54 protein-coding genes and 1 tRNA gene (2 of these 55 running past the window's edge) are annotated in these 56005 nt (G+C 69.9%); 26 read left to right on the top strand and 29 right to left on the bottom strand.

Translation table 11 applies throughout. The features are described 5' to 3' along the window. The 7 genes from ACT53Q_RS09975 to ACT53Q_RS09945 all read left to right on the top strand — a co-directional run. A protein-coding gene (locus ACT53Q_RS09975) for a hypothetical protein (protein WP_476186497.1) crosses the window boundary here: on the top strand, positions 1-223 show its end. The gene continues 677 nt to the left of window position 1, outside the view; 223 of the gene's 900 nt are visible here — the last part of the coding sequence; its start codon lies off the left edge, out of view; the stop codon is at positions 221-223. Positions 224-227: 4 nt separating this feature from the next. Further along, entirely contained in the window at positions 228-845 is a 618-nt protein-coding gene (locus tag ACT53Q_RS09970) for a CDP-alcohol phosphatidyltransferase family protein (RefSeq protein WP_476186496.1), read from the top strand. 198 nt (positions 846-1043) lie between these two features. Further along, positions 1044-2258, top strand: a complete 1215-nt coding sequence (gene phaE / locus ACT53Q_RS09965; RefSeq protein WP_476186495.1) for a class III poly(R)-hydroxyalkanoic acid synthase subunit PhaE — start codon at positions 1044-1046, stop codon at positions 2256-2258. Between the two features lies 1 nt (position 2259). Then, a complete protein-coding gene (locus ACT53Q_RS09960; RefSeq protein WP_476186494.1) occupies positions 2260-3333 on the top strand; it encodes a class III poly(R)-hydroxyalkanoic acid synthase subunit PhaC in 1074 nt (357 codons plus the stop codon). Further along, positions 3330-3707, top strand: coding sequence for a YfeK family protein (locus ACT53Q_RS09955; RefSeq protein ID WP_476186493.1), 378 nt, complete (start codon positions 3330-3332; stop codon positions 3705-3707). The genes ACT53Q_RS09960 and ACT53Q_RS09955 overlap by 4 nt, the downstream gene beginning before the upstream one ends. Before the next feature lie 10 nt (positions 3708-3717). After that, positions 3718-3921 (top strand): PspC domain-containing protein, encoded by a 204-nt coding sequence (locus ACT53Q_RS09950; RefSeq protein WP_476186492.1) that lies wholly within the window; start codon positions 3718-3720, stop codon positions 3919-3921. Positions 3922-3971: 50 nt separating this feature from the next. After that, positions 3972-4415, top strand: coding sequence for a hypothetical protein (locus ACT53Q_RS09945; RefSeq protein ID WP_476186831.1), 444 nt, complete (start codon positions 3972-3974; stop codon positions 4413-4415). 29 nt (positions 4416-4444) lie between these two features. Here ACT53Q_RS09945 and ACT53Q_RS09940 read toward each other — a convergent pair whose 3' ends face one another. From ACT53Q_RS09940 to ACT53Q_RS09870, 15 genes are all read right to left on the bottom strand, one after another. Further along, positions 4445-5380, bottom strand: coding sequence for a tetratricopeptide repeat protein (locus ACT53Q_RS09940; protein ID WP_476186491.1), 936 nt, complete (start codon positions 5378-5380; stop codon positions 4445-4447). After that, the gene (locus tag ACT53Q_RS09935; protein WP_476186490.1) at positions 5377-5856 is read right to left on the bottom strand and encodes a hypothetical protein; all 480 of its coding nucleotides are present in this window, start codon (positions 5854-5856) and stop codon (positions 5377-5379) included. The genes ACT53Q_RS09940 and ACT53Q_RS09935 overlap by 4 nt, the downstream gene beginning before the upstream one ends. A 3-nt stretch (positions 5857-5859) precedes the next feature. Beyond that, positions 5860-7236 carry an ATP-binding protein gene (locus tag ACT53Q_RS09930; RefSeq protein WP_476186489.1) on the bottom strand — a complete coding sequence of 459 codons (1377 nt, stop codon included), beginning with the start codon at positions 7234-7236 and terminating at the stop codon, positions 5860-5862. Positions 7237-7249: 13 nt separating this feature from the next. After that, entirely contained in the window at positions 7250-9286 is a 2037-nt protein-coding gene (locus ACT53Q_RS09925; protein ID WP_476186488.1) for a M13-type metalloendopeptidase, read from the bottom strand. A gap of 102 nt (positions 9287-9388) precedes the next feature. Continuing rightward, positions 9389-9928 (bottom strand): lipocalin family protein, encoded by a 540-nt coding sequence (locus tag ACT53Q_RS09920; RefSeq protein WP_476186487.1) that lies wholly within the window; start codon positions 9926-9928, stop codon positions 9389-9391. A 27-nt stretch (positions 9929-9955) separates the two neighbouring features. Further along, positions 9956-11038 carry an SAM-dependent methyltransferase gene (locus ACT53Q_RS09915; RefSeq protein WP_476186486.1) on the bottom strand — a complete coding sequence of 361 codons (1083 nt, stop codon included), beginning with the start codon at positions 11036-11038 and terminating at the stop codon, positions 9956-9958. Beyond that, complete coding sequence (locus tag ACT53Q_RS09910; protein ID WP_476186485.1) at positions 11035-11859, bottom strand: DUF1295 domain-containing protein; 825 nt, start codon at positions 11857-11859, stop codon at positions 11035-11037. Before ACT53Q_RS09910 ends, ACT53Q_RS09915 begins: the two co-directional genes overlap by 4 nt. Beyond that, positions 11856-12437, bottom strand: coding sequence for a DUF2878 domain-containing protein (locus tag ACT53Q_RS09905; protein ID WP_476186484.1), 582 nt, complete (start codon positions 12435-12437; stop codon positions 11856-11858). Before ACT53Q_RS09905 ends, ACT53Q_RS09910 begins: the two co-directional genes overlap by 4 nt. Continuing rightward, positions 12434-13726, bottom strand: coding sequence for a class I SAM-dependent methyltransferase (locus tag ACT53Q_RS09900; protein ID WP_476186483.1), 1293 nt, complete (start codon positions 13724-13726; stop codon positions 12434-12436). Before ACT53Q_RS09900 ends, ACT53Q_RS09905 begins: the two co-directional genes overlap by 4 nt. Continuing rightward, positions 13723-14514: a DUF1365 domain-containing protein gene (locus ACT53Q_RS09895; RefSeq protein ID WP_476186482.1), complete on the bottom strand. Its 792-nt coding sequence runs from the start codon at positions 14512-14514 to the stop codon at positions 13723-13725. Before ACT53Q_RS09895 ends, ACT53Q_RS09900 begins: the two co-directional genes overlap by 4 nt. Beyond that, entirely contained in the window at positions 14511-15800 is a 1290-nt protein-coding gene (locus ACT53Q_RS09890; RefSeq protein WP_476186481.1) for an NAD(P)/FAD-dependent oxidoreductase, read from the bottom strand. Before ACT53Q_RS09890 ends, ACT53Q_RS09895 begins: the two co-directional genes overlap by 4 nt. Next, the gene (locus tag ACT53Q_RS09885; protein ID WP_476186830.1) at positions 15800-16720 is read right to left on the bottom strand and encodes an acyl-CoA desaturase; all 921 of its coding nucleotides are present in this window, start codon (positions 16718-16720) and stop codon (positions 15800-15802) included. The genes ACT53Q_RS09890 and ACT53Q_RS09885 overlap by 1 nt, the downstream gene beginning before the upstream one ends. A 255-nt stretch (positions 16721-16975) precedes the next feature. Then, a complete protein-coding gene (locus ACT53Q_RS09880) occupies positions 16976-17782 on the bottom strand; it encodes an anti-sigma factor (RefSeq protein ID WP_476186480.1) in 807 nt (268 codons plus the stop codon). Continuing rightward, positions 17779-18339 (bottom strand): sigma-70 family RNA polymerase sigma factor, encoded by a 561-nt coding sequence (locus ACT53Q_RS09875; protein ID WP_476186829.1) that lies wholly within the window; start codon positions 18337-18339, stop codon positions 17779-17781. The genes ACT53Q_RS09880 and ACT53Q_RS09875 overlap by 4 nt, the downstream gene beginning before the upstream one ends. 341 nt (positions 18340-18680) lie before the next feature. Beyond that, a complete protein-coding gene (locus tag ACT53Q_RS09870) occupies positions 18681-20816 on the bottom strand; it encodes a M13 family metallopeptidase (protein WP_476186479.1) in 2136 nt (711 codons plus the stop codon). A 187-nt stretch (positions 20817-21003) separates the two neighbouring features. Here ACT53Q_RS09870 and ACT53Q_RS09865 point away from each other — a divergent pair, with 187 nt between their 5' ends. The 6 genes from ACT53Q_RS09865 to ACT53Q_RS09840 all read left to right on the top strand — a co-directional run bounded on the left by ACT53Q_RS09865 (position 21004) and on the right by ACT53Q_RS09840 (position 30238). After that, positions 21004-22038, top strand: coding sequence for a hypothetical protein (locus ACT53Q_RS09865; protein WP_476186478.1), 1035 nt, complete (start codon positions 21004-21006; stop codon positions 22036-22038). Positions 22039-22232: 194 nt separating this feature from the next. Next, entirely contained in the window at positions 22233-23282 is a 1050-nt protein-coding gene (locus ACT53Q_RS09860) for a hypothetical protein (protein WP_476186477.1), read from the top strand. Between the two features lie 391 nt (positions 23283-23673). Continuing rightward, positions 23674-24723, top strand: a complete 1050-nt coding sequence (locus ACT53Q_RS09855; protein WP_476186476.1) for a hypothetical protein — start codon at positions 23674-23676, stop codon at positions 24721-24723. A gap of 187 nt (positions 24724-24910) precedes the next feature. Beyond that, positions 24911-26284, top strand: a complete 1374-nt coding sequence (locus ACT53Q_RS09850) for an MBL fold metallo-hydrolase (protein ID WP_476186475.1) — start codon at positions 24911-24913, stop codon at positions 26282-26284. Positions 26285-26590: 306 nt separating this feature from the next. Then, on the top strand, positions 26591-27952 hold the full coding sequence (locus tag ACT53Q_RS09845) for a DEAD/DEAH box helicase (protein WP_476186474.1): 1362 nt from the start codon (positions 26591-26593) through the stop codon (positions 27950-27952). A gap of 309 nt (positions 27953-28261) precedes the next feature. Continuing rightward, positions 28262-30238 carry a hypothetical protein gene (locus ACT53Q_RS09840; protein WP_476186473.1) on the top strand — a complete coding sequence of 659 codons (1977 nt, stop codon included), beginning with the start codon at positions 28262-28264 and terminating at the stop codon, positions 30236-30238. 82 nt (positions 30239-30320) lie between these two features. On the opposite strand, the gene ACT53Q_RS09835 is transcribed toward ACT53Q_RS09840, so the two are convergent. Further along, positions 30321-31355, bottom strand: coding sequence for a patatin-like phospholipase family protein (locus ACT53Q_RS09835; RefSeq protein ID WP_476186472.1), 1035 nt, complete (start codon positions 31353-31355; stop codon positions 30321-30323). 120 nt (positions 31356-31475) lie between these two features. On the opposite strand from ACT53Q_RS09835, the gene ACT53Q_RS09830 reads away from it, so the two are divergent. Continuing rightward, a complete protein-coding gene (locus ACT53Q_RS09830) occupies positions 31476-32246 on the top strand; it encodes a DUF1223 domain-containing protein (RefSeq protein ID WP_476186471.1) in 771 nt (256 codons plus the stop codon). A gap of 42 nt (positions 32247-32288) precedes the next feature. On the opposite strand, the gene ACT53Q_RS09825 is transcribed toward ACT53Q_RS09830, so the two are convergent. Continuing rightward, positions 32289-32897, bottom strand: a complete 609-nt coding sequence (locus ACT53Q_RS09825; RefSeq protein ID WP_476186470.1) for a hypothetical protein — start codon at positions 32895-32897, stop codon at positions 32289-32291. A 296-nt stretch (positions 32898-33193) separates the two neighbouring features. On the opposite strand from ACT53Q_RS09825, the gene ACT53Q_RS09820 reads away from it, so the two are divergent. The 3 genes from ACT53Q_RS09820 to ACT53Q_RS09810 all read left to right on the top strand — a co-directional run bounded on the left by ACT53Q_RS09820 (position 33194) and on the right by ACT53Q_RS09810 (position 37887). Beyond that, the gene (locus ACT53Q_RS09820; protein WP_476186469.1) at positions 33194-34204 is read left to right on the top strand and encodes an XVIPCD domain-containing protein; all 1011 of its coding nucleotides are present in this window, start codon (positions 33194-33196) and stop codon (positions 34202-34204) included. Between the two features lie 46 nt (positions 34205-34250). Further along, entirely contained in the window at positions 34251-35129 is an 879-nt protein-coding gene (locus ACT53Q_RS09815; RefSeq protein ID WP_476186468.1) for a hypothetical protein, read from the top strand. Positions 35130-35223: 94 nt separating this feature from the next. Next, entirely contained in the window at positions 35224-37887 is a 2664-nt protein-coding gene (locus ACT53Q_RS09810) for a peptidoglycan-binding protein (RefSeq protein ID WP_476186467.1), read from the top strand. A gap of 129 nt (positions 37888-38016) precedes the next feature. Here ACT53Q_RS09810 and ACT53Q_RS09805 read toward each other — a convergent pair. Together ACT53Q_RS09805 and ACT53Q_RS09800 are read right to left on the bottom strand one after the other, a co-directional pair. After that, positions 38017-38091: transfer RNA gene (locus ACT53Q_RS09805), tRNA-Val, on the bottom strand. Positions 38092-38147: 56 nt separating this feature from the next. Further along, complete coding sequence (locus ACT53Q_RS09800) at positions 38148-38999, bottom strand: hypothetical protein (protein ID WP_476186466.1); 852 nt, start codon at positions 38997-38999, stop codon at positions 38148-38150. Positions 39000-39164: 165 nt separating this feature from the next. On the opposite strand from ACT53Q_RS09800, the gene ACT53Q_RS09795 reads away from it, so the two are divergent. Beyond that, positions 39165-39563, top strand: coding sequence for a hypothetical protein (locus tag ACT53Q_RS09795; protein ID WP_476186465.1), 399 nt, complete (start codon positions 39165-39167; stop codon positions 39561-39563). A gap of 84 nt (positions 39564-39647) precedes the next feature. On the opposite strand, the gene ACT53Q_RS09790 is transcribed toward ACT53Q_RS09795, so the two are convergent. The 4 genes from ACT53Q_RS09790 to ACT53Q_RS09775 all read right to left on the bottom strand — a co-directional run bounded on the left by ACT53Q_RS09790 (position 39648) and on the right by ACT53Q_RS09775 (position 41168). Next, positions 39648-39839 (bottom strand): hypothetical protein, encoded by a 192-nt coding sequence (locus ACT53Q_RS09790; protein ID WP_476186464.1) that lies wholly within the window; start codon positions 39837-39839, stop codon positions 39648-39650. Between the two features lie 89 nt (positions 39840-39928). Next, complete coding sequence (locus tag ACT53Q_RS09785; protein WP_476186463.1) at positions 39929-40168, bottom strand: hypothetical protein; 240 nt, start codon at positions 40166-40168, stop codon at positions 39929-39931. 75 nt (positions 40169-40243) lie between these two features. Continuing rightward, positions 40244-40870, bottom strand: a complete 627-nt coding sequence (locus tag ACT53Q_RS09780; protein WP_476186462.1) for a TetR/AcrR family transcriptional regulator — start codon at positions 40868-40870, stop codon at positions 40244-40246. A gap of 40 nt (positions 40871-40910) precedes the next feature. After that, on the bottom strand, positions 40911-41168 hold the full coding sequence (locus ACT53Q_RS09775; protein ID WP_476171669.1) for an acyl-CoA-binding protein: 258 nt from the start codon (positions 41166-41168) through the stop codon (positions 40911-40913). Between the two features lie 231 nt (positions 41169-41399). Here ACT53Q_RS09775 and ACT53Q_RS09770 point away from each other — a divergent pair, with 231 nt between their 5' ends. Next, a complete protein-coding gene (locus tag ACT53Q_RS09770) occupies positions 41400-43388 on the top strand; it encodes an SDR family oxidoreductase (RefSeq protein WP_476186461.1) in 1989 nt (662 codons plus the stop codon). A 357-nt stretch (positions 43389-43745) separates the two neighbouring features. On the opposite strand, the gene ACT53Q_RS09765 is transcribed toward ACT53Q_RS09770, so the two are convergent. Beyond that, on the bottom strand, positions 43746-44297 hold the full coding sequence (locus ACT53Q_RS09765; RefSeq protein WP_476186460.1) for a phasin family protein: 552 nt from the start codon (positions 44295-44297) through the stop codon (positions 43746-43748). Positions 44298-44450: 153 nt separating this feature from the next. Next, positions 44451-45740: a patatin-like phospholipase family protein gene (locus ACT53Q_RS09760; RefSeq protein WP_476186459.1), complete on the bottom strand. Its 1290-nt coding sequence runs from the start codon at positions 45738-45740 to the stop codon at positions 44451-44453. A 182-nt stretch (positions 45741-45922) separates the two neighbouring features. Between ACT53Q_RS09760 and ACT53Q_RS09755 the strand changes: the two genes are divergently transcribed. Continuing rightward, complete coding sequence (locus ACT53Q_RS09755) at positions 45923-46729, top strand: DUF8198 family protein (protein WP_476186458.1); 807 nt, start codon at positions 45923-45925, stop codon at positions 46727-46729. A 47-nt stretch (positions 46730-46776) separates the two neighbouring features. On the opposite strand, the gene ACT53Q_RS09750 is transcribed toward ACT53Q_RS09755, so the two are convergent. Further along, positions 46777-47052 (bottom strand): polyhydroxyalkanoic acid system family protein, encoded by a 276-nt coding sequence (locus ACT53Q_RS09750; RefSeq protein WP_476186457.1) that lies wholly within the window; start codon positions 47050-47052, stop codon positions 46777-46779. 109 nt (positions 47053-47161) lie between these two features. On the opposite strand from ACT53Q_RS09750, the gene ACT53Q_RS09745 reads away from it, so the two are divergent. Beyond that, positions 47162-47953 carry an FHA domain-containing protein gene (locus ACT53Q_RS09745; protein ID WP_476186456.1) on the top strand — a complete coding sequence of 264 codons (792 nt, stop codon included), beginning with the start codon at positions 47162-47164 and terminating at the stop codon, positions 47951-47953. Here ACT53Q_RS09745 and msrQ read toward each other — a convergent pair. Continuing rightward, positions 47930-48580: a protein-methionine-sulfoxide reductase heme-binding subunit MsrQ gene (gene msrQ, locus ACT53Q_RS09740; protein ID WP_476186455.1), complete on the bottom strand. Its 651-nt coding sequence runs from the start codon at positions 48578-48580 to the stop codon at positions 47930-47932. The genes ACT53Q_RS09745 and msrQ overlap by 24 nt on opposite strands. A 163-nt stretch (positions 48581-48743) precedes the next feature. After that, a complete protein-coding gene (gene msrP, locus ACT53Q_RS09735; RefSeq protein WP_476186454.1) occupies positions 48744-49724 on the bottom strand; it encodes a protein-methionine-sulfoxide reductase catalytic subunit MsrP in 981 nt (326 codons plus the stop codon). A 186-nt stretch (positions 49725-49910) separates the two neighbouring features. On the opposite strand from msrP, the gene serC reads away from it, so the two are divergent. The 5 genes from serC to ACT53Q_RS09710 all read left to right on the top strand — a co-directional run bounded on the left by serC (position 49911) and on the right by ACT53Q_RS09710 (position 55579). Continuing rightward, complete coding sequence (gene serC, locus ACT53Q_RS09730; RefSeq protein WP_476186453.1) at positions 49911-50996, top strand: 3-phosphoserine/phosphohydroxythreonine transaminase; 1086 nt, start codon at positions 49911-49913, stop codon at positions 50994-50996. After that, the gene (gene pheA, locus ACT53Q_RS09725; RefSeq protein ID WP_476186452.1) at positions 50989-52245 is read left to right on the top strand and encodes a prephenate dehydratase; all 1257 of its coding nucleotides are present in this window, start codon (positions 50989-50991) and stop codon (positions 52243-52245) included. The genes serC and pheA overlap by 8 nt, the downstream gene beginning before the upstream one ends. Positions 52246-52402: 157 nt before the next feature. Next, positions 52403-53542 (top strand): histidinol-phosphate transaminase, encoded by a 1140-nt coding sequence (gene hisC / locus ACT53Q_RS09720; protein ID WP_476186451.1) that lies wholly within the window; start codon positions 52403-52405, stop codon positions 53540-53542. After that, positions 53539-54903, top strand: coding sequence for a 3-phosphoshikimate 1-carboxyvinyltransferase (gene aroA / locus ACT53Q_RS09715; protein WP_476186450.1), 1365 nt, complete (start codon positions 53539-53541; stop codon positions 54901-54903). The genes hisC and aroA overlap by 4 nt, the downstream gene beginning before the upstream one ends. A gap of 220 nt (positions 54904-55123) precedes the next feature. Further along, positions 55124-55579 carry an REP-associated tyrosine transposase gene (locus tag ACT53Q_RS09710; RefSeq protein ID WP_476186449.1) on the top strand — a complete coding sequence of 152 codons (456 nt, stop codon included), beginning with the start codon at positions 55124-55126 and terminating at the stop codon, positions 55577-55579. Positions 55580-55693: 114 nt separating this feature from the next. Here the strand turns inward: ACT53Q_RS09710 and ACT53Q_RS09705 are convergent, their stop codons facing one another. Beyond that, positions 55694-56005: the end of an energy transducer TonB gene (locus tag ACT53Q_RS09705; RefSeq protein WP_476186448.1), read on the bottom strand. The gene runs 351 nt beyond the window's last position; 312 of the gene's 663 nt are visible here — the last part of the coding sequence; its start codon lies beyond the right edge, outside the window; it ends in the stop codon at positions 55694-55696.

Genomic DNA, 56005 nt, shown 5'->3' with positions numbered 1-56005 from the left:
GCAGGGCCTCGATACCCGCGCCTTCGATCCATGGACGCAGCCGCGGCTCTACGACTACCGGCGTGCGGATGCCGCGAACATCCGCCTGCCTGCGGCGCTGGCGCGGCAGTTCGTGGCCGGGGCGCGTCGCAGCGGCACGCTGTCCGTTGCCGCGTTGCAGGCATTGCGCAACCGGCGCGAGTACGATCAGCGGGTGGCCGCCTCCGCCGGCCGGGAGCACTGAAGGCATGATCCGCCGCCATTTCTCGATGCTGCGCGACTTCCACCTGGCCGACTGGCTGACGCTGGCCAACGCGTTCTGCGGGGTGAGCGCGGTGTTCTGCGCGCTGCGCTACATGCAGTCCGGCAACAAGCACGACCTGCTGATCGGTGCGGCGCTGGTGCCGCTGGCCTTCGTGTTCGACGCCCTCGACGGCCGCGTGGCGCGCTGGCGGCAGTCGTCGTCCACGCTGGGCCGCGAGCTGGATTCGCTGGCCGACGTGATCTCCTTCGGCGTGGCGCCGGCGGCGCTGGGCTTCGCGGCCGGCCTGCAGGGATTCTGGGACTGGCTGGTGCTGGGCTACTTCGTCTGCTGCGGCGTCAGCCGGCTGGCGCGCTTCAACATCACCGCCGAGGAAATCGCCGGAGAGAGCGACAAGGTGAAGTATTTCGAGGGCACCCCGATCCCGACCAGTCTCGCGCTGGTGGTGATGCTGGTGATGGCGGTCGACGCCGGGCGCATCGGCCACGATTTCTGGTTCGGCGCATATCGCGCGGCCGGCGGCCTGTTCCACCCGCTGGTGCTGGCCTACGCACTGTCCGGCTCGCTGATGATCAGCAAGACCCTGCGCATTCCGAAGTGGTGAGCGGCGGGTGCCGGGCCGGGCGTTGCATGGCTCGACCAAGGTCTGAAGGCCGACCGATCGGCGGCCGGGTGCGTCGATGATGCACTGCGGCAGCCGTTGCTATGATGGTCGCCTCTGATCGGGAGCGATGCGATGTGGACTGCAGGCGGGGCGGGTGGTCATGGATTCGGATCGGGATCCGGAGCCGGATTCGGCGGCATGCCTGACGTCGGCGCGCTGGCCCAGCAGTACTGGCGGGCGATGACCGACGCGATGCGCATGGCCGGCGGCGGTGCGCCGCAGGACCCCTGGCGCGCCGCGCTCGACGGCTGGACCCGGCTCGCCGGCGGCACGCCCCGCAACGATGTCGCCGACCTCGTCGAACGTTTCTCCTCGCAGGCGCGTCAGTGGTTCGGCGCGATGCAGGGCGTCGCCGAGCAGTTCTCCGGCCGTGCGGCCAGCGCCGGCGACATCGCCGCGGCGTGGAAGCAGGCGATGGGCGGCGGGCAGGCCTTCGGCGGCCTCTTCGACGCGCTCGGCGGCCGCGGCCAGACGGGCTTCGAAGGCTGGTACGCGCAGGTCGCGCCGCTGCTGTCGGCGACGCCGCTGGGCGCGGCCTTCGGTGGCCTTCGCCATGACAGCCTGCAGTGGCTGCAGATGCCGGCGTTCGGGCCGGCACGCGAGCACCAGGAACGCTGGCAGGCGCTCGCCGCGGCGATGCTCGACCTGCAGCAGAAGAACGACGATTACAGCCAGTTGATGCTGGAAGCCGGTCGCGACGCGTTCGAGCGCTTCGAGCGCAAGCTGGCCGAGCGCAGCGAGCCGGGCCGCCAGTTGCAGTCTGCGCGCGCGCTGTTCGACCTGTGGATCGACGCGGCCGAGGAGGCCTACGCCGAGATCGCGCTGTCGCCGCGCTTCCGCCGCGTCTACGGCGATCTGGTCAACGCGCAGATGCGCGTCCGCGCCGGCGTGCAGGGCGAGATTGAGCGCATGGGCAGCCTGTTCGGCCTGCCGGGCCGCACCGAGGTCGACGCCGCGCATCGCCGCATCGCCGAACTCGAACGCCAGGTGCGTCGCCTCGCCGCCGGTCGCACCGCGGCCGAACCGGCGCGTCGCCCGGCCGCCGCTCCGGTCGAACCTGCACCGGAACCCGCAACGCCGCCCGCGCCCGCACGCAAGCCGCGCGTGGCGAAGGCGCCCGCCGTGAAAGCCGTGCCCGACAGGGCGCCGGCCGCGAAGAAAGCCTCGCCCGCCCGGGCCGCGACGAAGAAAACGGCGTCGAAGCGTGCCGTCGCGAAGCCCGCTGCCGTGAAGCCGGCGGCCGCCACCGCGCGTCCGGCGACCCGGCGCGCGCCGCGCCCGGCGATCGCCGCCATCCCGATGCCCGAACCGCTGAAGCCGCTGCCGGCCAAGGCCGCGAAGAGGACGCGCTGAGATGTACGACTCCCCGTTCGATCTCTCGCCCGAGAAGCTGGCCGAAGAGGCCGCCACCGTGCAGCGCAAGCTGGGCGCCGGCCTGACCACGCTCGGCGAACTCGGCGACGTGCACTACGGCGTCACCGACAAGGAAGAAGTCTGGCGCGACGGCAAGGTCGTGCTGTACCGCTTCAAGGGCCCGCGCGCGCCGACCGCGCGGGTGCCGATCCTGATCTGCTACGCGCTGGTGAACCGGCCGTACATGGTCGACCTGCAGGACGACCGCTCGCTGGTGAAGAACCTGCTGGCGCTGGGCGAGGACGTGTACCTCATCGACTGGGGTTACACCGACCGCTCGGACCGCTTCCTCACGCTCGAGGATTACATCGAGCGCTTCCTCGGCGGTGCGGTCGACCACCTGCGCCACGCGCACCGACTGGACGCGATCAACCTGCTCGGCATCTGCCAGGGCGGCGCGTTCTCGCTCAGTTACAGCGCGCTGCATCCGCACAAGGTCAAGAACCTGATCACCATGGTGACGCCGGTGGATTTCCACACCGACGACAACATGCTGTCGAACTGGACCCGCGGCCTCGACATCGACCTGTTCGTCGACACGCTGGGCAACGTGCCGGCCGACCTGATGAACCACTGCTACCTCACGCTCAAGCCGTGGCGGCTGTTCGTGCAGAAGTACGTGGGCATGGTCGACATCCTCGACGACCGCAAGGCGATGGAGGATTTTCTGCGCATGGAGCAGTGGATCTTCGATTCGCCGGACCAGGCGGGCGAGGCGTTCCGCCAGTTCATCAAGCAGTACTACCAGGCCAACGGCTTCGTGAACGGCGGGATCGAGATCGGCGGCCGTCCGGTCGACCTCGGTTTCGTCGACATGCCGGTGCTGAATATTTACGCCGAGCAGGACCACCTGGTGCCGCCGTCGGCGTCGAAGCCGCTGGGCGGACTGATCGGCAGCGCCGATTATTCCGAGCTGTCGTTCCGCGGCGGCCACATCGGCATCTACGTGTCCGGGCGCGCGCAGAAGGAAGTGCCCGGCGCGATCCACGACTGGCTGGCGAGGCGCGCACGATGATGTCGAAATTTCGTTTTCTCGCCGTCGCGCTGCTGGCGTTCGCCGGCGTTGCATCGGCGGCACCGTCGCCGCAGGCGCAGCGCGAGATCGATGCGCTGATCACCGGTCTGGGCGCGTCCGGCTGCCAGTTCGAGCGCAACGGCAGCTGGTACGACGCGAAGAAGGCGCAGGCGCACCTGCAGGACAAGTACGACTACCTGCGCAAGCGCGACATGGCCGACACCGCGGAACTCTTCATCGCGCGCGCGGCCAGCGAGAGCAGCATGAGCGGCAAGCCGTACCACGTGCGCTGCGCCGGCCATGCGGTGGAACCGTCGGCGCAGTGGTTCAAGCGTCGCCTGCAGACGCTGCGTGCCGCGCCGGCGGCGCACTGAGCCGCGCGCCGTGAACGCGACGCCGCGACTGGTCCGCATCGGCGAGGGCCGCGTCCTCGCCGGCGTGGTCGGCGGCATCGCCGCGCGCTTCGGCTGGAATCCCACGCTGACCCGCATCGGCTTCGTGCTGCTGTCGGTGTTCTCGGCGGCGTTCCCCGGCATCGTCGTCTATCTCGTGCTGTGGCTGCTGATCCCGGAAGCGCCCGAGGCCTGAGCCTCGCCCGCGGCACGGCGTTCGCGCTCGGCGTGCTGTGGGCCGCACCGATGAGCGTCGTCGGGCTGGTCGCCGGCCTGGCCGGGATGGCGATGGGCGCACGACCGTCGCTGCAGCAGCGCGATCACGCGCTGGTGTTCCACCGGTTCCCCGGGCCGGGCGGGGCGATGACCCTCGGCAACGTGATCCTCTGCACCGGCGATTCGCTCGACGCGATGTGCGACACCTACGCGCATCGCGCCGGCTGGTGCATGCAGCCGCGCACACGACTGGGCGACCACGAACGCGCGCACGTGCTGCAGTACATGGTGCTGGGCCCGCTGTTCCTGCCGCTGTACTTCCTGCACGGCGGGATCAGCGTGCGCAATTGTTTCGAGCGCGCGGCCGACCGCTATGCGATCACCGGCCGCGGCTGGTGGCCATGGCTCCGTGCCAATTCCAGTGCGGCGACGAAGGAAGAATGGGCGCGTCCGCCGGTGACGAAGCCTGACTGACGCGTCGTCGCCCGAACCGGTCGCGTGTTTCAGTAATCCGGCCGCAGATGCACCGTTTCCATTTCGCGTCTCAGGCTGCGGCGGAAGATCGACGGCGCGAACCAGGTGTAAACGCAGAACGCCAGCCACGCATATCCCAGCAGCGCGGCGGCATCGGGATGGCCTTCGACGCGCAGGGTCACGACGCACACGCGATAGACCAGGTACACGCCGACCAGCAGGGCGATGGTGCGGCGCTGCGTGCCGGCGGTCAGCCACGTCTGCAGCCGCCACCACACGCCGAGCACCCAGCTCTGCCGCGCCTTGATCGCCGCGAGCAGGGTCAGCGCGCCGGCGTCGCCGGGGTCGTTCTGCAGCGCCCAGACCGCATGCGCGCGGGCATCCTCGACCCGGCCTTCGGCCAGATCGCAGTGTCCGAGCAACGTCAGGGCATCGACGTGTTCCGGATCGCGGCCGAGCGCGCGGTCGGCCAGGGCGCGGGCCTCGCCGCGGCGTCCGTCCTCGAATTCGATCCAGCCGTAGCGGGCGAGCGTGTCGGGGTTGTCCGGGTCCAGCGCATGCGCCTTGGTGATCTCGTCGCGGGCGCGATCGATGCGGCCCCAGTTGCGGTAGAGCGCCGCCGCCAGCCGGTAGGCTTCCGGATGTTCCGGCGACAGCGCGCGCGCGGCGTCGATGTGCGCCTCCGCGGCCGGGAATTCGCGGCGCGCGATCGACACCGCCGCCATCGCGAGGTGCGCCAGCGGCGCGTCCGGATCCAGCGTCACCGCCTGCGACGCTTCCAGCTTCGCCGCGTGCAGGCGGTTGCGCGACACCAGGCACAGCGCGAGCGCCGCATGCGCGTCGGCGTGGTCGGGCGCTTCGCCCAGCACGCGGGTCAGCACGTCGATGGCCTGGTCGACGTGGCCGTTGCGCATCAGGCGCAGGCCGTGGTCGAGCAGGCGTTCCAGGCGCAGGTCGTCGCTCATCGCAGCGCCTCGCTGAGGATGGGGGGCAGCAACATTCCGTCGATCACGTTGCGCGACAGCAGGAAGCAGGCGAACAGCCCGACGGCGCCGTTGCGCAGCGTGCCGCCGTAATGGGTCAGCAGTTCGGCGCTGCGCGCCTGGCTGAGGTAGAGCAGGTAGGCGAAGGTCAGCTTCACCGCCGGGTAGGCCAGTTCCGCGTACTCGACCGACGCGTCACCGGGCAACCAGTGGCTTTCCACGCCGGTGGCGATGGCGAAGAACACCGCCACGCAGGCGAGCGGGCTGAGCAGCGTGTAGCCATACTCGCGCGCCGCCGACACACTGCCCAGCGCGCGGGTGTTGAACGCGAACCACAGCAGGCCGAGGCCGTTGCCGCCGAGCATGCAGGCCAGCAGCGGCCACATCGGGTCGACGGCGTACTTCACCAGTCCGGTGGACCGGGGTTCGTCCGGGATGCGATAGCGCACGGTCGCCATGCGTCAGCCCTGGCTGTCCAGGAACTTCAGCACGTCGTCGTACTGGCCGGCCTGGTTGGCGTAGCGCGCGTGGTTGCGGGCGCTGGTCAGCCATTCCAGCGTCGTCGGCCGGATCCGCGCCAGCGCGTCGCGCAGGTGGCGCATCGCGATCTCGGTCTCGCGGCCGGTCTCGATCGATTCCTCGATCGCTTCGTCCGCGGCGGTGTCGACCAGGTTGCGCAGGTCGGCGCCGGAATGCCCGGACGTCCGCTTCACGAGGTCGCGCAGGTCGAGGTCGCCGGCCTGCGGGCGGCCGTCCAGCAGCAGGCGCAGGATGGTCTCGCGCGCGGCGGCGTCCGGCGGCGGCACGAACAGCACGCGATCGAAACGGCCCGGGCGCCGGAACGCGGGATCGACCGCCCACGGCACGTTGGTCGCGCCCAGCACCAGCACGTGATGGTTGTTCTGGGCGAAGCCGTCGAGCTCGGTCAGGAACTGGCTCACCAGCTTGGCCGACGTCGCCTCGCGCGAGTGCTGGCGCTTGCCGCCGATGGCCTCGATCTCGTCGAAGAACACCACCGCCGGCGCGGTGCGGCGCGCCTGCTGGAAGATCTCGTGCAGCTTGCGCTCCGACTCGCCGATGTACATGTCCAGCACGTCGGTGATCGAGACGTTGTAGAACTTCGCGCCGCATTCGCCGGCAGTGGCGCGCGTCAGCAGCGTCTTGCCGCAGCCCGGCGGACCGTACAGCAGGATGCCGCCGCCGGACTGGCGCTTGAAGCGCTGGAACAGCGACGGCTTGAGGAACGGGGTGATGATGCGGCGGCGGATCTCGCGCTTGACCTCGTCCAGACCGCCGACGTCGTCGAACCCGATCCGCGCCGCGACCGGTTCCAGGTGGCGGACCATGTCGTACGCCGCGGTATCGTCGTTGGCGATGCTGGGCACCGCCTCGCCGCCGCGGCCGCTGCGCGCGTCGGCCAGCGACACCAGCTTGCCGGTCAGCTGCGAGAAGAACGTCGCGTCCTCGATCGCCGGATTGGCGGCGATCGCGGCGCGGTAGGCCTCCAGCGCCTCGCCGCGGCGGCCTTCGCCGAACAGCAGGCGGGCGCGGGCCATCAGTGCCTCGCCTGAGTCCCCGGGCGCGAAGCGCAGCAGCGCGTCGTGCTCGCCGGCGTCGGCGAGCCGCTTCAGCGCGCGTGCGCGGCGGCCGGCGTCGGCCAGCAGGTCCGGGCCGCACAGGTCGAGCGCCTGCAGCAGCCCGGCGACGTCGCCCTTGTCGAGGCAGGCGTCCAGCACCAGCGTGCGCAGCGGGGCGTTGTCCGGCGTCGCCCGCAGCGCCGCGAGCAACGCGGCGACCTGGGGATCGACGGAGGCGGGATCGTTCGGACCGGTCGTCATGCGATGTGCGGCTTCAGCGCCAGATCGAGAGGCGGTCGGCCTCGGGCGCCAGCATCGGATTGCCGGCCTTGCAGGCGAACGTGGTGCCGAAGGCCGGCAACTGCATCGCCGGCACGTTCGCGCGCGACTGGCCCGGCGGGTAGGGCGAGGCGGCGGCCAGCGCAGCGACGGCGGCGGGCGCCGCCTGCTGCGGCCACAGCCGGGCCCAGCCGCGGAAGAACGCCTGCTGGTCCGTGGCCTTGGCGTTGGGCTCCGCCTCGGCGTAGGCCCCCCAGGCCAGTTCCAGGCCCGACAGGTCGGCGACGTTGTTCGGCAGCGTGCGCGCGCCGTCGATCTTCGTCGCCGGGCTGCCCGGCCAGGCGAAGCGCGAGAACAGCGGCGCCAGCGGTGCGGTGCGGGTCTGCCACGCGGTCGCGGTGTCGGCCGACCACCAGTCGCGCAGCGCTTCGGTCGAATCGACCACGCGGCCGCGGGTGTCGACGACGTAGGTCAGTTCATGGCCGACCATCGCGCCGAAGCTGCCGTACTGCGCGGCGAGCGGCTGCTGCATGTCCAGCACCGGCGGCTGCAGCAGCGCAGCGGTCACGAACACGCGGTTGTGGGCGAGGTCGTAGCTGATCGACGGCGACTGCGGCAGCACGTCCCAGCGGCGGTCGGCGCTGGCGCGGCCGATGCGCTTCATTTCCTCGCGGTGGTGCCAGGTCGAGGCGATCAGGATGTTGCCGCCGAAGCTGCCGCGACCCATCGGCTGCAGGCTGAAGTCGAAGATGCTGCGCGGCGCGCCGATCTCGATCTTCACGCGGTCGGCCTTGGCGCGCGCTTCCTGCTTGGTCGGCCCGTCCATCCAGGTGTTGCGGTCGATGGCTTCGCCCAGCGCCAGCTTCACGCTGCGGGCGATGGCGTCGGCGCGCTCGCGGGTGGCGTCGGGCAGGTGGCGGGCGACGTACTCGTGCGCCAGCATGTCGCCGGCGGAGCGGTTGATCGCATCCAGCACCTGGCGCCAGCGCGGCGCCTGCTCGGTCTCGCCGCGCAGCAGGCGGCCGTTGAAGTCGAAGTCGACGTCGCGCCAGTTCTTGCCGAGGTAGGGCGCCATCGTGTTGCCGACCTGGAAGCGCAGGTAGGCCTGCCATTCATTCGGCTTGAGGCTGGTGACCAGCTTGTCGAGCTGCGCGAACAGCGCCTGGTCGGCCATCGACACCTGTTCGGCGCTCACGCCCTGCGCCTTGAGGAAGGCGCCGAGCTGCAGGTTGCGGTACTTCTTCGCGAAGTCCTTGGTCGGCACCGGGCTGTAGGTCGCGCGCAGGCTGCGCAGTTGTTCCTGCGTCTTCGACAGGCGGGCGATGCGGGTTTCGAGGTCGATCACCAGCGCGGCCTCGGCCGCGACCTTGTCCTGCGGGGTGCCGGCGAGGGTGAGGATCTTCTGCACGTGGCCGTTGTAGCGGCCGAGCAGCGCGCGGGCGTCGGGATCGGTGCGGGTGTAGAAGCTGGCGTCGGGCAGGCCCAGACCGCCCTGCGTGAAGTAGCCCATGTAGGTGTCGAGCTGCTTCAGGTCGATGTCGGCGGTGAAGTTGAACGCGACCGGGATGCCGACCTGGTGCAGTGCCGCGATCGCCGGGGCGACGTCCTGCGGCTTCCTGATCGCGCCGATGCGCGAGAGCAGCGGCGCGATCGGGCCGGCGCCGTCGCGCTCGACCGCCGCTTCGTCGAGGCCACTGGCCCAGAAGTCGCCGAGCAGTTTCTGGATGCCGTTCTGCGGGGCGGTCATCGCGCCGTCGAGCAGGTCGCGCTGCTGCTGCACGCTGCGTTCGGCCAGTTCGCCCAAGGCGCTGGTCGTGCCGCTGGCCGGCACCGGATGCGCCTTCAGCCAGTCGGCGTTCGCAAAGGCATACAGGTCGGTGCAGGCGGACGGCGCCGTGGCGGCCTTCGGGGCGGGCGTCGCCGGCTTGCGCTTCTTCGCGGCGTCGGCCTGCGGAATGGCGGCGACGGCGAGGGTCAGGCAGAGGGCGAGGGCGGCGGGACGCAGGCGGGACGGGGCGTTCGGAGTCGGCATGCGGGGGCGTTCCTGGGAAGTCCGGGGAGTGTAACAAGCCCCCTGCGCCCGCCGGGTAGCGCGGGCGTCACGTTCCGGACGCCCCCGTTCAGCCGCCCTGGTCTAGTCGTGCCCGGCGCGCTGCGGCACCTTGCGCAGCTTCGTCGTGTCGTAGCCCAGCGCCTTCAGCCGGTCCACCAGCGCCGCGTAGTCCGCGTCGGAGAGGGTCGGCGTGCGCGCCATGATCCAGGCGTAGTCGCGGTTGCTGCGGGCGACGATCGTCCGGGTGTAGTCCGCGTCGACGTAGGCGATCACGTACTCGGCCTGGATCGGCCACACGAACTGCATGCCCCAGACCGCGTTGCCGGTGCCGGGGCGCACGGTGCCGACCGGGCGCATCGTCTTCAGCTTCGCGTCGAAGCCGCCGCGGCGCTGGCGGTAGGTGGTCTGGATCTTCCCGTCGGGGCGCAACGCGTAGGACTCCACGGCGTCGTAGGCGTCCTTCTCGATGAAGGTCGGGATGTTGGCGATCACGTACCAGTCGCCCATGAAGCGCGGCAGGTCGATCGAGCCCGCGGTGGGGATCGTCGGCGGCTTCTCGCGGCCGAAGGCGTACAGGCCACCGCCGCCCAGCAGGACGAGCAGTGCGAGCAACTTGAACATGGTCGATCTCCGTGGCATGGCGGCGGGTCAGTCGGGGCGGGCGAAGCGGTAGTGCGCGACCAGCCATTCGCGGCCGTCGGCGTAACCGAACAGTTCGGCGCAGGCCATCCAGAACATGCGCCAGCGCTGGAACCACAGCGGCGCGAGGTCGCCGTAGGCTTCGCGCAGGATCGGCATCACCGTGTCGCGACGCGCGTCCTGGTTCTGCAGCCAGTGGTTCGCGGTCTTCTCGTAGTGCGTGCCGTCGACCAGCCAGCGTTCCTCGATCCGCAAATCCTGCTGGAACCACGGCAGCGTGTCCGCGGCCGGCATCAGCCCGCCGGTGAAGAAGTGCCGGCCCATCCAGTTGTCCTCGCCCTCGACCTCGAACGGGTACATCAGCGTGCGGTGGACGAAGATGTGCACGAACAGCCGCCCGCCCGGCGCCAGCCAGCCGCTGATGCGCTGCAGCAGCGTCTGGTAGTTGCGCATGTGCTCGAACATCTCGATCGACACGCAGCGGTCGAACGCGCTCGCCGGCAGTTCCAGCCGGTTGACGTCGCAGGTGATCACCTCGACGTTGCGGAAGCCGCGGCGGCGGCATTCGCCCTCGATGTGTTCGCGCTGCGGCCGCGAGTTCGACACCGCGGTGATGCGCGCGTTCGGGTAGTGCTCGGCCATCCACAGCGTCAGAGAACCCCAGCCGCAGCCGAGTTCGAGGATGCGCTGGCCGTCGGCGAGCTGCGCGCGTTCGCCGTACAGCGCGAGCATCGCGTCCTCGGCCTGGTCCAGCGTCTCGTCGCCGCGCGGGTAGTAGGCGCAGGAATACTTCAGCCGCGCACCGAGGCAGGCGCGGAAGAACGCCGGCGGCAGCTCGTAGTGCTGCGCGTTGGCGGCGTCGGTGTGGATCGCGACGGGGCTGTGGCGCAGCTGTTCGATGCGCTGGCGGAAGCGCTCGGCCTGCGCTTCGGGGCCGCCGGCGCTCTCGGCGCGCAGGCGGTCCTCGCACTGGCGACGGATGCCGAGGCGCAGCAGCGCGTCGGGCAGCAGCCCGCGTTCGGCGAGGCCGATGAGGCCGGGGCCGGGACGATCGGCGGCGAGGACCTGCGGCGGGATGGCGGTGGCGTTCATCGGTCGGTGCCTCGGGAATCGGGGGCGGAAGGGGAAGCCGAAGGCGAGGGCGCCTTCGGGAACCACGGGAACAGCATCGGCGTGGTGAGCTGGTAGTCGCGGTAGTCGTCGCCGCGGGTGCGCAGCGCCTGCCGTTCGGTGAAAGGAATGCCGCTGATCCAGCGCAGGAACACGAACATCACCACCGGACCGGCGCAGGCCAGCGCGAAGCGCGGCGAGCCCACCGCCAGCGCGAGGTAGGCGAACCACTGTGTCCACTCGAAGAAGTAGTTCGGATGCCGCGAATAGCGCCACAGGCCGCGGCGCATCGTGCGGCCGCGGTTGGCGGGATCGGCGCGGTGCCGCGCGAGCTGCGCGTCGGCGATGGCCTCGCCGCCGGCGCCGAACAGCCAGATCGCGACCGCGGCGACGGCCCAGCCGATCGATGCCTGCGGATTTGCGGCGACCGCCACGAACGGCAGCGCGAACAGCACGATCAGCAGCGCCTGGAACTGGAAGAACAGCCAGAAATACAGCTGCCGGCCCTGCCAGTGCTCGCGCAGCGCGCGGTAGCGGCCGTCCTCGGGTTCGCTGCGCACGCGATGCCACAGGTGCAGGCCGAGCCGCGCGCCCCACAGCCCGCCGAGCACGCCGCCGACCACGCGCGGCAACAGCGCGCCGTCGCCCAGCGCGCACAGCAGCACCGCGCTGCCGCCGACGCCGAACGACCACAGCACGTCGACGATGCCGGCGTTGCGGCGGCGCTTCTGCCACACCCAGCCGGCGCTCATCATCAGCGCGGCGAGCATCCACACGAGGCCGAGGCTCGACAGCGCGTTCATGCAGCACCTCCCGCCAGCGGTGCGCGCGGTGCCGGCGTGGCGTGCGTCGGTCGCGATGCCAGCAGCGCCAGCAACCCGAGCGCGAGGCACCAGCCGCCGGCGAGCATCGCCAGCGTCGTGCCGGACGGCTCCGGGAACACCACCGCGCCGGTGGTGCGCGCGGCGCCGAGATACGCCAGCGGCCCGCCGATCGCGCCCAGCAGCGCGGCCAGCACCGGCCGCGCCGTCACCGCGCGTAGCGAATGGCGCAGCGTCAGCGCGAACGCGGCCCACAGCGTCAGCATCCACAGCGGCGCGCCGCCGGGCGGCAGCGCGGGGCTGGACGCAGCGAAGACGATGGCGCCCGACCCCGACAGCACGCCGTCGATGACCAGACCGCAGGCGACCGCCGCGACGAGCAGCGCGAGATCGCGCCGGCGCACGTCGCGGTCGCGGATCATGACACCGAGGTGCAGCACCGCGAACGCGAGCACGGCGAGCGGGCCCGGCCACCACAGGCCGCGGCCGGCACCGAGGACCGTCGCGAACCAGACCAACTGGTAGGCGACGGCGTTGAGGACGATCGCACCGCGGGTCATGCCGGTCGCTCCGCACGCGGCCATTCCGGCGCCGCCACCGTCGCAGCATGCGCCGGTTTCGCCAGCAGCAGGTGGGCGACGCCGATCGAGCGCTCGCGGAAGCCGCCTTCGCAATACGCCAGGTAGAACTCCCACATCCGCGCGAAGCGCGCGTCGTAGCCCTGCGCGCGGACCTGCGGCAGCGCGGCGAGGAAGCGCTGCCGCCACGCTTCGAGCGTGCGCGCGTACGACAGGCCGAAATCCTCCAGATGCACCAGCGCGAGGTCGCTTGCTCGCGTCTTGGCCGCCAGCATCGCCGCGATCGACGGGATGAAGCTGCCCGGGAACACGTGGCGCTTGATGAAGTCGACCGAGCGCAGCGCCTGCTCGTAGCGGTGGTCCTCGATGGTGATCGCCTGCACCAGGCCGATGCCGTCGGGCTTCAGCAGCGTGCCGAGCTTCGCGAAGTAGGTGTCGAGGTATTCGGCGCCGATCGCCTCGATCATCTCGATCGAGACCAGCTTGTCGTAGGTGCCGGTCAGGTCGCGATAGTCCTGCAGCAGCAGCGTCACCCGGTCGCCGAGGCCGGCCTCGGCCACGCGCTGCGCGGCGAGGGCGTGCTGTTCCTTCGAGATCGTGGTGGTGGTGACGTGGCAGCCGTAGTGCGTGGCGGCATGCACCGCGAACCCGCCCCAGCCGGTGCCGATCTCGATCACGCGGTCGCCGGGTTTCAGGTCCAGCTTGCGGCAGATGCGGTCGAGCTTGCGCGTGGAGGCGGCCTCCAGCGTGTCCCCGTCGCCGGCCCAGATGCCCGAGGAATACATCAGGTCCGGCGACAGGAACAGGCCGAAGAAATCGTTGCCGAGGTCGTAGTGCGCGGCGATGTTGCGGCGGCTGCCGTCGCGGGTGTTGCGGCGCAGCGCGTGCCAGGCGCGCATCGCGAGGCCGCCCAGGCGCGCCGTCCCGGTTTCCATGCCGTCGAGCAGGTCGCGGTTGCGCACCAGCAGGCGCACGAGGCCGACGAGGTCGTCGCAGCGCCACAGACCGTCCATGTACGACTCGCCGGCACCGACGCTGCCGTTGGCGGCGACGGCGCGGTAGAAGCCGGGATCGAGCACGTCCAGGCGCACCACGCGGTCGTCGTCGCGGTCCGCGGTGCCGATCGGCGTCGTGCCGAAGGCGTCGCGCAGCAGCACGCGGCCGTGGCGCAGCCCGGCGAGCTGCGCGACGAGGCGATCGCGCAGGAAGCGGTCGAAGCGGCCGTAGCGCATGTCGGTGGCGACGACGGCGGGGTCGGCGATCTCGTTCATCGGGAACCTCGGGGAGACGGGGAAAGGGCGTGGCGCGGGTGGTCGTGCACCGGCGTGCGCTTGAGCCACAGCCGCAGCGCCTGCCAGTGGATGGCGCCGACGACCTGCGCGGTCATCAGCGGATAGCGCCACAGCACGCGGCGCAGCGACGCGGCGTCCAGCGCGCGGCGGTGCAGGTGCAGGGTGGCGTCGAATTCGCGCGTGCCGTCGCGCAGGACGTCCATGTGCACGTGCAGGTCGTCGCCAGGCACGGTGAAGCGCCAGGCGTAGTCGCGTTCCATCGCCATGAACGGCGACACGTGGAAGCGCTTGGCGAAGGTCCAGCCCAGCGCGCGGCCGTGGTGTTCCGCGGCATCGACCGGCAGCACGTAGGCGTGGCGCTCCTTCCACGGCGTGTTGGTGATCTCGGCGACGATGCAGTCCAGCGTGACGCCGTCGGCGGCGTGGCAGTAGTAGAAGCTCACCGGGTTGAACACGTAGCCGAAGTAGCGCAGGTGCGTGAGCAGCCGCACCGGGCCTTGCGGGCGATGGCCCAGCACCGTCGCCGCACGGTCGCGCACCGCGTCGGCGAGCGGCGTCGCCGGGTCGCCCAGATAGTCGCTGCGGCGGAATTCGGCGAGGTTGCGGCGGTCGCTCGACCACAGCGCGTGGCCGTCGAACACGCGCGCCACCTCGTCGAGATCGAGATACAGCTGCGCCATGCGGTAGCCGAAGTCGTGCGCATGCGGCGCGTGCCGGCGATGACGCACGGTGCCTTCGTACACGGCGCTGGAGAGCGTGGCGCTCATGCAATCTCGACCTCGCGCACCGGCGACGACGACGTCGATGTCGCCGGCCAGCGCACGCCGAGCCCCGCGGCCACCTCGACCGCGCTGCGCATGCCGTCCTCGTGGAAGCCCCAGCCCCAGTAGGCGCCGGCGAACCACGTGCGGCGGCGGCCCTGGATCTCGGCCTTGCGCGCCTGCGCGGCGACCGAGGCATGGGTGTAGACCGGATGGTGGTAGCGCATGCGCTTCAGCACGCGGTCGGGATCGATCGCGTCGGTGCGGTTGAGCGTGACCACCAGCGGCTGCGGCGCGTCGAGGCCCTGCAGCAGGTTCATGCAGTAGCTGACGGTGCAGACGTCGGCGGGATCGCGCGGCACGAACGCATTCCACGCCGCCCACGCCTTGCGCCGGCGCGGCAGCAGGCTGGCGTCGGTGTGCAGCACGGTGTCGTTGGCCTGGTAGGGAATGGCGCCGAGGATCGCGATCTCGGCATCGCTGGCGTCGTTGAGCAGGCGCAGCGCCTGGTCGCTGTGGCAGGCAAGCACCACGTGGTCGAAGCGTTCGGCACCTTCGGCGGTGAACACGGTGACACCGTCGGCATCGCGCAGCAGCATGCGCACGGCCGCGGACAGGCGCACCTGCACGCGCCAGCGCGCGGCGAGTGCGTGCACGTAGGCGCTCGACCCACCGTCGACCACGCGCCATTCCGGGCGATCGTCGATCTGCAGCATGTGGTGGTTCGCCATGAACCGCACGAGGTACTTCGCCGGGAAGGCGAGGATGCGGTTCGACGGCGACGACCACAGCGCCGAGGCCATCGGCACCAGATGGTCGTCGCGGAACATCGCGCCGTAGCCGCCGGCATCGAGGTAGTCGCCCAGCGTCGGGCCTTCGCCGGGCAGGTCGAGCAAGGTCGGCGCTTCGCGATAGAAGCGGGTGAGGTCGCGCAGCATGTGCCAGAACCGCGGCGACACCAGATTCCGTCGCTGGCAGAACAGCGCGTCGACGTTGGTTGCGTTGTACTCCAGCCCACTGGCCTCGTTGCGGACCGAGAAGCTCATCGTCGTCGGCCGTGTGGCCACGCCGAGTTCGCCGAACAGCGCGGTCAGCAGCGGATAGTGCGCGGGATTGTGGACGATGAAGCCGGTGTCGACCGCGTAACGACGGCCCTGCAGGTTGATGTCGTGGGTGTGGGTGTGGCCGCCGAGGCGGTCGTCGGCCTCGAACAGCACGACCTCGTGCGACTTCGACAGCAGCCAGGCCGAGGCGAGGCCGGCGATGCCCGATCCGATGACGGCGATGCGCATCAGGCGGCCCTCGCCCGTGTCGATGCCGCGCGTTCGAGCACCCAGGCGGGCACGGGGCGCAGGTCATGCACCACCCGCACCCATGCCAGTGCGCGCAGCCCGTAGTACGTCAGGTCGATCTCCCACCAGCGGAAGCCCTGCCGCGCGCTGCCCGGGAAGAAGTGATGGTTGTTGTGCCAGCCCTCGCCGAAGGTCAGCAGCGCCAGCCAGCCGTTGTTGCGGCTGTCGTCGCGGGTGTCGAAACGGCGGCGACCGAAGCGGTGCGCCAGCGAGTTGATGGTGACGGTGGCGTGGAACAGCACCACCGTCGACACGAAGAACCCCCACACCAGCAACTGCGGGCCGTTCGTGCCCAGCGCCGGCGCGAACCGTTCCAGCAGCGCGCCCAGCGCGTATAGCGCGATCGCCAACGCGACCGGCACCAGCGTGTCGAAGCGGTCCAGCCAGCGCAGTTCGGGGAAGCGGGCGAGGTCGCGTACGCGGTCCCAGTCAGTGCGGAAGCCGCTGCGGGTGAGGAACCAGCCGGCATGGCTGCGCCAGAACCCGTGCACCTTCGGCGAATGCACATCGAGCAGGGTGTCGGAATGGCGGTGGTGGTTGCGATGGTGCGCGGCCCACCACAGCGGCCCGCGCTGCACGCTGGCGGCGCCGATCAGCGCGAACAGGAACTGCGCCGCGCGCGAGGTGCGGAAAGTCTTGTGCGAGAAATAGCGGTGGTAGAAGCCGGTGATCGCGAACATCCGCACCGCGTACAGCAGCGCGGCGACGCCCAGCGCCGTCGCCGAGACGTCGACCGCGAACACGCCGAGGCAGGCGAGGTGCAGTGCGGCGAAGGGCACGGCGCGGGCCCAGTCGATGCGGTCGTCGTCGGTGCCGCCGGCGGGCGCGTCGGAAACCCCGGTGTCGAACCAGCGTCGCAGCGCGGTCCGCAGCGAACGGGCAGGGGCTGCAGGCGCCGACGGCGCGGCGGGAGCGGGGGCTTCGGAACGTGTGGCGACGGCATCCGGCATGGACGACTCCTCGAAAGTCGTTGCCTGATACGGGCCCCGTCGCGATCCGGATGCACGCGTCGCCGAAAGTTTTTCCGCGGGCCGACGGTGTCTGAATCCCGGGCATGCCGCGGACACGACGAGGCCGCCCGAAGGCGGCCCCGGTCGTGCCACGCAAAGGCGGCGTCAGAGCGTCGCGATCTCGCCCTTGGCGATGATCGGGCCGGTGGCCACGCCGTGCGGCGCGCCGCCGTGCGGTTCCAGCGTGATCGCCAGCACCGCGCCCTGGGTCAGGCCGGCGCGCAGGGTGTCGGGCACCTTGACCGTGTGCGAGCGGTTGATCGACACGATGCCCAGCGACTTCGGCGTGCCGCCCGGGGCGATCAGCCACAGTTCGGGCTCGCGGCCGCGCGCGTCGGCGGGCGCGGGCACCGGCACCATCAGCACCGTACCGGCGCGGGCGTCGACCGACGCCAGCCAGCCGGGGCTGCCGTCGTCGTGGGCGAGGGTGGTGACCGGTTTGGGCGCGCTCGGATCTTCGACCGGTGGGCGCTCGACCGGCGGCGTGACCGCGACCGGGCCGGGGCCGCGCGGGCCGAACAGGTCCATCGGGCCCGCGACGATCGCGAGCAGCGCCGCGGCCGCGGCGAGCCCGGCGGCGGCGCGCCAGAAGCCGACGTTCTGCCACAGCCCGCTCTGCGCCGCGGGGCGGGCGCTGTCGTCGCCGACGGCCGCCCAACCCAGACGGGTGCGCACCCGCGGCCACAGGTGCGCGGGCACCTCGACCGGCGCCAGATCGTCCAGCAGCGGCGCGAGCCGCCGTTCCCATTCGGCGACCAGCCGGGCGAAGCCGGGATCGCGCGCGATGCGGGCCTCGGCCTCGCGGCGCTGCTCGGCGTCGAGCACGCCGATCACGTATTCGCCGGCCAGCAGGTCGGCCGAAGGCGGCTCGCGGCCCTCGAAGTCCTGGTCGTGCAGATCGCGGATGTTCATGCGTCCAGGCACTCCCGCAGTTGCAGCAGGCCGCGGCGGATCCAGCTCTTCACCGAGCCCAGCGGCGAGGCGATGCGTTCGGCCAGTTCCTCGTAGGTGGCGCCCTCGAAGAACGCGGTGCGGATCAGTGTCCGGCGGCGCGGTTCGAGCTGGCCGAGGCAGGCGTCGAGGCGGGCGCGGTCGTCCGCGGCGGCGGCCGACTGCAGCGGCGTGGCGCCGGTGTCGGCGATCTCGTCGGCGAACTCGATCGGCGCCAGTGCGCCGCGCGACGGCTGCGCCCGCAGGCGGTCGATCGCGCGGTTGCGGGCGACCGTGGCCAGCCAGGCCGGTGCGCTGGCGCGGGCGGGGTCGAACTGCGCGGCCTTGTGCCAGATCGAGACGAAGACTTCCTGCAGCACGTCCTCGGCCTCGGCGCGGTCGGACAGCAGGCGCAGGCAGATCGCGAACAGCCGCGGCGACGCCGCGCGGTACAGGGCCTCGAAGGCATGGCGCTCGCCGGCGGCGACCGCCAGCAGCAGGGCATCGAGTCGGGGACCGTCATCCGGGGTGGCGCGCAGTTCGGGCATTCCGGGTTCCCGGGGCGAAGGAGGGAGGCTGGGCGCCATGTTCGGGGGCGCCGCGTTGCGGAGCAAGCGTCCGTGCATCCTGCGACCCGGCGGTCGCATCGGGCACGGCATCGGCCGGGGCTGAGGGGAAAGGCGCATGCCGACGATACGCGCAGCGGCCCGGGCCGGATGCAGCCGGACACGCGACGGGCCCGGATCGCTCCGGGCCCGTCGTTGTCGTGCGGGATGCATGGGAGGCGGGCCCCGCCGCGGACGGGCGGGGCGCGCGGAGCGCATTCAGTCGACTGCGATCACTCGACCGCAATCATTCGATCGCGATCACTCGACCCGGATCACCAGATCTGGATGCGCTTGTCGCCGTCGCGGACCATCGCGTCGCCGGCCTTGCACTGGAAGGCGTTGGCGAAGGCGGGCATGTTCGACGGGGCACCGATCGCGCGGAAGTTCGCCGGTGCGTGCGGATCGGTGACCAGGCGCACTTCCAGTTCCTTCGGCGTGAAGTTGCGGCGCCACACGGTGCCGAAGTTCAGGAAGAAGCGCTGGTCGCGGGTCAGGCCGTCGATCATCGGATCGGCCTTGCCGGCGGTGGCGTGGCGCATCGCGTCGTAGGCGACGTTGATGCCGCCGAGGTCGGCGATGTTCTCGCCCAGCGTCAGCTTGCCGTTGACGTGCTTGCCCGGCGCCGCCTCGTAGCCGTCGAACTGCGCGATCAGCTTGTCGGTGAGCGCCGAGAAGCCCTTGGCGTCGGCATCGGTCCACCAGTTCTCGAAGTTGCCGGTGGGCCCGAAGCGGCTGCCCTGGTCGTCGTAGCCGTGGATCATTTCATGGCCGATCACCGCGCCGATGCCGCCATAGTTGAGCGGATCGTCGGCCTTGGGATCGAAGAACGGCGGCTGCAGGATCGCCGCCGGGAACACGATCTCGTTCTGCTGCGGGTTGTAGTAGGCGTTGACCGTCTGCGGGCTCATGCCCCACTCGGTCTTGTCCACCGGCTGGCCGATCTTCGACAGCTCGAAGCGGTAGTTGAAGGCGTTGCCGGCCAGGATGTTGTCGAGGTAGCTGGTGCGCGAGGTCTTCAGGCCCGACCAGTCGCGCCACTTGTCCGGATAGCCGATCTTCGGCGTGAACGACGCCCACTTCTCCAGCGCCTTCTGCTTGGTCTCCGGGCTCATCCACGAGAGCTGTTCCAGGCGCACCTTGAGCGCGTCGCGCAGGTTCTGCACGAGCTGCTCCATGCGCACCTTGGACTCGGCGGGGAACGCGGCCTTCACGTAGAGCTGGCCCAGCGCTTCGCCGGCCTCGCCCTCGATCGTGCCCAGCACGCGCTTCCAGCGCGGCTTCATTTCCTTCTGCCCGCGCATGGCGCGGCTGTAGAAGTCGAAGTTCTCCTGCACGAACGGCGCGCTGAGGAACGGCGAGGCGCCGTCGACGGTGTGGAAGCGCAGGTAGCTCTTCCAGGTGGCGGCCGGGGTGTCGCCCAGCATCTTGCCGACTTCCTGGTGGAAGGCGGGGATCGCCAGCGAGAACATCTTCGGCACCGCGACGCCCTGCGACTCGAAGAACTTCGTCCACGGGAAGTTCGGCGTCAGCTTGTCGGCCTCGGCCGGGGTCACCGGGTTGTAGGACAGCGCGGCGTCGCGCGAGAGTTCCTCGCTGGACTTCGACACGCCGGCCAGGCGGGTCTCGAACGCGACCACGTCCTTCGCCTGCTTCGCGGCGTCGGCGGCGGCGATGCCCGAGAGTTCCAGCACCTTGGCGATGTGCTTCTCGTAGGCGTCGAGCTTTTCCTTCTTGTCGGCGTCGAAGTAGTAGGCCTTGTCGGGCAGGCCCAGGCCGCCCTGGAAGGCGTAGGCGATGTTGACCGAGGAGTCCTTGAAGTCCGGGCTGGGGCCGAAGCCGAAGAGGGCGTTCTCGCCCTTGGCGGCGCTGGTGCGCAGGTACTGGGCGATCGACGCGTCGTCGGTCAGCGCATCGATCTCGGCCAGCCGGCTGTTGAGCGGGGTGATGCCCTGGGCGTTGATCTTCGCCTCGTCCATGCCGGTGGCCCAGAAATCGCCGACCAGCTTCTCGACGCCGGTGGCGTTGCGATCGGCGGCGGCGCGTTCGACCAACTGGTGCTGCACGGCCAGCGAACGCTCGCCCAGCATCTCGAAGGCGCCCCAGGAGGTGCGGTCGCCCGGGATCGGGTTCGAGGCCAGCCACTTGCCGTTGACGTAGCCGCCGAAGTCGCCGCAGACGTTCTTCGCGGCGTCGAGGTCGCCAGCCTTGAACTGGTTGTAGGGCGGCAGCTTGCTGGTGTCGAGCATCGGGGCCGCGGCGCCGGCGGCCTTGGCCGCGTGCGCCGGATCGGCGCCGAACAGCGCGATGCCGGAGACGACGGTCGCGACCGCGGCCGAAAGCAGGAGCAGGCGGGGGGGGTGGGAAGCGGATTGACGAGCGTTCACGGAGTCTCCGGCCCGGGCGGGCATGCGATGGATCGCCCCGGTCGGGGCGCGTGCGGCGACTCTAGCGCCGGCGGCCCGTCCGGTCCGGTGTCGAAGGTCATGGCGCGGTGTCCCCGCCTCGCGGTCCTTTGCGTTGACCAGAAGCGGGACCGGCCATCTCCGCAGTGCCGCGAACCCCGTCCATCCGTCATCCAGATCAATGAGGAATCCCGTGAAAGCACACACTCTGTTCGCCGCCTGCCTCGCGCTCGCGCTGCCCGCTCTCGTCATCGGCCAGGACGCCATCGCCGCCGGTACCAGCGCCCGCACGGAGCGTGGCGAACTGGTGCGCCGGATCGTCCTCAAGTGGGGCGGCCACGTGCAGGAAGCCTACAAGGCCGACATCGGCCGCTGGGCCGGCAACATGGGCCCGGTCTTCGCGAAGTCGTCGATCGAGGCCCTGCGTCGCGCCGCCGACGCCAGGACCTTCGACCAGATGAACAACGAACTGCTGGTCAGCGGCGGCAAGCCCGGCGGCTCGCCCTCGCTGCTGGCCGCTTCGGCCGCCAACGGCACCAAGGTCGCCAAGGCGCTCGGCGATGCCGCCGCCGATCTGGTGTACGTGCCCGTCACGCCGTGCCGCATCCTCGATACCCGCGTGTCCGGCACGCCGATCGCGGCCAACGGCACGCTCAACGTCGACGTGACTGCGGTCAGCAGCTATTCCTTCCAGGGCGGCGACGCGTCCAACTGCGGCGGCGCCGGCGCCGCGGGCTCCTTCGCCGCGGCGGCCATCAACTTCACCGTCGTCACGCCTTCCGCCGCCGGCTACATCACCGCGTATCCGTACCTGGTGACCCGCCCGCTGGCGGCCACGGTCAACTACACCGCTGGCGACATCCGCGGCAACTTCGCGGTGGTCCAGCTCGACCAGGGCGCATCCGCGTCTGAACTGACCATCTACTCCTTCGCCCAGACCCACGTCGTGGCCGACATCGTGGGCTACTACATCAATCCGGCGCCCACCGCGCTGCAGTGCCAGGACACGGCGAACACCATCAGCAACGTCGCCGCCGGCAACACGGCGAACGTGACCGCGCCGGCCTGCCCGACCGGGTACACCCAGACCGCCACCAACTGCGAGACGGGCAGCTGGCAGATGCCGATCGTGTTCAGCCACGGCGGCACCTGCTCGGCGCAGAACAACAGCACCCTCGCGTCCGAACTGCGCGCCTCCCGCACCTGCTGCAGGGTCCCGGGCCGCTGATCCGCCTCCGGATTTTCCCGGAGGTTTTCCCGGTCGTTCGCCCCGGAAGGGCCCGCACAGGCGGGCCCTTCCGCCGTCCGGGGAAGCGGGACTGACGCCCCCATCTCACTTTCGTCATCGCGATGGGGCACCATAGGCGGCCCCATGCCGCCCGGGGGGACGGGCGGCCATCCCTCCCTGTGGAGACGCTCATCGTGAAGTTCCGTCCTGTCGTCGCGGCCGCCCTGGCCTGCGTCCTGCCTGTCCTGTTCTCCGGCGCCGCCGATGCCGCCGGCAAACCGCATACCCTCCGTGGCGAACTCGTTCGCCAGATCGTGCTGAAGTGGGGTGTCCACGTCCAACGCGTCTATGGCGCCGATGTCCACGAGTGGGCCACCGACATGGGCCCGATCTTCGCCAAGGCCTCGCTCGGCAGCCTCGGGGTGGCCGCCAAGGCCCCGACCTTCGAGGCCATGAACAACGCCTTCCTCGTCGACAGCCGCGGCCGCACGGCCTCCGGCAACTTGGTCGCGGCGGTCAACAACGGCTCGCTGCGCCGCCCGACCAAGGCGCTGGGCGAGATCGCCAACGACCTGGTGTTCGTGCCGGTCACCCCGTGCCGCATCATCGACACCCGCGTCGCCGGCGGCGTGATCCCGGCCAACGGCACCCGCAGCTTCGACGTGTCCGAGACCGCCAACTACGCGGCGCAGGGCGGCGACACCACCGACTGCGGCGTGGGCGCGGCCGGCCCGTTCGCCGCGGCGGTGATCAACTTCACCGTGGTCACGCCGAACGCGGCCGGCTACATCACCGCCTATCCGTTTGGCGCCACCAAGCCGCTGGCGGCGACGGTGAACTACACCGCCGGCGACATCCGCGGCAACCTCGCGGTGGTCAAGCTCAACCAGGACGACGCCAGCCAGGACCTCAGCGTCTACACCTTCGCCGACACGCAGCTGGTCGCCGACCTCGTCGGTTACTACATCCACCCGCAGGCGACGGCGCTGGACTGCATGGAAGTCAGTTCGCTGCCCTCGGCCATCAACGCCGGCGCCATCGGCACGGTGCTCTCGCCGACCTGCCCGTCGGGCTACGTGATGACCGGCGGCGGCTGCAGCATGTCCGACTTCGGTGGCCGCGTGATCACCACCCGCATGCTGTCCGACTCGGAGCAGCAGTTCTGCGCCTTCGCCAACCAGGGCACGGCCGCCAGCAACGGCGTGGCCTACGGCCGCTGCTGCCGGACGCCGGGTCGCCCGTAACGCCTGCGCCCGCCGTATCCCATGCGTCACCCGGAAGGCCCGCTCGCGCGGGCCTTCCTCTTTGTCGGGGCTCCGATTTTCGCGTCGGATCCGGCACGGACATTCGCGCCGTCGATCGATGTCCCGGGTCCTGATTGCAGCGACCAATCAGATGCCGCACGGATGCCGGAAATCGATTGCGGCAAGGCGCATTCCGGCGCTAGCCTCGAAAGGCAAGGGCCTGGCCGCGCTGGCCGGGCCGGGCGAGGGGCCGCACACGGAGGTGTTGCTCTCCGGATCGCACGCGACGTGCCGATCCGGTCGGCCGCGTCGGTGGATCCCGTCGGCGCGATGTCCGATCGATGCAGGGAGGCATCTTCCGGACCTCACTCGATCAAGACAGGAGGTCTGTATGCATGGGAAAGCATCGAAGTCTGTCCGGCGGTTCGTCGTCACACTGGCGCTGGCCTGCGCGTTCGCCGTGCCCGCATGGGCGCAGGATCCGGCGCGCGTGGATCGTCAAGGGGCGCCGCGTTCGGAGCGCGCGCAGTGGGTGTACCGGATCGTCGCGAAATGGGGCGGCCACGTGCAGGAGGCATACCGTGTCGACCCGCGGCGATGGGCCGACTCGATGGGGCCGGTATTCGCGCGCGCATCGCTGCCGGTGTTGCGGGCGGCTGCGGAAGCGCGTGGGTTCGCGGCGATGAACGATGCGTTGCTGGCGACGTCGTCGCCCGCCGGCATCGTGCCGACGCGATCGAAGCCGGGCGGGAAGGCGCTCGGCGATCCGGGGCAGGATCTGGTCTACGTGCCGGTCACGCCGTGCCGCATCCTCGATACCCGCATCGTCGGTGGCCCGATCCCGGCGAACAGTTTTCGCGACTTCGACATCACCGACGTCATGCGTTTCGCGCCGCAGGGCGGGGATACCAGCAACTGCAACGTCGGCGACAAGGGCTCGTTCGCGGCCGCGGCGCTGAACATCACCGTCGTCAGCCCGAACACGGCCGGCTACATCACCGCCTTTCCGTATCTGGCCAGCCAGCCGACGGCGGCGACGCTCAACTACGTCGCCGGCGACATCCGCAACGGCTTGGCGATCGTGCGTCTCGACCAGAGCGCGGCCGCGTACGAGTTCAGCGTCTACAGCTATGCGCAGACGCATCTCGTCGCGGATATCGTGGGGTATTTCCGGGAGCCGGAGGCTACGGCGTTGGAGTGTATGACGCTTACTACGCCTGTCACTGGGGTGCCTTCGGGTATAACCACTTTTTCAAGCCCTAGCTGCGCTGCTGGCTACACTGCGATGTCAGGAAGCTGTCGAAGTGAAGCGCTTAACGCAATTATATATATCCACGGCGGATATATAAGCGATACGCAGTATACGTGTCAGTATTCAAATCCAAATGGTACCCGGCAGATTACGGCGAACGTTCGTTGTTGTCGTATACCGGGCCGTTGATTTCGGTAAAGGATTTTCTGCCAAGCGGCAAGCATCGCTAGTTAAGCGCGGCGCACCCGGGGCTGAGGCAAAGTCCCCGGTGCGCTGCGCTTTCCCCGGCGACTCCAGCCCTTTGACATACGGATAATGATTGCCACGCCACCTCGTTTGCGGGAAGCTGCCGCCAACGCAAGACGAGGTACCTCCCATGCGCGTCACCTTCCAAGGCGCTGCCGGTGAAGTCACCGGTTCGTTGCATCTGGTCGAAGCGGCGGGCAAGCGCCTGCTGCTCGACTGCGGGATGATCCAGGGCAGTCCGCAGGCCGAGGCCCGCAACGCCGATCCGTTCCCGTTCGAGCCGTCGGAACTCGATGCGCTGATCGTCAGCCACGCGCACATCGACCACATCGGGCGCCTGCCGCTGCTGGTGCAGCGCGGGTTCCGCGGGCCGATCTTCGCCCAGAAGGCCACCGCCGACCTGATGCCGATCATGCTGCTGGACGCCGCCGGCATCGCCGAGAGCGAGGCCGCACGCGCCAACCGCGATCGCCACCGCGGCCAGCCCGAGGCCGTGCCGCTGTACACCCGCGACGACGTCCGCGACGCGCTGCGCCAGCTCCGGCCGTTGCCGTACGACGCCCGCAACGAACTCTTTCCCGGCGTGGAGATGACCTTCCGCGACGCCGGCCACATCCTCGGGTCGAGCAGCGTCGAACTGTGGGCCGACGGCCGCAAGCTGGTGTTCTCGGGCGACCTCGGCCCCAAGGGCACGCCGATCCTGCGCGACCCGGCAGTGATCGACCGCGCCGACCTCGTGTTGATGGAGTCGACCTACGGCGACCGCCTGCACCGCGATCGCGCCGAAACCATCCAGGAGCTGGGCGAGATCCTCGACGACGCGTGGCACCAGGGCGGGGCGGTGCTGATCCCGGCCTTCGCCGTCGGCCGCAGCCAGGAGCTGCTGTACTGGTTCGCGCGGCACTGGGACGACTGGAAGCTCTCGCGCTGGCAGATCTTCCTCGACAGCCCGATGGCGTCGAAGGTGGTCGAGGTCTACGACCGCCACCACGACCTGTTCGATGCCGATGCCCAGGCGGTCTGGCGCTCGCGCCCGAACCCGTTCCGGCTGCCGAACCTGCGCATCACCGAGACCGTCGACGAATCGATGGCGATCAACCGCATCGAGCGCGGCCTGATCGTGATCGCCGGTTCGGGCATGGCCAACGCCGGTCGCATCCTGCATCACATGAAGCACCGCCTGCACCGCAAGCAGACGCACATCGTGTTCGTTGGCTACCAGGCCGAAGGCACGCTGGGCCGGCGCATCGTCGACGGCGCGCCGTGGGTGCGCATCCATGGCCATGACGTCCGCGTGAGCGCCAGGCGCCACACCGTCGGCGGGCTGTCGGCGCACACCGACCAGCACGGGCTGATCGAGTGGTACGGCCAGTTCGCCGGGCATCCGCCGCTGGCGCTGGTGCACGGCGAGGACAAGGCCCGCGAGGCGCTGGCCGGCGAGATCGGCGAGAAATTCGGCATCACCGCCACGCTGGCGCGGCCGGGGCTGGAACTCGACGTCTGAGCCGGCCTCGGGGCATGCCTGCCGGGACGGGCCGTTCAGAAAACCGCAGTCCGGACAGGCAGTTGCTGGCGGAACCAGCGGTTTTCGCGTAGCATCGGCCCCGTTTCGCGTACGGCGGGTCCGTTTTCCCTCGTCGCCGCTGTCCTTCCGGCACCGCTTTCGCGCCTGCCGAACCAGCGCGCTCCGCACGTCTTTCGTTGCGCGAACACGATCCGCCGTCCGGCGCGTCGTTTTCTCCTGCTCGCAGCGCGGTCGGAAAGCTCCGAGTGACAGACGCATCCCCTCGTGGATGCCCGGAGCATCATCATGACTTTCGAAACGCTCGGGCTCGCGCCCGCGCTGCTGCGCGCGTTGGCCGATACCGGCTATACCGTGCCCACCCCCATCCAGGCCGAAGCCATCCCGCTGGTGCTCGCTGGCGAGGACGTCCTCGGCGGTGCCCAGACCGGCACCGGCAAGACCGCCGCGTTCGGCCTGCCGCTGCTGCAGCGCCTCACCGCCGGCGCCAAGCCCGCGACCGGCCCGCGCAAGCCGCGCGCGCTGATCCTGGTGCCCACCCGCGAGCTCGCGGTGCAGGTCGCCGACAGCCTGCGCGCCTACGGCAAGTACGCCCGCCTCAACGTCACCACGATCTTCGGCGGCGCCGGCATGGGCCCGCAGGTCGACAACCTGCGCCGCGGCGTCGACATCCTCGTCGCCACGCCGGGTCGCCTGATCGACCACATGCAGCAGGGCAGCGCCAAGCTCGATGCGGTGGAAGTGCTGATCCTCGACGAAGCCGACCGCATGCTCGACATGGGCTTCCTGCCGGCGATGAAGCGCATCCTCGCCCGCGTGCCGGCCGAGCGGCAGACGCTGCTGTTCTCGGCCACGTTCGAGCCGCGCATCAAGCAGCTCGCGCTGGAATTCATGCGCGATCCGAAGCAGGTGCAGGTCGCCGCGCAGAACGCGGTCGCGGCGACGATCGCGCACCGCGCGCATCCGGTCGACGGTTCGCGCAAGCGCGACCTGCTGATCGACATCCTCACCAGGCGCCACACCGAGCAGGTGCTGGTCTTCGGCAAGACCAAGCACGGCTGCAACCGCCTCGCCGAGCAGCTCGAAACCGCCGGCCTGCCGGCGCTGGCGATCCACGGCAACAAGAGCCAGGCCGCGCGGCAGAAGGCGCTGAACCAGTTCAAGTCGGGCAAGGCGCGCATCCTGGTCGCCACCGACGTGGCCGCCCGCGGCCTCGACATCCCGAACCTGCCGCTGGTCATCAACCACGACCTGCCGATGGTCGCCGAGGACTACGTGCACCGCATCGGCCGCACCGGCCGCAACGGCGCGCACGGCGAGGCGATCTCGCTGGTGTCGCCGGACGAGGCACCGCTGCTGCGCCAGATCCAGCGCCTGCTGAAGGCGGACATCGCGCTGGAGGCCGTCGACGGCTTCGAGCCGAGTCGCCCGATCCGCCTCGACGCCAACGCGCCGGGCGCCCCGCGCAGCGGTGCGCCGCGTCCGCAGGCCCAGCGTCCGGGCGGGCAGCGTCCGCCGCGCAAGCCGGCGCATCGCGCGCACGGCAAGCCGGCCGACCGCGGTGCGCACGCGCATGCGCATACCGGCCAGAAGACGTCCGAGCAGGGACGCGGGCAGGGGCAGGGCAGGCGTCGCGACCAGCGCAGCTGATCGCTTGCATCGATCGATGCCACGGCATCGATAGTGTGCAGAAAAGGCCGGGATTCCCGGCCTTTTTTTCGTCCGGCGGATGTCCGGAATGCGTCCTCTTCCGCGAATGGACGCAATGCACGCGCTGCTGCAAGACGCCGGTCGCGTGCAGCCATCCGGGGGCGCACGATCCACGACGGATCGGTCGCAGCGGATCGATCGCGGAAGATCGATTCCGAAGGATCGCGAGGCCCCGGTACACCATCGCATTCACAAGGAGTGAAGCCCATGCGTCATGGTCATGCGGCCCGGATCGGGCCATCGAAGTTCTTGCACGCCACATCCCTCCTGGTCCTCTCGTGCGGCCTCACCGCCTGCGATCCGCCGTGGAGCGCGTCCACCGACACGCAGGCGCTTTCGGTCACCTCGGCCGGGACGGACGCCGGGTCGCGCGTCGCGTCCGCGCCGCCCGCCGCGCTCGCCCCCAAGGCCGTCAAGGGAGAAGCGCCGGTCGCCGAACCGACGCCGATCCCCGTCGAAGTCGAGCTGACGCCGATGGAACAGGCCGGCGATCCTGAAGGCAACGCGCGGCTCGCCGTGCGCTACCGCAACGCGGAGGAACTCGGCGACGTCGTCTACTTCGCGGTCGACGAAAAGCGCGAGTACGCCCTCAAGCGCGACGAGAAGGAACCCGACAAGTACGCGGCGATGATCGATTTCGACTTCGATCTGTTCGTCGAGGAACAGGCGCAGCGTCGCAAGGACATCGCCGAGGCGAAGCTCGAGGCCTTCGATGCCTTCGACGGACGCACGTGGACCGGCGAGGAGAAATTCGCCTTTCTCGACCCGGCGGAGGTCAGCGTCGCGCGCGAGAAGTCGCTCCCGCTGCGCATCCGTCCCGGCGTGATCATGCCGCCGGTGATGCCGAGTTTCGATCCGGGCAAGACGCTGATGATCACGGACCTGTCCGTGGTGCGCGATCCCGCCCGCACGTTCGACATCTGCGGCAACTACGGCAATCCGAACGGCGCGTGGACGTTCAAGACGCTGATGACCAACATGACGAACCAGTCGGCAACCGGCGTCGACCCGGCGGTCTTCGTGGAGAACTGGCTGCAGACCTGGAACACGAACGCCACCATCAACACGTATGCGGTGCCGGCGCGCACGAAGATCAACACGAAGGTGCTCAACGCCTGGCCGCGGATCGGCGGCAAGCTCGATCTCGACCAGTCGCCGATGCGCCTGCTGGCGATCGTCAACCGGCTCGACCTGCGCAGCGGTGCGACGAGAAGTTCGCCCTACGGCGCCGGCGGCACGACGGTCGATGCCGGCGAAGGTCGTTTCGTCTTCGGCGTCGTCGACCGCAACGCCAGCGGTGGCTGCTCGAAGATGGACTTCACCGTCATCCTCGAATACCGCGTGCCGATCCAGCAGTGCGCGGCCGTCCGCAGCTATGCCCAGCAGTGGGGCGCCCTGACCGGTCTCGCGCTCGGAAGCCCGGTCTACAACAATGCCCTGGAGGCGATCACTCGTCAGTTCACCGGCGCCGGCGTCGCCCCGGGCAAGCCCAACGGCAGCGCGATCAGCCAGATCCGCACCAACGAGATCGCGCTGGCCAACACGGGGTACGGCGGATTGCTGGGGGCCGCGCGGACCGCGTCGCTGTCCGGAGACAGTGCCGAGGCGATCGCGATGCGGCCTCCGGGTGGCGGTGGCGGCGATCCCTGGGAGCTGCGCGAGTTCAATCTCGATGCCGATCATCAGCTGCACCTCGTCACGACGAAGAACACGCCGCATCACCCCTTCAACCACACCTCGGCATTGGTGGGCATCATCAACGGGACATACAGCGGGCCGTCGTGGGTCACCGGTTCCACCTTCAACTTCTCGGTGGCCGACAGTGCCGTCTGGGATGACGGGTCGTACGTCGCCGACCCGGCGAGGCGGCGCAAGTTCTCGCTCGGGACCTGCGATGCCTGCCACGGCGGCGAAACCCGATACAACGGGAATCCGCTCGTGACCTTCCCGTCGGGGGCGACGCCGGAGACGTCGTTCGTCCATGTCACGCCGCGCCTGCCCAACGTGGCCAGCGATCTGTCGAAGTTCCTGACCGGCACCGGCACGCTGTCTTCGCCGTCGACGTTCCCCAAGGACGACCCGATCCAGCCGTGGGCGGTGTCGACGAGCCATTTCGGCGACCTGCTGCGCCGCAAGGCGGATCTGGCGTCGTTGACGGTGGCGAGATGCGAGGCCACGGCCGTCCTGCAGGAAGTGATGTTCCGGCCGGTGCTCGAAGCGCACTGATCGTCGCATCGCGCATCACGCGCAAAACGGAAGGGCCGGCATTGCCGGCCCTTCTCCTTTCAGGTGTGCCGACGGCGCGAGGTCAGCGATTCGGCGCCGGCGTGCATTTCTCGTCCTTGCCGAACAGACCGCCGATCATGCCGGGCTTCTCGCACTTCGGCTGCTTCGCCTCCTCGGCCGCGCGCAGGCGGGCGACGCGGTCGGCCTCGGCGCGCTGGCGGGTCGCTCGCAGTTGCGCCAGCTTCGCGCGGATCTGCGGCATCGCCGCCAGCGCGGCCTTCTCGCCTTCCAGGATCGCGCGGTTGCGCTGTTCGAAATCGGCCGGGCCGATGTCGTTGACGCGCGGGCGGATCACCACGTCGGCGCGCGCCATCTCCTGCGCGCCGAGGCGCTGGCCCATGATCGTGATCGACTGGTTGACGACGCCAAGCATGTTCTTCGGCGTGGCGCCGGTGGTCCTGGTGGAGATGTCGACGGCGATGACGAAATCGGCGCCCAACTGGCGCGCGGCGTCCACCGGCACCGGGCTGACCACGCCGCCGTCGACGTAGTGCACGTCGCCGATGCGCACCGGCTCGAACACGCCGGGGATGCTGCACGAGGCGCGCACGGCCTGGCCGACGTTGCCGCGCGCGAACACCATGCGGTCGCCGGTCTCCAGCTTCGTCGACACCGCGGCGAAGGGCAGGGCGAGCTTCTCGAACGGCCGGTTGCCGACCATGCGGTTGACGTAGTCCTGCAGCTTCTGGCCCTGGATCAGGCCGCCGTTGAACAGGGTGACGTCGCGGATCTCGGCTTCGTCCAGCGCGACCGCGCTTTCCTGCATCTGGAACACGGTCATGCCGCTGGCGTAGAGCGCACCGACCACGCTGCCGGCGCTGGTGCCGGACACGACCTCGGGCTTGAAGCCGTTGGCCTCGAGCATCTTGATCACGCCGATGTGGGCGAAGCCCTTGGCCGCACCGCCGCCGAGGGCCAGGCCGATGCGGATCTTCACGGGCCTGGGCGCGGGGGGCGGCGTGACGACCGCCGGCGGCGGCGTGGGGCGGGTGGGGCTGCCGCAGGCGGCGAGGAGGACGAGACAGCAGGCGACGAGGGCGGGGCGGAAGCGGTGCATGGGGGCAGGCGATGGGAAAACCCGGGCATGATCGCAGCAAACCGGTGCTGGCCGTGAACCGCGCGCAACGGTTCGCGCGCGGCCGGCCTCTGTTCCGATATCCGATACCGGGAGTGGAACATGCGTGAACGTGTCACGGGGGCTGCGTGGCGGCTGGGCGCGTGCGGGCTGGCGCTGTGGGCCTGCGCAGCCGGCGCGGCGACGCCCGCGTGCAGCGTCCGCAGCGGCGATCGCACGGTGCCGCTGGTCGAGCTGTACACGTCCGAAGGCTGCAGCAGCTGTCCGCCGGCAGATCGCTGGCTCTCCGGCCGCATCGCCGACGACGGCGACGGTGCGAACTGGCTGTCCTTCCACGTCGACTACTGGGATGCGCTCGGCTGGCCCGATCGCTTCGCATCGTCGCGCCACACGCAGCGCCAGCGGATGCGTGTCGACGCGGCGGGCGGCTCGGTCGTCTACACGCCGCAGGTGATGATCGGCCCGCAGGTGCAGGTGACCTGGCGCGCGTCGCCCATGGTCCGGCGCGCGCTGGAGGCGGCCGCGGGGCCGGCGCGGGCGGGCCTCGCGCTGGCGCTGGCGCGTGCGCCCGCCGGCGACGTGCTGCGCCTGGGCGCGGCGCCGGTGCCCGGCGCGCCGGCGGCGGAGCTCTGGCTGGCGCGGACGGTGGACGGACGGACCACCGAGGTGCGCGCCGGCGAGAACGGTGGCATCACCTTGCGCCACGATCGCGTGGTGGTCGATCTGTGGGGGCCATGGCGGTTGGACGGGACGCCGGTGGCGCGGAGGCTGGCGCTGCCGGCGGGGGTCGAGGGCGATTTCACCGCGTTCGCCCAGACCGTGGACGGCCGCGTGCTGCAGTCGCTGCGCCTGCCGGGGCCAGCCTGCCGCTGAGCCGGGCCGCGGACGGCGCGCGGCGTCCGTGGCCGCGCCGGCTCAGCGCGGGGCGAGCAGCGCCTGTTTCACTTCCTGCGGCACGGTCATGGCCTGCGCGATCTGCTGCGCCTTCTCGTTGAACAACGTGTAGGCCTTGTCGAGCGGCACGCCGGCGCCGTTGGCGACGTCGCGCATGTTCTGCTCGACCATCGGCACGAACTGGGCTTCGAGCGGGGCGATGAAGGTGTCCGGGTTCAGGCCGGCCTCGGCGAAGATCGCCTGCGTCCGCGCCAGTTCGTCGCGATGGAGGCTGGTGTAGGCGTTCGCGAACGGGGTGAGGTCGACGCCACGCTGGCGGCACCAGGTCGGGCGGGCGCGGGTGTTCATGACGTAGGCGCCGAAGAAGATGCCGGCGGCCTTCTGCGCGCGGGTCCTGGCATCGCCCTGGGCCATGGCCTCGCGGGCCTGGCGCAGCGCGACTTCCCTCATCGCCTCGCTGGGCGCCATGCCCGGATGCGCACGCCGGGCTTCCGCCTCCAGCCGGTCGACCTGGGCCTGGACGATGGCGGGGTCCGGCGCGTGGAGGGGCGACGGCTTGAGGGCTTCGTAGAGCAGGATGCCGGCCACCAGACCGACGGCGGAGATCAGGACGATGCCGGCGCTTTTCATCGGGGAAGCCTGCGGTGCGGAGCCGCAGTCTAGCAGCGCCCGGCGCGGGCCCTTTCCACCGGGGAGCGGACTTGCTAGCCTGCCGGTTGCGGCCGCGACTGGCCGTTCCCGCGGCACGCCGCCGGGAACGCCCCGCGGTCCGGACCCGCCGGCGCACTCCGCCGGCGCCTCGCGGGAAACGGAGGACTCCGGTTTCGGTACGGCATCGACCCGGTCGATGCATCACATCGCTGCGTCGCCGGCCTCCCGGCATCGCTGAACAATTCGACCGTTGAATATCCATTGGAGATCGGTGGATGGCTGATATTCGACAGAAGGCAGTGGCCACTGCCGACGCCTACGACGCGGGGAACATCGCGTCGCTCGATGATGCGACCACGCGCAGGCTGGTCGCCTCCGTCGTGCTCAGCGAAAGCCGCGGCGGCGACCTCGACGTCACCGACCGCCTGGGCTTCACGGGCCGCTACAAGGCCGGCGCCGCCTTTCTCGCCGCGGCCGGCTATCTCGACCAGGACAAGCTCGACCAGGCCATGAGCGGCCAGCGGTCGGAATGGGCGTGGGCGCGGACCGGCGCCATGACCGACTTCCTGCAGGACCCGGCGAACTGGAAGCACGGCCTCAGCCTCGACGCCTACAAGGCCTCGCCCGAACTGCAGGACCGCGCCTTCCGCGCGAATGCCGAACGCGACTACGCCCGCGCCCGCGAGCAGGGCTTCCTCGGCGAAGACGAGAAGCCCGCGCGCGTCGCCGGCTTCCTCAAGGCCGCGCACATCGTCGGCTTCAACAGCGCCCGCGAGGCGATGGTCGGCGGCCGCGCCTACCGCGACGCCAGCGGTGTCAGCAACTACGACCGCATCCACGACATCACCCGCAACGGCGACGGCCTCGACAAGCTGATGGCCGTTGGCCCGCAGGCGCGCGCCGCGGCGGTGGCCCCGGGTCAGGCCGGCACGCTGGCAGATCCGGCCCATCCCGAGCACGGCCGCTTCCGCGCCGCCTACGATGCGCTCGGCGCGGTGTCCGGCCTCGACGGCGACGACGCGCGCGCCCGTGCCGCCGGTTCGCTGCTGGTGGCCACCCGTGCTGCCGGGCTGGCGCGCATCGATCACCTCGTGCCCGGCGCCCCCGGCACCGTGTTCGCGGTGCAGGGCGATCTCGACGCGGCATCGCGGCAGGCCGTCCCCCTCAATCTCGCCCAGCTCGCTTCGCAGCCGCTGGAACGCTCGACTGCGCAACTGGCGGCACTGCCGCCTGTGGCCGAGCCCCCGTCCGCCGCACACGCGCCCGAACGCGGACGCAGTCTCTGACATCGCCCTTCGACTTTTCATTTCACCGGATCCGAGGAACTGGACCATGCGAACTTCCCGCGTTTCCCTGCTGAGCGTCTCCCTGCTGAGCGCCGGCCTGCTGCTGGTCGGCTGCAAGCCCGCCGCCCAGGCGGCGGGCGATGCCGCGCCGCCGGCCGCCACGACGCCGGCCGCCACGACGGCCGCTGCCGCCGTTCCGGACGGCGCGGCGGTGACGCCCACGGCCTCGATCGAAGCCGGCTTCCGCGAAGGCATGCCCTACGCGACCGTGCGCAAGCGCCTCACCGACGCCGGCTGGCTGCCGCTGCGCGATCCGGAGTGCTGGAAGAACGCCGGCCAGGGATCGACCGTCTGCGGCCTGCTGCCGGAGGTCGAGAGCTGCAGCGGCGACGGCTACTGCAACATGCATTTCGCCAACGCCGACACTGGCCAGCGCATCGCCATCACCACCTACGGCCCCTACGAGCGCTGGAACCAGCCCGGCCAGGAATCCTCGCTCGCGGTGAAGTCGTGGGAAACGATGCCGCCTGCGGCCGCGGTCGCGGCCGCCTGCCCGTCGCAGGATTTCGACGCCTTCCTCAAGGCCTTCGCCACCGACGCCAGGACCGAGCGCGCATTCACCGCGCCGCTGGTGAAGGTCGCCGAACTCGGCGGCGGCGAGGACGGGACCGACACCGTGCTGGTCTACGAGGACGGCGCGCGCTACGAGGACTTCAACGTCGTCTACGCAGGCGACGCCTTCCATTACGTCGATGCCGACGGTGTGCAGGACAAGTTGCCGCTGAAGCTGGACGTCAAGCCGCAGGGCAACGACGTCCGCGAGGTGAGCTACCAGTACGGCATGTCCGAGGGCAATTCCTACATCTTCGAACGCCGCAACGGATGCTGGGTACTGACCCGGGATCCGGAGCCGCCGAGCCCGTGATGCCACCCGCGCCGGTGATGCCGGCGCACCGCGATTCCCTTTTCCCGGCGAGACCGCCGGACCCCGATCAGACCGTCCAACGGAGAGGCCCGTCATGTCCAAGATCACCATCTACGAGAGCGTCGGCGGCAACAGCGAGCACGTCACCAATTTCCGCGATCTCGAGAACCACCACCCGAGCAAGCACCAGCAGGAAGCCGGTCGCGTCTATGCCCGCGTCGCGGGCGAGAACGAGGAGATCCTCGGCAACTACGCCGGCACCGCGGTGCTCACGCCCGGCGGCAACTACATGGTCAGCAAGGACATGGTGCTGACGGCGCCCGGGCTCGACAACGGCAACGTCCCGGTGCCGTCGCCGGCGGCGGGCGTGATCGGCAGGATCGACCGCGAAAACGGCATCGTCACCATCAACGATCCGGTGACCGGCGACACGATGTTCCAGACCCGCCACATGCGCGTCGACCCCAACCTCCAGCCCGGCCAGACGGTGGAATACGGCCAGCCGCTGGGCCAGCAGCACGGCTACAACAAGGGCAATCCGAATGCCTTCCCGGACCACGTCCACTTCGACGTCAACACGCGCTACATCGCGCAGGCCGACAAGTGGATCAAGGACATGGAAAGCGGTGCGCTCACGACCGACCGCCGACCCGTGCAGACGCCGAACCTCACCAACGATCCGCCGACCTTCGTGCCGATCTCGGGCAATTTTCCGAAGCCGGCCGATCCGCCGCTGGCGGACGGCAAGCTGACCTACGGCGAGAAGGGGCCGGAGGTCGAGCGGCTGCAGCGTGCCCTCAACGCCGCCGGTGCGCACGACGCACAGGGCCGGGCGCTGACCCCCGATCAGGACTTCGGCAATCGCACCCGCGAGGCGGTCCGCGACTACCAGCAGAAGCACAACCTGCCGGTGACCGGTGAAGCCGATCGCCAGTTGCTGACCACGCTCGGCGTGATCGCGCCGACCCAACAGCAGCAACCGCAGCAGCAACAACCGCAGGAACAGCAGCCGCCGCAACAGCAACAGCCGCAACAGCAGCCGCCGCAACAGCAGCAGCCGCAACAGCAGCAGCCGCAACAACAGCAGCCGCAACAACAGCAGCCGCAACAACAGCAGCCGCAACAGCAGCAGCCGGGCCGGATCTCCGGCGGGCCGAACGACTACGGCTCCGACAATCCACTGGGCCAGCTCATCGCGCGCGGCGAAGGCAATTACGGGTCGTACAATCGTGGTCGCGCCGGCGACGCCAACGGTGCCACCATCGACTTCTCGCAGATGACCGTGGGCGAAGTCATGCGTCGCCAGCAGTTGCCCTCGGGCGATCCGGATCGCCTGTTCGCGGTCGGCAAGTACCAGGTCATCCCCGACACCATGGCCGGCGCCGTGCGCACGCTGGGCATCGATCCGAACACCCGCTTCACGCCGCAGTTGCAGGAGCGGATCTTCGCCGACTACCTGATCGACGAGAAACGCCCCGACATCCGCGCCTACATCACCGGCCAGACCAACGGTCCCGAAGGCCGCGAGCGCGCGCAATACGCGGCGGCACTGGAGTGGGCGAGCGTCGGTGACCCGCGTAGTGGCGGCGCCAGCCACTACGGCGGCGTCGGCAACAATTCGGCCTCGATCACGCCGGACGAAGTCGGCCGCACGCTCGACCAGATGCGCACCCAGTACCAGCAGAATGTGCAGGCGGGCATGAATCCGCAGGATGCGTACCGCGCGCTCAGCGGCGATCCGCAGACCTTTGGCCAGAACCAGCCGTCCAACCAGCCGGCCGGCCGCACGCAGGGCCAGAGCGGCAGCGTCAACGACACGCTGCTGACCCACGGCGAACGCGGTGACGGCGTGCGTCGCCTGCAGGAAGCGCTGAACACCGCCGGCATCCGCGACGATCGCGGCCAGCCGCTGCCGACGACGGGTTATTACGGCGACCAGACCGAAGCCGCGGTGCGTCGCTACCAGGAGCAACACAACCTGCAGGTGGATGGCCGCGCCGGTCGCGACACGCTGACCGCGCTGGGCATCTATCCCGGCCAGCAGCAGACGAACCCGCAGGCGAATCCGCAGCAGCCCGCGCAGCAGGCGCCCGACCAGCAACAGCCGCCTGCGCAGCAACAGGCTCCGTCGCAGCAGCAAGCCCCTCAGCAGCAGGCGCCGCAGCAGACGCCGAACCCGCAGCAGCAGGCGCCCGAGCAAGCGCCGACGCAGCAGCAAGCGCCGCAGCAACAGGCGCCGCAACAGACGCCGAACCCGCAGACGCCGCCGTCCTCGTCGTCCGAGAGGCCGCCGACCGATGCCGGCCAGCCGCAGCGCAGCGTCGAAACCGAACGTCCGTCGATCGCCGATCCGCGGCATCCGGATCACCGGCTGTACGAGCAGGCGATGGCAAACCTGCAGCAGCTCGGCCCGAGCGGCGGCTTCAAGTCGCAGGACGAACTGACGAAGGCGGCGGCGGCCGTGGCGGCCGACGCGCGCGCGAGCGGCCTGAACTCGATCGACCACGTCAGCAGGACCAACACGCCGAACGGGCAGTCGCTGCTGGTGGCGGTGGAAGGCAATCCGACGAATCCGGCGTCGAAGAACTCGTACATCGACTACACGCAGGCGACGACGCAGACGGTCGACCAGAGCTCGCGCATGGCGGAAGCGGCACGCACGCAGCAGCAGGCGGCGCCGCAGGAAGCCCAGCAGCAGGCGCCGCAGCAGCAGGGCGCACCGCAGGACCCGCAGCCCCGCAGCGTCGCCCAGCGCTGAACGACGAAGCCACCACCGCGCCGAGACATCGGTGCGGTGGTGGCGACGCCACTGCCTTGATCCGGAAAAGCAAAAGCCCGGCGGAAGCCGGGCTTTTGTCATGTCCGCCGAATCGGCCGGACTTCTGCATGGTGGGCGGTGCAGGGTTCGAACCTGCGACCCTTGCCGTGTGAAGGCAATGCTCTACCGCTGAGCTAACCGCCCGATGTTCGGGCCCGCCATTCTACGGGGCAGGCCGGCCGCGGGCAAGCGGGGTGCCGTCATTCGATCTCGGAGCGGGCGTGGTCGGCGTCGAGGGCCTCCATCGCGTCGATCGGCTTGGTCTTGGCGGCCTTCTCGTAGGCCGCGGCCGCGTCGTCTTCCTTCTTGTCGCCGTGCAGCAGCATCATCACGTTGCCCGATTCCATCAGCGCGATCGGCGAGGCCGGGGTCAGCTTCACCGCTTCCTTGATGTGCTTCTCGGCCTCGGAGGCCTTGGCGCCGTAGGTGAGGCCGCCGATCATCGCGCCGATCTTGGAGATGATCTCGGCGTGGTACAGCGCCATCGCGGTATGTGCTTCGGCGTGCTTGGGCGCGAGTTCCAGCGCCGTGTCGAGCGAGGCGCGGACCTTGCCGGCGATGCCTTCCTTCAGCGCCTTGGTGATCGACAGGCCCTGGCTGTAGCGGCCCAGCGCGAAGGCGTGGCGGTAGTGGCTGTTGGCCTCGTCGGGCAGTGCCTTGATCGCGGCCTCGGCCAGCTTCGCGGCCTGCTCGAAGCGCTTGAGCTTTTCCTTGTCGTCGTCGACGAGATACGTGGCGTGGATGCCCAGCGCCTTGGTCGCGACCGAGGCACCGATCGGCCCCAGCGCTTCGCCGGCGTCGTAGGCGGCCTTGAAGTCGCCGCGATGGAAAGCCCGCCAGGCATCCTGCAGCGCTCCGGCGAGCCCGGCGGCATCCAGTCCCTTCGGTGCGGCCTTGCCCGCGGCCTTGATCAGCGCTGCGGCGCGCTTGTCATCGGGGAACGGTTCGCAGTCGCCGGCATGCAGCTTCGGCCAGGCCTTCTTCAGCGCATCGCCGGCGTAGGCGTAGCCCTTGGCGTCGTGGGGGAAGGCGGCCCAATCGGACTTGGCCATGTATCGATCCTCGCGTTGGAAGCGTTCAGCATCCCGCGAGTCCATCGACGAGGCAAGCCCTGCGCCTTGCCGGCGCGGCCCCTAGTGTGTTTGCTCTGCGGGCGCGGGGCATGCTGATGATGTCCCTTGCCGGATCGACCGGCACCCCCGCAACGGAGCACATCCATGGCACGCAAGAAGATCACCCGCACCGTCCCGAGCGCGAACGCGCGCCATTTCTGGCTCGCTGGTCTCGGTTTCGTCTCCATGGCCAGCCGCACCACCGTGTCGACGGCGGCGCAGGCCGTCGACAACGTCGCCCAGGCCCGTCGCCAGGCGAAGGCGATGGTGGCGCAGGCCCAGTCCCGCCTGATCGAAAGCGTGGGCGAACTGCGCAATCGCGTCGAAACCGGCGTGGCCCAGGCCGGCCTGAAGCTCGACGAGGCGCTGTCGCCGCTGGTCGCGAAGTTCGTCCCGGGCAAGGCCAAGCGCCCGGCCCGCCGCGGCCGCAAGCCGGCGGCGAAGAAGACGACCCGTCGTCCCGCCCGCAAGCCGGCTGCCACGCGCCGCGCGCGCAAGGGCTGAGTCCCGGGTTCGATCGCCGAAGAAAAAGGGCGCCGCAAGGCGCCCTTTTTCGTGTGCGGCATCGTCGATGCGCCTTGCGTCCGGTCAGGGGATCGGGCAATGGTGTGCGGCGAGGCAGTCCTCGTAGCGCGCGTAGCATTCGGCATACGACACGCCACTGGAACGGCACTTCAGGAACTGCGAGTAGCAGGTGTTCGCCGTGCAGGCATCGGCGATCGATGCGGCGATCATCAGGGTGAGGCCGGTGGCGAGGGCGGTGATCGTGGAGCGCTTCATCGTGGAGATTCCTTGCTCTGGATGAGGGGTGGTTTCCCGGCGTTCCTGCGTGCGGCGCGTGCAGGCCGAGGCATGGGCCGGAAGGAACGTCAGTCTTCGCGTCGGCCAGGCGCGTGCGTGCCCGGTGCCTTGGGCGCGTAAGCGGAGTTGCGGAGGCATTCCTCGTACTGCGCGTAGCACGGTTCGGGAATCCGCGACCGTCGCAGGCATTGCGCCAACTGGTTGTCGCAGCTCGAGAAGAACGGCGTCGGGCGCGCGTCGGCGGCGGACGCGATCGCGAGACCGACGATCACGAAAGCGAGCGCGAGGCTTCTGGTCGGGGTGGACATCATCGACTCCTTGCATCAAGACCCTGTCTCCCAGGGCGGGATGGCGCGACCCTCGCGGGCCATGCCGATGACCGATCAGTCGAAGTAGGCGCGGATCAGCGTGTTGAGATGCACGCGTTCGGCATCGCGCAGGAACGGCGCCAGCAGCATCATCACCTGGACGATGCCCTGGCGGATGGCGACCTGTTCGTCGCGGTCGCCGCGAGCCGAGGAGTAGTTGAGCCAGAACGTCGACAGCACGAGGACGTTGGTCGCGGCCGCGTCCAGTTCGTCGGCCGACGCGCGCATGATCCCGGCCTGCGTCAGCCCGCGCATGACCCCGTGCGCGCGATCGTCGGCGCGCTTGAGGATGCGCGCGAAGCGCAGGCGCAGGCGACGGTTGCGGCTGAGGATCTCGACCAGGTCGCGATAGAGGAACCGGTAGTCCCAGATGCACTCGAACACCAGGTGCAGCTGCAGCCAGATGTCCTCGAGCTCGGGCAGCCGCGCGCCGGGCGACGCGAGCGCGTTGTCCATGCGCTCTTCGTAGCGCTGGAACAACTGCTCGATGATGTCGTCCTTGTTGCGGAAGTGGTAGTACAGGTTGCCGGGGCTGATCTCCAGCTCGTCGGCGATGTGATTCGTGGTGACGTTCGGCTCGCCCTGCGCGTTGAACATCGCGAGGGAGGCATCGAGGATGCGTTGGCGCGTCTGTCTCGCCATCGATCGGGCGGTCCGGCCGTTTTGGCGACGGCCGCCCGCGTCAGCCGGCCAGCTTCTTGACGAGGTCGATGTACTTCTTCTTCGCGTCGTCCTGCGCGGTGCCCTTGAGCTTGGCCCAGGCCTCGTACTTGGCGGTGCCGACGAAATCGAAGAAGCCGGGCTTGTCCCCGTGCACGTCGCCCTCGGCGCCCTGCTTGTAGAGGGCGTACAGGCGCAGCAGGGTGTCGTTGTCGGGGCGCTCCGCGAGGCCCTGGACGTCCTTGGCGGCTTGCTCGAATTTGTTCTGCAGGTCGGACATGCGTGCTCCCCTCCGGTCAGGCCGGCATGACAGCATGGCCTGCGGGGCGGGTCAACCGGTGCGGGCCGCAGGAAGGGGCGCCTTGCCCGTCCCGGACGGGGCGGGGCATGGGGTGGTGGTCCAGCCACCCTACGGCCGCGGATTGTCCTCGCACGCCGGGTCTGGCAAGTTAGGTCGCCGGCTGCGCCGCGGCCGTTTGCATTTGATCACCATTCTCGTGAGGGCGAGGACATGAGTTATTTCGTCACCGGTGCCACCGGGTTCGTCGGCCGTTTCCTGGTCGGCAACCTGCTCAAGCGCAAGGGCACGATCTACGTGCTGGTGCGCAAGGATTCGCAGAAGAAGTACGACGCACTCGCGAAGAAGATGGGATGGGATCCCAAACGCGTGGTACCGGTGCACGGCGACATGACCGCGCCCAAGTGCGGTTTGACCGCCGCCCAGCTCCGCACGCTGTCGGGCAAGGTCAAGCATTTCTTCCACCTCGCCGCGATCTACGACCTGACCGCCGACGCAGAGAGCCAGAGAAAGGCCAACGTCGACGGTACGCAGAACGCGCTGGACCTGGCCGCCGCCATCGGCGCCGGTTGCTTCCACCACACCAGTTCGATCGCCGCCGCCGGCCTGTATCCCGGCATCTTCCGCGAGGACATGTTCGAGGAGGCCGAGGGCCTGGACGATCCCTACCTGCGCACGAAGCACGATTCCGAAGGCCTGGTCCGCAACGAGAAGCGCATCAAGTGGCGCATCTATCGCCCGGGCATGGTGGTCGGCCATTCGCAGACCGGCGAGATGGACAAGATCGACGGCCCGTACTACTTCTTCACGCTGCTCAAGAAGATGCGCGAGATGCTGCCGCCGTGGATGCCGATGCTGGGCATCGAGGGCGGGCGCATCAACGTGGTGCCGGTGGACTTCGTGGTCGACGCGATGGACCACATCGCGCACAAGCCGAAGCTCGACGGCCACTGCTTCCACCTGGTCGATCCCGATCCGATGCGCGTCGGCGAGGTGCTGAACACCTTTGCCCGCGCCGGCCATGCGCCGGAGATGACCATGCGCCTCGACGCGCGCATGTTCGCCTTCATCCCGGGCGGCGTGCGCGGCGCCATCGGCAGCCTGCCGCCGGTGAAGCGCTTCGTCGGCATGCTGTTGCGCGACTTCAAGATCCCGAAGGCGGTGATGAAGTTCATCACCTATCCGACCCGCTTCGACAACCGCGAGACCGAGCGCGCGCTCAAGGGCAGCGGCATCAGCGTGCCGAATCTCGACACCTACGCCTGGCGCCTGTGGGATTACTGGGAACGCCACCTCGATCCCGACCTGTTCATCGACCGCACGCTCAAGGGCAAGGTCCGCAACAAGGTGGTGGTCATCACCGGCGGCTCGTCGGGCATCGGCCTCGCCAGTGCCCAGCGCGTGGCCGAGGCGGGCGCCATCACGATCATCGTCGCGCGCGGCGAGGAGGAACTGTTCAAGGCCCGCGACGAGATGAAGGCCAAGGGCGGCAAGGTCTTCGCCTACACCGCGGACCTGGCGGACATGGCCGACTGCGACCGTCTGGTGGCGACGATCCTCAAGGAACACGGCCACGTCGACATCCTGATCAACAACGCCGGCCGCTCGATCCGCCGTTCGATCGAACTGAGCTACGACCGCTTCCACGATTTCGAGCGCACGATGCAGCTGAACTACTTCGGCTGCCTGCGCCTGATCATGGGTTTCATGCCGACGATGATCCAGCGCCGCAAGGGCCACATCATCAACATCAGCTCGATCGGCGTGCTGGCCAATTCGCCGCGGTTCTCGGCGTACGTGGCCTCGAAGGCCGCGCTCGACGCCTTCAGCCGCTGCGCGCAGGGCGAACTGTCGGGCAAGGGCATCAGCTTCACCACGATCAACATGCCGCTGGTGAAGACGCCGATGATCGCGCCGACCAAGATGTACGACAGCGTGCCGACGCTGACGCCGGAGGAAGCGGCTGACCTGGTGGTGAAGGGCATCATCGAGAAGCCCAGCCGCATCGCGACGCGCCTCGGCATCTTCTCGGCGTTGCTCAACGCCGTCGCGCCGAAGGCCTACGAGGTGATCATGAGCACCGCGTTCGAGCTGTTCCCGGATTCGGCGGCGGCCAAGGGCGACAAGAAGGCGCTCAAGGAAGAACAGCCGAGCCAGGAGCAGATCGCGTTCGCGGCACTGATGCGCGGCGTGCACTGGTAAGCCGATGCGCGCGGGCCGGATCGCCTGCGCCTGAAATGCGAAAGGCAGCCGCAAGGCTGCCTTTCGTCGTTCCGGGAGTCGCAGGACGGACATGTCGCAGCCGAACCGCCTCCGTCGTCCCGTTTCCCGGATCGCGGGCAAAAAGAAACCCGCCTACCAGAAGCCGTGAGGGGAGGGGAGCTACGGACTTCGTCAGTGGTCGGCGGGTGTAAGAGACGGCCGAAGCCGTCAACTTGGGCGTCGCTTCCGCGACGCGAGAGAGAGCGGTGAAACCGTTTACGAACCCTAGCAGACGAACGTGGCCGGCGGGAGACGGAAATGTGTCCTGCCGGCGCTCCGGTTCATCTTCCGGCGTGCTTACTCCGCCGCCTCGGGCTTGGGCTTGCGCACGCGCCTGGCCGGCGCCTTGGCGGCAGCGGCCTGCGCGGCCTTCTTGGCGGCCTTGGCCTTGCGAGGCGCGGCGGCCGGCTTGCCACCCTGGCGACGCAACTCGGCGGTCAGGGTCTCGACGCGGGCGCTGAGATCGTTGAGGTCTTCGCGGCTGGGCACGCCCAGCTTGACGAGCGCGCGCTGGACGCGGTCCTCGAAGACCTTCTCCAGCTTGTCCCAGGTGTCGGTGGCGCGCTCGCGGGCCTGGCCGACGCGGCTTTCGACGACATCGCGGACGACGTCGGCGCGGCCGCCGGCGAACTTGCGCATGGTCTGCTCCAGACCCATGCCTTCCTTCACCAGCGCTTCGAACAGCTTGCCGCCTTCGGCCTGGGCGCGCGAGAACGCGCCGACGCCGGCCAGCCACACCTGCTGGGCGGATTCGCTGAGGGTCTTCGACAGCTGTTCGGCGTTGCCGGCCGGTGCAGCCTTGGCCTTGGAACTGGTCTTCTTCGCGGTGGTCTTCTTGAACTTGGCCATATGCCCTCCCAGCGGGCGCGTGATCGATTGCGCGGCAGAATGCGGGAGTTGTCTAGAGTATTCACACGAAGCGCGCGATCCGGTCACGCGATCGGATCGCGCCGTGCAGCGTGCCCGCCCGACGATCGCCGGTGCAGGCGCGCGACGCGGCGATCAGCCGCGCCGGCTGCGCAGCAGGTGTTCGGTTTCGTCGAGCGCGCGGCGCAGGCGCGCCGTGGTCTCGGTGCTGCGCGGGGGCGCCTTGCCCAGTCCGCTGAGGACCGTGCGATGGCGATCGTCCAGCACGTCCCGGCGCAGGCGGATGCCATGCGCGGCCAGCACCGGGCCGAGGGTGTCGGCGCGATCGCGCAGGTCCTGCAGCGTGTTGCGGTAGCCGAGTTGGCACACGCGGCGGCGGTTGGAGAAACTGAAGGCGTTGGTGAAGAACATCTCGCCGTTGCTGGCGTTCGGTTCGAAGATCAGCTGGTCGATCCCCGGGTACTGCTGGGCGTATTTCGCCAAGCCGACCTGCATGCGCGACTGCAGCAGGGTGCGGAAAGTCTGCGACATCACCGCCGGCAGGCCGCCCTGCCAGATGCGGTGCGGGCCTTGCGCGGGGCGCGGGCCGGTGTCGCGATCGACCTGGGTGGAATCGAACGGCACCAGCGGATTGATGCCGATCAGCAGGTCGATGCCCCGCTCCAGCAGCACCGAGGCGTGCATGGTGCGGCGCAGGGCGCCGTCGACGTAGTGCCGGCCGTGCACTTCCACCGGCGGATACAGCCCCGGCAGCGCCGCGCTGGCCTGCACGGCCCGGGAGATCGGGACGTCCTTCCACGGGTCGGCGCCGAAGCGCACGGCCTCGCCGCTGTCGAGATCGACCGCGACCACGAACAGGTCGCGGTCGAGCTGGCGGAAGTCGTTGCTGCGGCCGCGCCGGGAGAAGATCTCGCGCAGGAAGCGCTCGATCTCGGCGTTGTCGAACAGGCCGGTGGGCACCAGGCTGCCGAAGCGCATCATCATGTCGGTCAGGCGCGATTCGCGCGGCGACAGCAGGCTGCTCCACCACTCGAACGCCAGCCGCGGCAGCGTCGAGGCCCGGCGCATGTACTCGAACACCGCCGGGCGCAGGAACTGTTCCGGCCGGAATGGCACGTCGTCGCTGTCGCCGGTGATGAAGATCCGGCACATCTCGGTCGTGCTCATGCGGTTGACGAGGCCGGCGGCGAGGAACGCGCCGCTGCTGACGCCGACGTAGCTGTCCAGCCGGGTGAGGTCGAGGCCGTCGAACGCGTCGTCGAGGGCGCGCAGCGCGCCCAGCTCGTACATCGCACCGATCGGTCCGCCGCCGGCGATGGCGAGTCCGATACGGGCGTTGGAGGGGGCGGAGACGGCGGCGGACTTGGCCCGGCGACGGTTCGGCCCGGACTGGACCGGTCGCGGTGCGGCGTGGAGTGAGAGCATGCGGACGCTACGAAGGGAACCGGTCGAGTGTAGCCGAAAGGCCGTTCGGCCAACGCCGGATCCGGTCAAACGCTGTCATCCGCAATGACGCGCACGATCAAGTGCTTGATTCGACGAGTTTCTTCGCGATGGATGACGCCGACGCTTGCCGCATCGCGGCAAGCGGCCGATCATCCCCGACGATGAAGACGGTCACCCCCGGCAAGGCGTTCGCAGGACGCCGGCTCGATCGCCGCCGCCTCGGCGCGGCGCTGACGCGACGGCTCGCCTGGCACCAGGCGCTGCACGATCCCGCGCGTGAGCCGCGCAACGGGCTGCGCTGGCTGCCCGAGCTGCGGCGCTGGCAGGCGGCGCGGCTGTCAGCGAGCTTCGAAGGTTTCATGAGCGACCCGAAGCGGCGCCCGGCCGCCGAGTTCTTCCTGACCGATCTCTACGGCGACCGCGATTTCAGCCGCCGCGACGCCGACATTGCCCGGGTCGCGCCGATGATGCTGCGGCTGATGCCGCAGAGCCTGGTGGAGACGCTGGCCGACGCGGTCGAACTGGGCGCCCTGAGCCATGCTTTCGACCTGCGGATGGCCGAGGCGCTGGACCGCATCGCGCCGCGGCGCAAGGTGCTGGACGACGATCTCTATGCCCGTGCCTACCGCGAGGTGGGGCTGCCGCGGCTGCGGGCGCATCAGATCGACCTGATCGTGGTCGCCGGCGTCGGCCTCGGGCACGCGCTGCGCACCCGTGGCGTCGCGACCCTGCTGGCGATGCTGCGCGGCCCGGCGCGGGCGGCGGGCTTCGGCGAGCTGCAGTCGTTCCTGGAGCGGGGCTTCGGTGCCTACGGCGAGCTGGACGACGTCGACGACTTCCTCGCGGACATCGAGCGCAGCGAACGCGAGGTGTCGCGCCGGCTGTTCGCCGGGGCACCGCAGCCGTTCGCGCCGCTGCCGGACGCGCATCCGCCGGGTGCCCGCCGGACCCGGCGCGGGAAGCGCTGAGGACGGCCGACGCGGCGGATCGGGTGCGGCGGATCAGGTGAAGCCGATCAGCTGAAGCGTTCGTCGAGGACGCGCTGGATCTCGTGTTCGATCGGGCCCTTGAACGCCGACACCAGGAAGCCGAGCTTCGCGGTCACGTGCAGTTCCTTCGGCTTCAGCGCGATCTTGCCGTCCACGCCCGAGCGGCTGAAGTGCAGGTCGTCGCCCTGCCAGCCGTACTCGACATCGAAGCGCTCGGCGAGTTTCTTCGCGACCTCCTCCACCGCCTTGCGCGCCTTGGCGTGCGGGAGGGAATGCGAGTGACGGATGTCGATGCCGGACATGAAGGCTCCCGAGGGCGTGCGATGGGTCGAATCGACGGAAGTCTACCCACGCGTGCCGCCGTTGTCGCCGGGGGGCTGCGGCGCGTGGAGCATGCTAGATTGCGCCCGCATGGAAGGTCTGAAACTCCGTTTCCCGCAGCACCACCATCCGGAAATGCCGCTCGGCGCCGGGGTGCACGCCATCGGCCGCATCGGTGACACCGTGGGTCTGGTCGGCGACGACGAGGCACCGTCGGTGCGGCTGTTCGTCGATCGGCGCGGGGTGTGGATGACGGTGGCCGACGGCGCCCGCGGCATCCACGTCAACGGCCGGCCGGTGAAGCGCATGGCGATGCTGCGCCTGGGCGATGCGATCTATCTCGACGGCGTCGAAATGCTGCTGGTGTCGTCGAAACCGGTGGAGACGCTGCCCGACGCGATGCGCCACGTGCCCGGCGAATTCCAGGGCGACTGCCGCGTGGTCGTGCGCGGCGTCGGCGGGCGGCACCACGGCCGCAGTTTCACCCTCGAATCCCCGCGGCTGGTCGGGCGCAGCGAAGACGCCCACATCCGCATCGACGACCCGGCCTTCGCCGAGCGCCACGCCCGCATCGAGATGATCGGCAACCGGGTGGTGCTGCGCGACCTCGGCAGCGGCGACGGCAGCGTGGTCAACGGCATGCCGGTGCGCGATGCGCTGCTGGCCCCGGGCGACCAGATCGTGTTCGACCAGCACCACCGGTTCGTGATCGAGGCGCCGGCGGCGCAGGGCGCGACGCTCGCGCGCAGCACTGTCGTGGTCGAGCCGACCCAGGAACCCGCGCCGCCGCCGCGCCGCGACCGCAACCTGTCGTGGCTGCTGCTGGCCGCGCTGCTGCTGGCGGCGGCGATCGCCGCGCTACTGCTGCTGGGCGGCCACTGACCGCGACGCCGGCGCGGCCGGCGTCCGCAACCGCCGCACGAGGCGCGCGCCCAGCAGGACGGCGAGCAGCCCGGCGTACAGCGCCGGCTCGCGGATGTCGGACTTCACCAGCCACCAGAAGTGCAGTACGGCGAACACGCCGATGGCATACACCAGCTTGTGCAGCTGGCCCCAGCGCCGGCCCAGCCGCCGCATCCAGCCGCGAGTGGAGGTGATCGCCAGCGGCACCAGCAGCAGCCAGGCGATGAAGCCGACGGTGATGTACGGGCGCTTGGCGATCTCCTCGAAGATCTGCGTCCAGTAGCCGCGCAGGTCGAGCGCCAGGTAGGCGGCGAAGTGCAGGGTGGCGTAGGCGAAGACATGGAGGCCCAGCATCCGCCGGAACCGCAGCAGCCCGGTCTGCCCGGTCAGGTGCCGCAGCGGCGTGATCGCCAGCACGAGGATCAGGAACCGCAGCGCCCACAGCCCCAGGCGGTGTTCGACCTCGGCCACCGGATCGGCGCCGAGGGCGTCGCTGCCGGTCTTGAAGACCTCCCAGAACTGCCAGCCGAGGATCGCCAGTGGCGTCAGGCAGAGGGCGTGGACGAGGGTCTTGGCGGCGATGAGGCGTTTGGAAGCGTTGGGCATCGAAATGACATCGGTAGAGCGGCCTGACCAGCCATTCGGCTGTTGAAGACCAGGCCGCTTGAAACGAGGAAAGCGTTTGAAGGCAGCGGATCTGTGTTCCGCCTGCCGCCGCTTCGAGGGAATGGAGCGGCCTGAAGGCCGCTCTACCAGGCGAGGGGCGGGATCAGAACCACTTCTTCAGGTCGAGGCCCTTGTACATCCCCGCCACCTGCTCCGCGTAGCCGTTGAACAGCCGGGTCGGGATGCGCTCGGCGAACAGCTTGCTGGCGGTGCCGCTGATCCGGCGCTCGGTCTTCTGGCTCCAGCGCGGGTGGTCGACGTTCGGGTTGACGTTGCTGAAGAAGCCGTATTCGTCCGGCTGCAGCATGTTCCAGGAGGTTTCCGGCATCTTCTCGACGAAGCGGATGGCGACGATCGACTTGATGCCCTTGAAGCCGTACTTCCACGGCACGACCAGTCGCACCGGCGCGCCGTTCTGCTGCGGCAGCGGCTTGCCGTACAGGCCGGTGGCGAGCAGCGTCAGCGGGTGCATGGCCTCGTCGATGCGCAGGCCCTCGCGGTACGGCCAGTCGATCGAGCGGTAGGCCACGCCCGGCATCTGCTGCGGGTCGGCCAGGCTGGTGAAGGCGACGAACTTCGCCTTCGAGGTCGGTTCGAACCGCTTCAGCACCTCCGCCAGCGGGATGCCCAGCCATGGCAGCACCATCGACCAGCCCTCGACGCAGCGCATGCGGTAGACCCGTTCCTCCGGCTTGCGGGACTTGATCAGCTCGGCCAGGTCCAGCCGGCCGGGCTTGGCGCACTCGCCAGAGACCGCGATCGACCACGGCGACGTGCGCAGGGTCTTCGCCGCCTCGCCGGGGTCGCCCTTGCCGGTGCCGAACTCGTAGAAGTTGTTGTAGCTGGTGGCGTCTTCGTAGCGGGTCAGCTCCTCGGTCGTGCGGAAGCCGGCCTTGAGCTGCGCCGGGGAGACGGCCGTCTTCGGCGGCGGGGGCGGGTCGGCCTCGGCGCAGCCGGACAGGGCGAGGGTGGGGCTGGCGGCGAGCAGGCCGAGCAGCCGCCGGCGGTCGCGCCAGACCGACTCGTCGGTGATCTCGTCGGCGGGGACGCGCTGGGCGTCGCGGAGGGAGGCGGGCAGGGGCATGCGATATCTCCGGGAAAGGGGGCCGACCGGCACATTCGACTATAAGACGAGGCAAGCGGGCATTCGGTTGCGCCGGATTCGCGGGTTTCGGGCATGTCGACATGCCGGATCGACCTCCGTTCAGTTCCACAAGGTTGCTGCGCTGCGGCATACTCGGGGGCCCACCTCACACCTTCTGGAACTCCGATGTCGCGCGCGTTCAACTTCAGTGCCGGTCCCGCCGCCCTGCCCGAAAGCGTCCTCCGCCAGGCCCAGGCCGAAATGCTGGAATGGCGCGATTCCGGGGCGTCGATCGTCGAGCACAGCCACCGCGGCGCCGAGTTCATCGAAGTCGCCGCCCAGGCCGAAGCCGACCTGCGCACCCTGATGGCGATCCCGTCCGACTACGCCGTGCTGTTCCTCGGCGGCGGCGCCACCACCCAGCAGGCGCTGATCCCGCTCAACATCGCCGCCCCCGGCCAGGCCGTGGACTACGTCCTCAGCGGCCACTGGGGCAAGACCGCGGTCAAGCAGGCCAAGCCGTACGTCGACGTGCGCGTCGCCGCGACCAGCGAGGCCGGCGGCTTCCGCGACATCCCGGCCCGCGATACGTGGCAGCTCACGCCCGACGCCGCCTACGTCCACATCACCGCCAACGAGACCATCCACGGCGTGGAATTCCGCGACACCCCGGACGTCGGCGACGTGCCGCTGGTCGCCGACTTCAGCTCCAGCATCGCCTCCGAGCCGGTCGACGTCTCGAAGTACGGCGTCATCTACGCCGGCGCGCAGAAGAACCTCGGCCCGGTCGGCATCACGGTCGTGATCATCCGCAAGGACCTGCTGGAACGCGCCGGCCAGCCGCGCGCCGACATCTTCAACTACGCCTCGCACGCCAAGGGCGAGTCGATGCTCAACACGCCGCCGACCTGGAACTGGTACATGCTCGGCCTCAACGTGAAGTGGATGCTGGACGAAGGCGGCGTCGCCGAATTCGCCCGCCGCAGCGCCGCCAAGTCGAAGCTGCTGTACGACGCGATCGACGGCTCCGGCGGCTTCTACCGCAACGAGGTGAACCCGGCCGTGCGCTCGCGCATGAACGTGCCCTTCATCCTCCATGACGACGCGCTGGACAAGCCGTTCCTGTCCGAAGCCAAGGCCGCCGGCCTGCTGGCGCTGAAGGGCCATCGCGCCGTCGGCGGCATGCGCGCCTCGATCTACAACGCCATGCCGGTCGAAGGCGTGCAGGCGCTGGTCGATTTCATGCAGGACTTCAAGCAACGTCATGGCTGAGCGACGTCCGCGCAAGCCGGCGAAGCAGGTCGCCGCCACATCCGGCAGGAAGCCCGCCGCCAAGGCCGCCGCGGAACCCGCGGCGGCGCCTGCTGCAGACGACGCGGCCGCCGGCAAGCCGTCCCGGGCGAAGTCGCCGGCGTCGGTCGGCATCCCGACCGACGCGCAGGGCAAGCCCGACCTCGCCGCGGTGCGTGCACAGATCGACGGCATCGACCGCGAGATCCAGTCGCTGATCGCCGAGCGCGCGCTGTGGGCGCACCAGGTCGGCAAGGCCAAGGGCAAGCTCGCCGCCGCGGTCGACTACTACCGCCCCGAACGCGAGGCGCAGGTGCTGCGCCGCGTGGTCGACCGCAACGAAGGCCCGCTGTCCGACGAAGTGCTGGTGCGGCTGTACCGCGAGATCATGTCCGCCTGCCTCGCGCAGCAGGAGCCGCTGCGCGTCGGCTACCTCGGCCCCGAGGGCACGTTCTCGCAGCAGGCGGTCTACAAGCACTTCGGCCACTCGGCGATGGCGTTGCCGCTGGGCACGGTGGAAGAGGTGTTCGACGACGTCGCCGCCGGCCATGCCGACTTCGGCGTGGTGCCGGTGGAGAACTCCGGCACCGGCACCATCCAGTCCACGCTCGACCTGTTCCTGACCTCGCCGCTGATGATCTGCGGCGAGATCGAGCTGCGGGTGAACCAGTACCTGCTGTCGCGCACCGGGCACATCGAGGACATCGAACGCGTCTACTCGCACGCGCTGTCGCTGGCGCAGTGCAAGGCGTGGCTGCGGCAGAACCTGCCGAAGGTCGAGAAGCACGCGGTGGTCAGCAACGCCGAAGGCGCGCGCCGCGCGCGCAACGCCGACGACGCCGCCGCGATCGCCGGCGAGAACGCCGGCCATGCCTACGGCCTGAAGGTCGTCGCCGGCCCGATCCAGGACCGCGCCGACAACACCACGCGCTTCCTCGTGATCGGCCGTGCGTCGTTCCCGAGTTCGGGCCACGATCGCACCTCGCTGCTGGTCTTCATCCGCGACCAGCCCGGCGCGCTGTACCGCATCCTCGAACCGCTGGCGCGACGCGAGATCAGCATGAACCGCATCGAATCGCGTCCCGCCCACGGCAAGCTGTGGCAGTACGCGTTCTTCATCGACGTGGCCGGCCATGCCGAGGAATCGCCGCTGAAGGACGCCCTCGCCGAGATCGACCGCTACGCCGGCGACGTCCGCGTCCTGGGCTCGTACCCGGTGGCGGTGCCGTAACCGGAGCGCTCGATCTCCGACGGTCATCCTCGCGCAGGCGAGGACCCAATCGTGATCACGATGACGGTTGGGTTCCCGCTTTCGCGGGAATGACGGTGTTTCAATCGTCATCCTCATCCGCAGCGACGCCCGCGAACGACGCCATTCTCTTCCCGCCATGACCGACGAAGCCTTCTTCTCCTCGCTCGCCCGCCCCGGCCTCCAGCGCCTGCGTGCCTACGACCCGGGCCACGACCTCGTCGCGTTCCGGCGCCGGTTCGAGGGACGGCACCTGGTCGAACTCGGCTCCAACGAAAACCCCTACGGCCCCAGCGCGAAGGCGAAGGAGGCCGTGCTCGGCACGATCCACGCCAGCTACCGCTATCCCGATCCGCTGGGCGGCGACCTCAAGCGCGCGCTCGCCGCGAAGCATGGCGTCGATCCCGCGTCGATCCTGCTCGGCAACGGTTCGCACGAGCTGCTGATGCAGTTCGCGCAGGTATTCGCCGGCCCCGACGCCGACGTGGTCGCCTCGAAGTACGGCTTCGCGGTCTACGCGATCGCCGCGCAGGCGGCCGACGCGCCGCTGCGGATCGCGCCCTGCCATCCCGCCGACCACGCGATGCCGCGCGGCCACGACCTCGACGCCATCGCCGCGGCGATCACGCCGTCGACGCGGCTGGTGTACCTCGCGAATCCGAACAATCCCACCGGCACCTGGTTCGGTGCCGACGCCTTCGCCGCGTTCCTCGCGAAGGTGCCGGCACACGTGATCGTGGTCGTCGACGAGGCCTACGCCGAGTTCGTCGACGCGCCGGAATGGGCGTCCGCGCTCGGTTGCGTCGCGTCGCATCCGAACCTCGTCGTCGCCCGCACCTTCAGCAAGGCCTACGCGCTGGCGGGGTTGCGCGTGGGCTACGCGATCGGCCATCCCGGCCTGATCGCGGTGATGGAGCGCGTGCGCGAAAGCTTCAACGTCAACACGCCCGGGCTGGCCGCGGCCGAGGCCGCGCTCGCCGACGACGAACACCTCGCATGGGTCGTCGCGCGGACCCGCGAGCAGCGCGCCGCGCTGGCCGAGGCGCTGCGGGCGCGCGGTCTGCGCGTGTTCCCGTCGCAGACGAATTTCCTGCTGGTGCAGTTCGCCGAGCCGGGCGACGAGGCGCGGGTCGCCGCGATCGACGCCGCGCTGATCGACCGCGGCATCGTGCTGCGGCCGATGGGCGGCTACGGCCTCGGTCACTGCCTGCGCATCACCGTCGGCGACGCCGACGAAAACCGCCGGCTGCTCGCCGGCCTCGACGAGGTGCTGGCATGAGCGGCGGCGCACGCAAGGACTGGATCGTCGGCCCCGGCCGCCCGTTGACCGGACGCCTGCGCGTGCCCGGCGACAAGTCGGTGTCGCACCGCGCGATCATGCTGGCCTCGCTGGCCGAAGGCGTGTCGCGCATCGACGGCTTCCTCGAAGGCGAGGACACCCGTGCCACCGCGGCGGTGTTCCAGCGCCTCGGCGTCAAGATCGAAGCGCCGTCGCCGCAGTCGCGCATCGTCCATGGCGTGGGCCTGCACGGCCTGCGTGCCAGCGCCGAGGCGCTCGATTGCGGCAACGCCGGCACCGGCATGCGCCTGCTTGCCGGCGTGCTGGCGGGGCAGGCGTTCGACAGCACGCTGGTCGGCGACGCCTCGCTGTCGAAGCGGCCGATGCGTCGCGTGATCGAGCCGCTGTCGGCGATGGGCGCCGCGTTCGACAGCGAACCCGGCGGCCTGCCGCCACTGCGCATCCGCGGCGGCCGCGCGCTGCAGGGCATCGACTACACGCTGCCGGTCGCCAGCGCGCAGGTGAAGTCGGCGCTGTTGCTGGCCGGCCTGTACGCCGAGGGCGACACCGTCGTCCACGAACCGCACCCGACCCGCGACTACACCGAGCGCATGCTCACTGCCTTCGGCTGGCCGATCGAATTCGAGCCCGGCGTCGCGCGCGTGCGCGGCGGTGCGGGCAACGCGCATGCACTGCGCGCGACCGACGTGCACGTGCCGGCGGATTTCTCGTCCGCGGCGTTCTTCCTCGTCGCCGCCAGCGTGATCCCCGGCTCCGACCTGACGCTCGAAGCGGTCGGCATGAACCCGCGCCGCACCGGCCTGCTGCAGGCGCTGCGGATGATGGGCGCCGACATCGAGGAAGCGAACGCCACGAAGGCCGGCGGCGAAGCCGTCGCCGACCTGCGCGTGCGCGCCGCGCCGCTGCGCGGCATCGCCGTGCCCGAAGCGATCGTGCCGGACATGATCGACGAGTTCCCCGCGCTGTTCGTCGCCGCGGCCTGCGTCGAAGGCGAGACCCGCATCTCCGGCGCCGCGGAACTGCGGGTGAAGGAGTCCGACCGCCTCGCCGCGATGTCCGCCGCGCTGCGCGCGCTGGGCGTGCGCGTGGACGAGGTCGAGGACGGCGCGACGATCTTCGGCCGCGGCCCCGGCGACACCGGCCCCGCCTTCGCCGTCGATCCCGCGACGCCCGTCGTCATCGACAGCCTCGGCGACCACCGCATCGCCATGGCGTCCGCGATCGCCGGCCAGCGCTGCAACGGCACGTTCGCCATCGGCGACATCGCCAACGTCGCGACCTCGTTCCCCGGCTTCGACGACCTCGCCCGCGGCGCCGGCTTCGCCCTCCGCGACGCCTGATCAGATGGTTTGGTAGAGCGGAGCAAAGCTCCGCTACCTCGTTTCGATCCTGGTAGAGCGGCCTTCAGGCCGCTGCTTTTGATTTCATCGCGAAAAGCAGCGGCCTGAAGGCCGCTCTACCGAGCGAGTTGCGTCGGGCGATCTGCTTTCGAGCTGGTTTCCTACGACGATTTCGGAGAAATCCGATGCAACCGCATGCGTTGGCCGACGACGATGCCGCATGTCCAGTCCACGGCTCGCGCGCGGCAGGTCTTCCGAAATCGGTCGCATCTATTCGGTGACGATCGTCTGCCACCGCAGGGCGAGACGCTTCGGTTTCCCGGCCAACGTCGCATGCCTTGCCCGGGAACTGAGGCGGTTGCAGGACGAAGATCGGGTTCGCAACCTCGTCTGGGTAGCGATGCCCGACCATGTGCATTGGTTGTTCGCGCTGCGCGCCGGCACGCTGGCACAGGTCGTTGCGCTCCTGAAGGGACGATCCTCGCGCAGGATCGCGAAATCGCACGAGGCAAATTCGCCTTTCTGGCAGCCGGGCTATTTCGATCATGCCTTGCGCCACGACGAGGCGCTGGAGCGCCACGCGCGTTATCTCGTGGAGAACCCGCTTCGTGCGGGTCTCGTGTCGTGCCCGAAGGATTACCTGCATTGGTGGTGCGCGTGGGATCCCTTCGCGTAAGAATTCCCCGGCTCGCTCGGTAGAGCGGCCTTCAGGCCGCTGCTCTTGATTCCATCGCGAAACAGCAGCGGCCTGAAGGCCGCTCTACCAAGGTGCGGCGTCTCTGGATACGGATCAACGCTCCAGCGAAAACGCGATCGGCGCCTCGACGACGCCGGGCACCGGCTGGCCGTTGCGCTGGGCGGGGCGGAACTTCCAGCGGCGGGCGGCGGCGAGGGCGGCGCGGTCGAGGCTGCGCGAGCCGGTGCGGGTGACGAGGCTGACTTCGACCGGTTCGCCGTCGGCGCCCACTTCGATGCGGACCACCGCGGTGCCGGTCTCGCCGTTGCGGATGGCGTCCGGCGGGTAGCTGGGCGCGGGACGGGAGATCGGCACCGGCGTGTCGCCCGGGGCCAGTGCCTGCGCGGGGCGCGGGGCGTCGGGTGG

Source organism: Lysobacter sp. DMC97, assembly GCF_056313745.1.
The sequence above is the reverse complement of the archived record's forward strand: the minus strand, read 5'-3'. Positions and strand labels throughout refer to the sequence as shown.

Bases quoted from the DNA above. Each gene is read 5' to 3' on its own strand.
- ACT53Q_RS09970 (WP_476186496.1), top strand. From the start codon at position 228: ATGATCCGCCGCCATTTCTCGATGCTGCGCGACTTCCACCTGGCCGAC.
- phaE (WP_476186495.1), top strand. From the start codon at position 1,044: ATGCCTGACGTCGGCGCGCTGGCCCAGCAGTACTGGCGGGCGATGACC.
- ACT53Q_RS09960 (WP_476186494.1), top strand. From the start codon at position 2,260: ATGTACGACTCCCCGTTCGATCTCTCGCCCGAGAAGCTGGCCGAAGAG.
- ACT53Q_RS09955 (WP_476186493.1), top strand. From the start codon at position 3,330: ATGATGTCGAAATTTCGTTTTCTCGCCGTCGCGCTGCTGGCGTTCGCC.
- ACT53Q_RS09945 (WP_476186831.1), top strand. From the start codon at position 3,972: ATGAGCGTCGTCGGGCTGGTCGCCGGCCTGGCCGGGATGGCGATGGGC.
- ACT53Q_RS09940 (WP_476186491.1), bottom strand. From the start codon at position 5,380: ATGAGCGACGACCTGCGCCTGGAACGCCTGCTCGACCACGGCCTGCGC.
- ACT53Q_RS09935 (WP_476186490.1), bottom strand. From the start codon at position 5,856: ATGGCGACCGTGCGCTATCGCATCCCGGACGAACCCCGGTCCACCGGA.
- ACT53Q_RS09930 (WP_476186489.1), bottom strand. From the start codon at position 7,236: ATGACGACCGGTCCGAACGATCCCGCCTCCGTCGATCCCCAGGTCGCC.
- ACT53Q_RS09925 (WP_476186488.1), bottom strand. From the start codon at position 9,286: ATGCCGACTCCGAACGCCCCGTCCCGCCTGCGTCCCGCCGCCCTCGCC.
- ACT53Q_RS09920 (WP_476186487.1), bottom strand. From the start codon at position 9,928: ATGTTCAAGTTGCTCGCACTGCTCGTCCTGCTGGGCGGCGGTGGCCTG.
- ACT53Q_RS09915 (WP_476186486.1), bottom strand. From the start codon at position 11,038: ATGAACGCCACCGCCATCCCGCCGCAGGTCCTCGCCGCCGATCGTCCC.
- ACT53Q_RS09910 (WP_476186485.1), bottom strand. From the start codon at position 11,859: ATGAACGCGCTGTCGAGCCTCGGCCTCGTGTGGATGCTCGCCGCGCTG.
- ACT53Q_RS09905 (WP_476186484.1), bottom strand. From the start codon at position 12,437: ATGACCCGCGGTGCGATCGTCCTCAACGCCGTCGCCTACCAGTTGGTC.
- ACT53Q_RS09900 (WP_476186483.1), bottom strand. From the start codon at position 13,726: ATGAACGAGATCGCCGACCCCGCCGTCGTCGCCACCGACATGCGCTAC.
- ACT53Q_RS09895 (WP_476186482.1), bottom strand. From the start codon at position 14,514: ATGAGCGCCACGCTCTCCAGCGCCGTGTACGAAGGCACCGTGCGTCAT.
- ACT53Q_RS09890 (WP_476186481.1), bottom strand. From the start codon at position 15,800: ATGCGCATCGCCGTCATCGGATCGGGCATCGCCGGCCTCGCCTCGGCC.
- ACT53Q_RS09880 (WP_476186480.1), bottom strand. From the start codon at position 17,782: ATGAACATCCGCGATCTGCACGACCAGGACTTCGAGGGCCGCGAGCCG.
- ACT53Q_RS09870 (WP_476186479.1), bottom strand. From the start codon at position 20,816: ATGCCCGCCCGGGCCGGAGACTCCGTGAACGCTCGTCAATCCGCTTCC.
- ACT53Q_RS09855 (WP_476186476.1), top strand. From the start codon at position 23,674: ATGCATGGGAAAGCATCGAAGTCTGTCCGGCGGTTCGTCGTCACACTG.
- ACT53Q_RS09850 (WP_476186475.1), top strand. From the start codon at position 24,911: ATGCGCGTCACCTTCCAAGGCGCTGCCGGTGAAGTCACCGGTTCGTTG.
- ACT53Q_RS09845 (WP_476186474.1), top strand. From the start codon at position 26,591: ATGACTTTCGAAACGCTCGGGCTCGCGCCCGCGCTGCTGCGCGCGTTG.
- ACT53Q_RS09835 (WP_476186472.1), bottom strand. From the start codon at position 31,355: ATGCACCGCTTCCGCCCCGCCCTCGTCGCCTGCTGTCTCGTCCTCCTC.
- ACT53Q_RS09830 (WP_476186471.1), top strand. From the start codon at position 31,476: ATGCGTGAACGTGTCACGGGGGCTGCGTGGCGGCTGGGCGCGTGCGGG.
- ACT53Q_RS09825 (WP_476186470.1), bottom strand. From the start codon at position 32,897: ATGAAAAGCGCCGGCATCGTCCTGATCTCCGCCGTCGGTCTGGTGGCC.
- ACT53Q_RS09820 (WP_476186469.1), top strand. From the start codon at position 33,194: ATGGCTGATATTCGACAGAAGGCAGTGGCCACTGCCGACGCCTACGAC.
- ACT53Q_RS09815 (WP_476186468.1), top strand. From the start codon at position 34,251: ATGCGAACTTCCCGCGTTTCCCTGCTGAGCGTCTCCCTGCTGAGCGCC.
- ACT53Q_RS09810 (WP_476186467.1), top strand. From the start codon at position 35,224: ATGTCCAAGATCACCATCTACGAGAGCGTCGGCGGCAACAGCGAGCAC.
- ACT53Q_RS09800 (WP_476186466.1), bottom strand. From the start codon at position 38,999: ATGGCCAAGTCCGATTGGGCCGCCTTCCCCCACGACGCCAAGGGCTAC.
- ACT53Q_RS09795 (WP_476186465.1), top strand. From the start codon at position 39,165: ATGGCACGCAAGAAGATCACCCGCACCGTCCCGAGCGCGAACGCGCGC.
- ACT53Q_RS09790 (WP_476186464.1), bottom strand. From the start codon at position 39,839: ATGAAGCGCTCCACGATCACCGCCCTCGCCACCGGCCTCACCCTGATG.
- ACT53Q_RS09785 (WP_476186463.1), bottom strand. From the start codon at position 40,168: ATGTCCACCCCGACCAGAAGCCTCGCGCTCGCTTTCGTGATCGTCGGT.
- ACT53Q_RS09780 (WP_476186462.1), bottom strand. From the start codon at position 40,870: ATGGCGAGACAGACGCGCCAACGCATCCTCGATGCCTCCCTCGCGATG.
- ACT53Q_RS09775 (WP_476171669.1), bottom strand. From the start codon at position 41,168: ATGTCCGACCTGCAGAACAAATTCGAGCAAGCCGCCAAGGACGTCCAG.
- ACT53Q_RS09770 (WP_476186461.1), top strand. From the start codon at position 41,400: ATGAGTTATTTCGTCACCGGTGCCACCGGGTTCGTCGGCCGTTTCCTG.
- ACT53Q_RS09765 (WP_476186460.1), bottom strand. From the start codon at position 44,297: ATGGCCAAGTTCAAGAAGACCACCGCGAAGAAGACCAGTTCCAAGGCC.
- ACT53Q_RS09760 (WP_476186459.1), bottom strand. From the start codon at position 45,740: ATGCTCTCACTCCACGCCGCACCGCGACCGGTCCAGTCCGGGCCGAAC.
- ACT53Q_RS09755 (WP_476186458.1), top strand. From the start codon at position 45,923: ATGAAGACGGTCACCCCCGGCAAGGCGTTCGCAGGACGCCGGCTCGAT.
- ACT53Q_RS09750 (WP_476186457.1), bottom strand. From the start codon at position 47,052: ATGTCCGGCATCGACATCCGTCACTCGCATTCCCTCCCGCACGCCAAG.
- ACT53Q_RS09745 (WP_476186456.1), top strand. From the start codon at position 47,162: ATGGAAGGTCTGAAACTCCGTTTCCCGCAGCACCACCATCCGGAAATG.
- msrQ (WP_476186455.1), bottom strand. From the start codon at position 48,580: ATGCCCAACGCTTCCAAACGCCTCATCGCCGCCAAGACCCTCGTCCAC.
- msrP (WP_476186454.1), bottom strand. From the start codon at position 49,724: ATGCCCCTGCCCGCCTCCCTCCGCGACGCCCAGCGCGTCCCCGCCGAC.
- serC (WP_476186453.1), top strand. From the start codon at position 49,911: ATGTCGCGCGCGTTCAACTTCAGTGCCGGTCCCGCCGCCCTGCCCGAA.
- pheA (WP_476186452.1), top strand. From the start codon at position 50,989: ATGGCTGAGCGACGTCCGCGCAAGCCGGCGAAGCAGGTCGCCGCCACA.
- hisC (WP_476186451.1), top strand. From the start codon at position 52,403: ATGACCGACGAAGCCTTCTTCTCCTCGCTCGCCCGCCCCGGCCTCCAG.
- aroA (WP_476186450.1), top strand. From the start codon at position 53,539: ATGAGCGGCGGCGCACGCAAGGACTGGATCGTCGGCCCCGGCCGCCCG.
- ACT53Q_RS09710 (WP_476186449.1), top strand. From the start codon at position 55,124: ATGTCCAGTCCACGGCTCGCGCGCGGCAGGTCTTCCGAAATCGGTCGC.